General features: G+C 67.7%; 59 protein-coding genes, 3 tRNA genes and 1 pseudogene (2 of these 63 cut by a window edge). 32 read left to right on the top strand and 31 right to left on the bottom strand.

Features of this window, described 5'->3' with window-relative positions; translation table 11 throughout:
* From AB7E03_RS15385 to AB7E03_RS15360, 6 genes are all read right to left on the bottom strand, one after another.
* Positions 1-1,628 carry the 5' portion of an exo-beta-d-1,3/1,6-glucosidase gene (locus AB7E03_RS15385; RefSeq protein ID WP_489942207.1) on the bottom strand. It extends 676 nt beyond the left edge of the window, so the window shows 1,628 of its 2,304 coding nt (coding positions 1-1,628); it begins with the start codon at positions 1,626-1,628; its stop codon lies beyond the left edge, outside the window.
* Positions 1,625-2,704: an ABC transporter permease gene (locus AB7E03_RS15380; RefSeq protein WP_489942206.1), complete on the bottom strand. Its 1,080-nt coding sequence runs from the start codon at positions 2,702-2,704 to the stop codon at positions 1,625-1,627. Before AB7E03_RS15380 ends, AB7E03_RS15385 begins: the two co-directional genes overlap by 4 nt.
* A 2-nt stretch (positions 2,705-2,706) precedes the next feature.
* The gene (locus tag AB7E03_RS15375; RefSeq protein WP_489942924.1) at positions 2,707-3,729 is read right to left on the bottom strand and encodes an ABC transporter permease; all 1,023 of its coding nucleotides are present in this window, start codon (positions 3,727-3,729) and stop codon (positions 2,707-2,709) included.
* 50 nt (positions 3,730-3,779) lie between these two features.
* A complete protein-coding gene (locus AB7E03_RS15370) occupies positions 3,780-4,592 on the bottom strand; it encodes an ABC transporter ATP-binding protein (RefSeq protein WP_489942205.1) in 813 nt (270 codons plus the stop codon).
* Positions 4,589-5,413: an ABC transporter ATP-binding protein gene (locus tag AB7E03_RS15365; protein ID WP_489942204.1), complete on the bottom strand. Its 825-nt coding sequence runs from the start codon at positions 5,411-5,413 to the stop codon at positions 4,589-4,591. The genes AB7E03_RS15370 and AB7E03_RS15365 overlap by 4 nt, the downstream gene beginning before the upstream one ends.
* 97 nt (positions 5,414-5,510) lie before the next feature.
* The gene (locus AB7E03_RS15360) at positions 5,511-7,190 is read right to left on the bottom strand and encodes an ABC transporter substrate-binding protein (RefSeq protein WP_489942203.1); all 1,680 of its coding nucleotides are present in this window, start codon (positions 7,188-7,190) and stop codon (positions 5,511-5,513) included.
* Positions 7,191-7,339: 149 nt separating this feature from the next.
* Between AB7E03_RS15360 and AB7E03_RS15355 the strand changes: the two genes are divergently transcribed.
* Entirely contained in the window at positions 7,340-7,999 is a 660-nt protein-coding gene (locus AB7E03_RS15355) for a TetR/AcrR family transcriptional regulator (RefSeq protein WP_489942202.1), read from the top strand.
* 208 nt (positions 8,000-8,207) lie between these two features.
* On the opposite strand, the gene AB7E03_RS15350 is transcribed toward AB7E03_RS15355, so the two are convergent.
* From AB7E03_RS15350 to AB7E03_RS15335, 4 genes are read right to left on the bottom strand one after another with little or no spacing between them, the layout of a single operon-like run.
* On the bottom strand, positions 8,208-8,591 hold the full coding sequence (locus AB7E03_RS15350) for a RidA family protein (RefSeq protein WP_489942201.1): 384 nt from the start codon (positions 8,589-8,591) through the stop codon (positions 8,208-8,210).
* Positions 8,592-8,641: 50 nt separating this feature from the next.
* Positions 8,642-10,237, bottom strand: coding sequence for an N-acyl-D-amino-acid deacylase family protein (locus AB7E03_RS15345; protein ID WP_489942200.1), 1,596 nt, complete (start codon positions 10,235-10,237; stop codon positions 8,642-8,644).
* A 10-nt stretch (positions 10,238-10,247) separates the two neighbouring features.
* The gene (locus tag AB7E03_RS15340; protein WP_489942199.1) at positions 10,248-11,522 is read right to left on the bottom strand and encodes a type III PLP-dependent enzyme domain-containing protein; all 1,275 of its coding nucleotides are present in this window, start codon (positions 11,520-11,522) and stop codon (positions 10,248-10,250) included.
* 13 nt (positions 11,523-11,535) lie between these two features.
* Entirely contained in the window at positions 11,536-12,897 is a 1,362-nt protein-coding gene (locus AB7E03_RS15335) for an MFS transporter (protein ID WP_489942198.1), read from the bottom strand.
* A 143-nt stretch (positions 12,898-13,040) separates the two neighbouring features.
* On the opposite strand from AB7E03_RS15335, the gene AB7E03_RS15330 reads away from it, so the two are divergent.
* The 5 genes from AB7E03_RS15330 to AB7E03_RS15310 all read left to right on the top strand — a co-directional run bounded on the left by AB7E03_RS15330 (position 13,041) and on the right by AB7E03_RS15310 (position 17,076).
* Positions 13,041-13,772, top strand: a complete 732-nt coding sequence (locus AB7E03_RS15330; protein WP_489942197.1) for a helix-turn-helix transcriptional regulator — start codon at positions 13,041-13,043, stop codon at positions 13,770-13,772.
* Positions 13,769-14,698 carry a sugar kinase gene (locus tag AB7E03_RS15325; protein WP_489942196.1) on the top strand — a complete coding sequence of 310 codons (930 nt, stop codon included), beginning with the start codon at positions 13,769-13,771 and terminating at the stop codon, positions 14,696-14,698. The genes AB7E03_RS15330 and AB7E03_RS15325 overlap by 4 nt, the downstream gene beginning before the upstream one ends.
* Positions 14,695-15,351, top strand: coding sequence for a bifunctional 4-hydroxy-2-oxoglutarate aldolase/2-dehydro-3-deoxy-phosphogluconate aldolase (locus AB7E03_RS15320; protein ID WP_489942195.1), 657 nt, complete (start codon positions 14,695-14,697; stop codon positions 15,349-15,351). Before AB7E03_RS15325 ends, AB7E03_RS15320 begins: the two co-directional genes overlap by 4 nt.
* Positions 15,348-15,755: a rhodanese-like domain-containing protein gene (locus AB7E03_RS15315; RefSeq protein ID WP_489942194.1), complete on the top strand. Its 408-nt coding sequence runs from the start codon at positions 15,348-15,350 to the stop codon at positions 15,753-15,755. Before AB7E03_RS15320 ends, AB7E03_RS15315 begins: the two co-directional genes overlap by 4 nt.
* 502 nt (positions 15,756-16,257) lie before the next feature.
* A complete protein-coding gene (locus AB7E03_RS15310) occupies positions 16,258-17,076 on the top strand; it encodes a helix-turn-helix transcriptional regulator (RefSeq protein ID WP_489942193.1) in 819 nt (272 codons plus the stop codon).
* Between the two features lie 44 nt (positions 17,077-17,120).
* On the opposite strand, the gene AB7E03_RS15305 is transcribed toward AB7E03_RS15310, so the two are convergent.
* A complete protein-coding gene (locus AB7E03_RS15305; RefSeq protein WP_489942192.1) occupies positions 17,121-17,873 on the bottom strand; it encodes an SDR family NAD(P)-dependent oxidoreductase in 753 nt (250 codons plus the stop codon).
* Positions 17,874-18,090: 217 nt separating this feature from the next.
* On the opposite strand from AB7E03_RS15305, the gene AB7E03_RS15300 reads away from it, so the two are divergent.
* The 6 genes and pseudogenes from AB7E03_RS15300 to AB7E03_RS15275 form a co-directional block, all read left to right on the top strand.
* Complete coding sequence (locus AB7E03_RS15300; protein WP_489942191.1) at positions 18,091-18,777, top strand: flavin reductase family protein; 687 nt, start codon at positions 18,091-18,093, stop codon at positions 18,775-18,777.
* 223 nt (positions 18,778-19,000) lie between these two features.
* Positions 19,001-19,507, top strand: coding sequence for a hypothetical protein (locus AB7E03_RS15295; RefSeq protein WP_489942190.1), 507 nt, complete (start codon positions 19,001-19,003; stop codon positions 19,505-19,507).
* A gap of 21 nt (positions 19,508-19,528) precedes the next feature.
* Complete coding sequence (locus AB7E03_RS15290; protein WP_489942189.1) at positions 19,529-19,987, top strand: hypothetical protein; 459 nt, start codon at positions 19,529-19,531, stop codon at positions 19,985-19,987.
* Positions 19,988-20,083: 96 nt separating this feature from the next.
* Positions 20,084-20,668: an RNA polymerase sigma factor gene (locus AB7E03_RS15285; protein WP_489942188.1), complete on the top strand. Its 585-nt coding sequence runs from the start codon at positions 20,084-20,086 to the stop codon at positions 20,666-20,668.
* Positions 20,665-21,207, top strand: a complete 543-nt coding sequence (locus AB7E03_RS15280; protein ID WP_489942187.1) for a hypothetical protein — start codon at positions 20,665-20,667, stop codon at positions 21,205-21,207. Before AB7E03_RS15285 ends, AB7E03_RS15280 begins: the two co-directional genes overlap by 4 nt.
* Before the next feature lie 571 nt (positions 21,208-21,778).
* A pseudogene (locus AB7E03_RS15275) lies at positions 21,779-22,054 on the top strand (tyrosine-type recombinase/integrase); the annotation flags it as partial.
* Positions 22,055-22,060: 6 nt separating this feature from the next.
* Here AB7E03_RS15275 and AB7E03_RS15270 read toward each other — a convergent pair.
* The 3 genes from AB7E03_RS15270 to AB7E03_RS15260 form a co-directional block, all read right to left on the bottom strand.
* Positions 22,061-22,134 (bottom strand) — tRNA-Met (locus AB7E03_RS15270).
* A gap of 33 nt (positions 22,135-22,167) precedes the next feature.
* Positions 22,168-22,239, bottom strand: a tRNA-Thr gene (locus AB7E03_RS15265).
* 119 nt (positions 22,240-22,358) lie between these two features.
* Positions 22,359-23,315: an aldo/keto reductase gene (locus tag AB7E03_RS15260; RefSeq protein WP_489942186.1), complete on the bottom strand. Its 957-nt coding sequence runs from the start codon at positions 23,313-23,315 to the stop codon at positions 22,359-22,361.
* Between the two features lie 108 nt (positions 23,316-23,423).
* Here AB7E03_RS15260 and AB7E03_RS15255 point away from each other — a divergent pair, with 108 nt between their 5' ends.
* The 3 genes from AB7E03_RS15255 to AB7E03_RS15245 all read left to right on the top strand — a co-directional run bounded on the left by AB7E03_RS15255 (position 23,424) and on the right by AB7E03_RS15245 (position 27,222).
* A complete protein-coding gene (locus tag AB7E03_RS15255; RefSeq protein ID WP_489942185.1) occupies positions 23,424-24,266 on the top strand; it encodes a pentapeptide repeat-containing protein in 843 nt (280 codons plus the stop codon).
* Positions 24,267-24,402: 136 nt separating this feature from the next.
* Positions 24,403-25,431, top strand: coding sequence for a LacI family DNA-binding transcriptional regulator (locus tag AB7E03_RS15250; protein WP_489942184.1), 1,029 nt, complete (start codon positions 24,403-24,405; stop codon positions 25,429-25,431).
* A gap of 27 nt (positions 25,432-25,458) precedes the next feature.
* Positions 25,459-27,222: a glycoside hydrolase family 13 protein gene (locus AB7E03_RS15245; RefSeq protein WP_489942183.1), complete on the top strand. Its 1,764-nt coding sequence runs from the start codon at positions 25,459-25,461 to the stop codon at positions 27,220-27,222.
* Positions 27,223-27,244: 22 nt separating this feature from the next.
* Here AB7E03_RS15245 and AB7E03_RS15240 read toward each other — a convergent pair whose 3' ends face one another.
* The 3 genes from AB7E03_RS15240 to AB7E03_RS15230 all read right to left on the bottom strand — a co-directional run bounded on the left by AB7E03_RS15240 (position 27,245) and on the right by AB7E03_RS15230 (position 28,730).
* Positions 27,245-28,069 carry an inositol monophosphatase family protein gene (locus tag AB7E03_RS15240; RefSeq protein ID WP_489942182.1) on the bottom strand — a complete coding sequence of 275 codons (825 nt, stop codon included), beginning with the start codon at positions 28,067-28,069 and terminating at the stop codon, positions 27,245-27,247.
* A gap of 122 nt (positions 28,070-28,191) precedes the next feature.
* Positions 28,192-28,276: transfer RNA gene (locus AB7E03_RS15235), tRNA-Tyr, on the bottom strand.
* A gap of 112 nt (positions 28,277-28,388) precedes the next feature.
* Positions 28,389-28,730: a helix-turn-helix domain-containing protein gene (locus AB7E03_RS15230; RefSeq protein ID WP_489942181.1), complete on the bottom strand. Its 342-nt coding sequence runs from the start codon at positions 28,728-28,730 to the stop codon at positions 28,389-28,391.
* Between the two features lie 148 nt (positions 28,731-28,878).
* Between AB7E03_RS15230 and AB7E03_RS15225 the strand changes: the two genes are divergently transcribed.
* Positions 28,879-29,022, top strand: coding sequence for a hypothetical protein (locus tag AB7E03_RS15225; RefSeq protein WP_489942180.1), 144 nt, complete (start codon positions 28,879-28,881; stop codon positions 29,020-29,022).
* A 16-nt stretch (positions 29,023-29,038) separates the two neighbouring features.
* A complete protein-coding gene (locus AB7E03_RS15220; RefSeq protein ID WP_489942179.1) occupies positions 29,039-29,770 on the top strand; it encodes a nucleotidyltransferase domain-containing protein in 732 nt (243 codons plus the stop codon).
* Between the two features lie 19 nt (positions 29,771-29,789).
* On the opposite strand, the gene AB7E03_RS15215 is transcribed toward AB7E03_RS15220, so the two are convergent.
* A complete protein-coding gene (locus AB7E03_RS15215; protein ID WP_489942178.1) occupies positions 29,790-30,437 on the bottom strand; it encodes a biliverdin-producing heme oxygenase in 648 nt (215 codons plus the stop codon).
* A gap of 195 nt (positions 30,438-30,632) precedes the next feature.
* Between AB7E03_RS15215 and AB7E03_RS15210 the strand changes: the two genes are divergently transcribed.
* Genes AB7E03_RS15210 through AB7E03_RS15185 form a run of 6 tightly spaced genes read left to right on the top strand, consistent with a single transcriptional unit; the run spans position 30,633 to position 36,753 of the window.
* The gene (locus AB7E03_RS15210; protein WP_489942177.1) at positions 30,633-31,892 is read left to right on the top strand and encodes an ABC transporter substrate-binding protein; all 1,260 of its coding nucleotides are present in this window, start codon (positions 30,633-30,635) and stop codon (positions 31,890-31,892) included.
* Positions 31,893-31,951: 59 nt separating this feature from the next.
* Complete coding sequence (locus AB7E03_RS15205) at positions 31,952-32,902, top strand: carbohydrate ABC transporter permease (protein WP_489942176.1); 951 nt, start codon at positions 31,952-31,954, stop codon at positions 32,900-32,902.
* Positions 32,899-33,783, top strand: a complete 885-nt coding sequence (locus AB7E03_RS15200; protein WP_489942175.1) for a carbohydrate ABC transporter permease — start codon at positions 32,899-32,901, stop codon at positions 33,781-33,783. The genes AB7E03_RS15205 and AB7E03_RS15200 overlap by 4 nt, the downstream gene beginning before the upstream one ends.
* Positions 33,780-35,045, top strand: coding sequence for a family 1 glycosylhydrolase (locus AB7E03_RS15195; RefSeq protein WP_489942174.1), 1,266 nt, complete (start codon positions 33,780-33,782; stop codon positions 35,043-35,045). The genes AB7E03_RS15200 and AB7E03_RS15195 overlap by 4 nt, the downstream gene beginning before the upstream one ends.
* Positions 35,046-35,056: 11 nt before the next feature.
* The gene (gene arfA, locus AB7E03_RS15190) at positions 35,057-36,571 is read left to right on the top strand and encodes an arabinosylfuranosidase ArfA (protein WP_489942173.1); all 1,515 of its coding nucleotides are present in this window, start codon (positions 35,057-35,059) and stop codon (positions 36,569-36,571) included.
* Between the two features lie 20 nt (positions 36,572-36,591).
* A complete protein-coding gene (locus tag AB7E03_RS15185) occupies positions 36,592-36,753 on the top strand; it encodes an RICIN domain-containing protein (protein ID WP_489942172.1) in 162 nt (53 codons plus the stop codon).
* A 51-nt stretch (positions 36,754-36,804) separates the two neighbouring features.
* Here AB7E03_RS15185 and AB7E03_RS15180 read toward each other — a convergent pair whose 3' ends face one another.
* Entirely contained in the window at positions 36,805-37,845 is a 1,041-nt protein-coding gene (locus tag AB7E03_RS15180) for a LacI family DNA-binding transcriptional regulator (RefSeq protein WP_489942171.1), read from the bottom strand.
* 183 nt (positions 37,846-38,028) lie between these two features.
* Here AB7E03_RS15180 and AB7E03_RS15175 point away from each other — a divergent pair, with 183 nt between their 5' ends.
* Entirely contained in the window at positions 38,029-38,517 is a 489-nt protein-coding gene (locus tag AB7E03_RS15175; protein ID WP_441783249.1) for a YajQ family cyclic di-GMP-binding protein, read from the top strand.
* On the opposite strand, the gene AB7E03_RS15170 is transcribed toward AB7E03_RS15175, so the two are convergent.
* The 5 genes from AB7E03_RS15170 to AB7E03_RS15150 all read right to left on the bottom strand — a co-directional run bounded on the left by AB7E03_RS15170 (position 38,504) and on the right by AB7E03_RS15150 (position 43,437).
* Entirely contained in the window at positions 38,504-39,499 is a 996-nt protein-coding gene (locus AB7E03_RS15170) for an alpha/beta hydrolase (protein WP_489942170.1), read from the bottom strand. The two genes, AB7E03_RS15175 and AB7E03_RS15170, sit on opposite strands and share 14 nt — an antisense overlap.
* A gap of 15 nt (positions 39,500-39,514) precedes the next feature.
* Entirely contained in the window at positions 39,515-40,900 is a 1,386-nt protein-coding gene (locus AB7E03_RS15165; protein WP_489942169.1) for an FAD-dependent oxidoreductase, read from the bottom strand.
* Positions 40,901-40,930: 30 nt separating this feature from the next.
* Positions 40,931-41,986 carry a polyprenyl synthetase family protein gene (locus tag AB7E03_RS15160; protein ID WP_441784007.1) on the bottom strand — a complete coding sequence of 352 codons (1,056 nt, stop codon included), beginning with the start codon at positions 41,984-41,986 and terminating at the stop codon, positions 40,931-40,933.
* A gap of 20 nt (positions 41,987-42,006) precedes the next feature.
* Entirely contained in the window at positions 42,007-42,951 is a 945-nt protein-coding gene (locus tag AB7E03_RS15155) for a class I SAM-dependent methyltransferase (protein ID WP_489942168.1), read from the bottom strand.
* 99 nt (positions 42,952-43,050) lie between these two features.
* Positions 43,051-43,437: an SHOCT domain-containing protein gene (locus AB7E03_RS15150; RefSeq protein ID WP_489942167.1), complete on the bottom strand. Its 387-nt coding sequence runs from the start codon at positions 43,435-43,437 to the stop codon at positions 43,051-43,053.
* 143 nt (positions 43,438-43,580) lie between these two features.
* Between AB7E03_RS15150 and AB7E03_RS15145 the strand changes: the two genes are divergently transcribed.
* On the top strand, positions 43,581-44,435 hold the full coding sequence (locus AB7E03_RS15145) for a PPK2 family polyphosphate kinase (RefSeq protein ID WP_489942166.1): 855 nt from the start codon (positions 43,581-43,583) through the stop codon (positions 44,433-44,435).
* Positions 44,436-44,448: 13 nt separating this feature from the next.
* Here the strand turns inward: AB7E03_RS15145 and AB7E03_RS15140 are convergent, their stop codons facing one another.
* On the bottom strand, positions 44,449-45,675 hold the full coding sequence (locus AB7E03_RS15140; RefSeq protein WP_489942165.1) for an isochorismate synthase: 1,227 nt from the start codon (positions 45,673-45,675) through the stop codon (positions 44,449-44,451).
* Positions 45,676-45,888: 213 nt separating this feature from the next.
* Between AB7E03_RS15140 and AB7E03_RS15135 the strand changes: the two genes are divergently transcribed.
* Positions 45,889-46,557 carry a GntR family transcriptional regulator gene (locus tag AB7E03_RS15135; protein WP_489942164.1) on the top strand — a complete coding sequence of 223 codons (669 nt, stop codon included), beginning with the start codon at positions 45,889-45,891 and terminating at the stop codon, positions 46,555-46,557.
* Positions 46,557-47,258, top strand: coding sequence for a GntR family transcriptional regulator (locus tag AB7E03_RS15130; protein ID WP_489942163.1), 702 nt, complete (start codon positions 46,557-46,559; stop codon positions 47,256-47,258). The genes AB7E03_RS15135 and AB7E03_RS15130 overlap by 1 nt, the downstream gene beginning before the upstream one ends.
* 9 nt (positions 47,259-47,267) lie before the next feature.
* Here the strand turns inward: AB7E03_RS15130 and AB7E03_RS15125 are convergent, their stop codons facing one another.
* From AB7E03_RS15125 to AB7E03_RS15105, 5 genes are all read right to left on the bottom strand, one after another.
* A complete protein-coding gene (locus AB7E03_RS15125; protein ID WP_489942162.1) occupies positions 47,268-47,567 on the bottom strand; it encodes a Dabb family protein in 300 nt (99 codons plus the stop codon).
* Positions 47,564-47,827, bottom strand: a complete 264-nt coding sequence (locus AB7E03_RS15120) for a glutaredoxin family protein (protein WP_441783239.1) — start codon at positions 47,825-47,827, stop codon at positions 47,564-47,566. Before AB7E03_RS15120 ends, AB7E03_RS15125 begins: the two co-directional genes overlap by 4 nt.
* A gap of 124 nt (positions 47,828-47,951) precedes the next feature.
* Positions 47,952-48,050 (bottom strand): 30S ribosomal protein bS22, encoded by a 99-nt coding sequence (locus tag AB7E03_RS15115; protein ID WP_003792170.1) that lies wholly within the window; start codon positions 48,048-48,050, stop codon positions 47,952-47,954.
* A gap of 70 nt (positions 48,051-48,120) precedes the next feature.
* Positions 48,121-48,333: a helix-turn-helix domain-containing protein gene (locus AB7E03_RS15110; RefSeq protein WP_489942161.1), complete on the bottom strand. Its 213-nt coding sequence runs from the start codon at positions 48,331-48,333 to the stop codon at positions 48,121-48,123.
* Positions 48,334-48,374: 41 nt separating this feature from the next.
* Complete coding sequence (locus tag AB7E03_RS15105) at positions 48,375-48,800, bottom strand: ArsR/SmtB family transcription factor (protein WP_441783237.1); 426 nt, start codon at positions 48,798-48,800, stop codon at positions 48,375-48,377.
* An 81-nt stretch (positions 48,801-48,881) separates the two neighbouring features.
* Here AB7E03_RS15105 and AB7E03_RS15100 point away from each other — a divergent pair, with 81 nt between their 5' ends.
* The 3 genes from AB7E03_RS15100 (at position 48,882) to AB7E03_RS15090 (ending at position 52,046) form a co-directional block, all read left to right on the top strand.
* A complete protein-coding gene (locus AB7E03_RS15100) occupies positions 48,882-50,318 on the top strand; it encodes a TrkH family potassium uptake protein (RefSeq protein ID WP_489942160.1) in 1,437 nt (478 codons plus the stop codon).
* Positions 50,311-50,982, top strand: coding sequence for a potassium channel family protein (locus tag AB7E03_RS15095; protein ID WP_489942159.1), 672 nt, complete (start codon positions 50,311-50,313; stop codon positions 50,980-50,982). Before AB7E03_RS15100 ends, AB7E03_RS15095 begins: the two co-directional genes overlap by 8 nt.
* 146 nt (positions 50,983-51,128) lie before the next feature.
* Positions 51,129-52,046, top strand: a complete 918-nt coding sequence (locus tag AB7E03_RS15090) for an endonuclease domain-containing protein (protein WP_489942158.1) — start codon at positions 51,129-51,131, stop codon at positions 52,044-52,046.
* A gap of 62 nt (positions 52,047-52,108) precedes the next feature.
* Here the strand turns inward: AB7E03_RS15090 and proC are convergent, their stop codons facing one another.
* Positions 52,109-52,954 carry a pyrroline-5-carboxylate reductase gene (proC, locus tag AB7E03_RS15085; protein ID WP_489942157.1) on the bottom strand — a complete coding sequence of 282 codons (846 nt, stop codon included), beginning with the start codon at positions 52,952-52,954 and terminating at the stop codon, positions 52,109-52,111.
* 23 nt (positions 52,955-52,977) lie between these two features.
* Between proC and AB7E03_RS15080 the strand changes: the two genes are divergently transcribed.
* Complete coding sequence (locus tag AB7E03_RS15080; RefSeq protein ID WP_489942156.1) at positions 52,978-53,940, top strand: cation diffusion facilitator family transporter; 963 nt, start codon at positions 52,978-52,980, stop codon at positions 53,938-53,940.
* Positions 53,937-54,067, top strand: the beginning of a protein-coding gene (locus tag AB7E03_RS15075) for a glutamine amidotransferase (protein ID WP_489942155.1). The gene runs 571 nt beyond the window's last position; only the first 131 of its 702 coding nucleotides appear in the window; it begins with the start codon at positions 53,937-53,939; the stop codon falls past the right edge of the window. Before AB7E03_RS15080 ends, AB7E03_RS15075 begins: the two co-directional genes overlap by 4 nt.

Raw genomic sequence — 54,067 nt, 5'->3', positions numbered from 1 at the left:
TCGAGCAGGGCGATCTGGCCGCCGATCAGTTCGAGTGTCGCCGTGGAGCGGCCCTCGCCGACCAGCTCGATCCTGTCACCGACCACGGCGACCACCACGTCGGACGCCTCGGCGGCGGCGACGGCTTCGTCGATCAGGACGGGATCCGGGTCGCACGGCACGACCACGTGGGGTCGTGGCTGCCCGTCGGGGAACGTCGTGCCCTGGGGATCGTCTTCCAGCGTGAGGATGTCGGCGCCCCTGGCATGGAGGACACTCCAGCCGGGGATCGCACGCAGACCGTCGAGCACGGTGGTGATCATCTCGCGCGGCTGACTGTCGAGCCATCCGGCCTGGCCCGATCCTCCCGCCCAGTCGCCGAGCTGACTCTGGGCATCGTCGGCCAGCGGGCCGACGAGCGCGATCCGGAGCGGCGTGGATGTGAGCGGCGCAGAGTCGAGCGGCGCAGAGTCGAGAGGCAGCGTCCCGTCGTTCTCCAGCAGCACGATCGAACGCCGAGCGATCTCGAGGTTCAGCTCGGCGTGCGCCGCGCTGCCTACCACGGTATCCAGTTCGGCCGCGGGAAGGCGGGGATCCTCGAACAGTCCGAGGTCGAACTTCAGCGTCAGGATGCGGGCGACGGCGGCGTCGAAGGCGTCCTCGCCCAGCATCCCCTGCGCGACCCCCTCGAGCGCGCCCTCGTAGAACTTCGGCGTGGTCATGACCATGTCGTTGCCGGCCTTCACCGCGGCGGCGGCGGCGTGCGCGTAGTCGGGCTGGATCTTCTGCTCCCAGACCATCCGGCCGACGTTGTCCCAGTCGGTGATGAGCGTTCCCGTGTATCCCCACTCGCCGCGCAGCACCTCGCTGAGCAGCCAGTCGTTGACCGTGATCGGCACGCCGTCTGTGCTCTGGTAGCCGAGCATGAAGGTGCGGCATCCCTCGCGGGCCACTCGCTCGAACGGCGGCAGGAACCAGCTTCGCAGCTTGCGCCTGGAGATATCGGCTTCGCTCGCGTCGCGGCCGCCCTGCGTCTCCGAGTACCCGGCGAAGTGCTTCGCCGTCGCGAGGATCGCCGTCGGATCGTCGAGCCCGTCTCCCTGGTATCCGCGCACCATGGCGCTCGCGAGTTCGCCGATGAGGAACGGGTCCTCCCCGAACGTCTCGCTGATCCGTCCCCAGCGGAGGTCCCTGGCGATGCACAGCACGGGCGAGAAGGTCCAGTGCACGCCGGTGACGGAGACCTCTTCGGCAGTCGCGCGGGCGACCCTCGCGATCAGGTCCGCATCCCACGACGCGGCCATGCCCAGCTGGGTGGGGTAGATCGTGGCACCGGGCCAGAACGAGTGCCCGTGGATGCAGTCCTCGCCGACGAGGAGCGGGATCCGGAGCCGGGTCTCGGCTGTGAGCCGATTCGCCTCCAGGATCCGTTCCGGAGAGGTGTGCAGGATGGAGCCGACGTGGCGCCGCAGAATGTGATCCCGCAGGTCGTCGCGCGCGTCGAGCTGCAGCATCTGCCCGACCTTCTCCTCCACGCTCATCCGTGCGAGGAGATCCGCGACACGTTCGGCTGTCGTCAGCGACGGGTCCTGGTACGGCGGGGTTCCCGATGTCAGGACCGGGGATGCTGATGGCAGAGTCGAGGTCATTCAGTCGTGCTTTCCCGTGGATGTGCGACCGGAGCGGTCGTTTGCGGTGCAGTGCGCACCTGGGTGACGGCGGTGTTGATGTTGATACCCTTGCGCTTCATCGCCCGAGCTCGCTCACCGGCCGAGCGCAGACGGGGGTTGACGTATTCGTCGATGCCGAAGTTGATGAGCGACAGTGCCACCCCGAGCAGTGCGATGCACAGACCGGCGGGAACGTACCACCACCAGTAGTCCGGGAACGCGTTGTTCTGCTGCGCCCAGAACAGGATGGTTCCCCAGTTGAGGTTCGACACCGGGATGACGCCGATGAACGCGAGGGTGGTCAGCCCCAGGACGGCGGCCGTCATTGTGCCGACGAAACTCGACGCGATGATCGCCAGGAGGTTGGGCAGCATCTCGACCAGGATGATGCGGTGCAACGGTTCACCGTTCGCCCGCGCGGCCTGGATGAAGTCGCGGTTGCGCAACGACATGGTCTGCGCGCGCAGGACGCGCGCGCCCCAGGCCCAGCCGGTCAGGCCGAGCACGGCGGCGATGAGCCACAGCGGCGGATCCTCGAACTGCGAGGCGACGATGATCATCAGAGGCAGTCCAGGGATGACGAGGAACACGTTCGAGAGGGCCGACAGCGATTCGCTCTTCCAGCCGCGCAGGTAGCCGGCGGTCACTCCGATGACGATCGCGACCACCGTGGCCATGATCGTCGCCAGGAACCCGACGACGAGGACGCCACGCGTTCCGTAGACGAGCTGGCTGAAAACGTCTTGGCCGATGTGCGTCGTGCCGAGGAGGTGCTTCAGCGAGGGCGGCTGAAGGGTCTCGTCCAGATGCTGCGCGTTCGGGTCGTATGGCGCGATCCACGGAGCGAAGATCGCGACGAGCACGAACACGCCCATGATGATCAGGCCGGCCGCGGACTTGCGGTTGCTGAACATCGCGAGCGAGGCTTTCAGCTGCGACCAGAAGGTGACCCTGGTGGGCCGCTGCCGGGAGGCGACCGCGACGGCCAGGGTCTCGGGAGCGCCGACGCCGGAGGGCTGGGCGAGCGTCTGGGATTCTTGGGCGGACGTTGTCATGGTCAGGCCTCCGTCTGACGGGTGCGGGGGTCGAGGATGGCGTAGGCGATGTCCGCGAGGATGTTCGCCACCAGCACGGCCAGGACCAGGACGAGGAAGATGCCCTGCATGAGCGCGTAGTCCTTCGCGCTGGTGGCATTGAGCAGCAGCAAGCCGATGCCGGGGTAGGAGAAGACCATCTCCATCACGATCGTGCCGCTGACGATGAAGCCGATGGCCAGGGCGAAGCTCTGGATCTGCGGGAGCACCGCGTTGCGGGCGGCGTATCGCCAGAGCACGCGTCGATCGGGCATGCCCTTGGCCTGCGCGACGGTGATGTAGTCCTCATCGAGGACCGTGAGCATCATGTTGCGCATGCCGAGGACCCAGCCGCCGAGTGAGACGATCACGATGGTGATCATCGGAAGCGCACCGTGCGAGATCACCTGGGAGATGAAGTCCCCGTTCCATCCCGGCTCCACGCCCAATTCGTAGGCGTGCCCGGCGGGGAACCAGCCCAGCGTCGTCGAGAACACGGCGATCAGGATGAGCCCGACCCAGAAGTAGGGCACGGTGCCGAGGAAGGTCGTCACGGGGACGAACACGTCCAGGCGCCCGCCGCGCTTCCATCCGATCACAGCTCCCAGGCTCGTCCCGATCAGGAACGAGACCACCGTGGCGAAACCGACGAGCCCCAGCGTCCACGGCAGGGCCGAAGCGATCGCCTCGCCCACCGGCGCCATGCCCGTGGAGATGGAGACACCCAGATTGCCGTGGAACAGCATGTTCCAGTAGTCGAGGTACTGCTGCCACAGGGGCACCGACGTGTCCAGGCCGAACATGGCCCTGAGCGCCTTCTCCGCATCCGGGGTCAGCTGTCCCTGGCTTCGCGCCATATACGAGGAGACGGCATCACCCTTCATCATGCGGGGCAGGAAGAAGTTGATCGTGATCGCCGCCCAGAGGGTGAACGCGTAGAACGCCACGCGTCCGCCGATGAAACGCCAAGGCACGCGCCTGCCGCGGCGCTCGGTCCTGGTGGCCATCGTCCCGACCAGCGTCGGGTCGACGTGGTCCGTGGTCGTTGCCTCGGCGCTCACAGTGCACCTCCTGAAGTGGATGCGGTCATCGCACCGAAGTGCGTCTCGGGGTCGGGGGACGCAGCGCGGAGCTCGCGGGTGTACGGGTCCTGCGGGCGGAGGATGACATCGTCCGCCGGCCCGTGCTCGACGATCCTGCCCTGATTGAGCACGATGATCTCGTCGCTGAAATGCCGCGCCGTAGCCAGGTCGTGGGTGATGTAGAGGACGCCGAGGCCTTCCTGGCTCTGGAGCTCGGCGAGCAGATTCAGCACGCCGAGGCGGATCGACACGTCGAGCATCGACACCGGCTCGTCGGCGACCAGGAGCGCTGGGCGGGATGCCAGCGCGCGAGCGATGGCCACGCGCTGGCGCTGACCGCCGGACAGCTCGTGCGGACGCCGGTCGATCACGGCATCCGCATCCAGCCGCACTCGCTGCAGCAGGCGCCGCACCTCGTCATCGATCTCCGCGCGCGGAACGACGTCGTCCAGACGCAGAGGTCGCTCGATGTGGTGGCGGATCGAGTGCGACGGGTTCAGCGAGGCGAACGGATCCTGGAAGACCATCCGGAGCTGCTGACGATACTTCCGCAAGCGCTTCCCGGACCGTGGGATCGGGCTGCCGTCCAGCAGCACCTCCCCGCTGGTGGGGGTCTCGAGCTGCGTGAGGATCTTCGCGATCGTCGACTTGCCGCTGCCCGACTGGCCGACCAGCCCGATGGTCTGGCGCGGGCCGAGGGTGAAGCTGACGTCGTCCAGGGCCTTCAGCTGCCCGGCACCGCGCACGTTGTAGATCTTGGTGACGTTCGTGAATTCGAGCGTGGTCATCGTACGACCACCCCTCTCTCGCCGGTGAGGCGCGGAAACGACCGGAGCAGCTTGCGCGTGTACTCGTGCTGGGGATTCGTCCAGATCTGCTCCGCTTCGGCGAGCTCGACGATCTCGCCCTCGCGCATGATCGCGATGCGGTCGCTGATCTCGAGAAGCAGCGGGAGGTCGTGGGTGATGAAGACGACGGAGAAGCCGAAGTCATGGCGGAGCTGGGAGATCTGCTTGAGGATCTCGCGCTGAACGAGCACGTCGAGGGCGGTCGTCGGTTCGTCCATGACCATCAGTTGCGGGCGGAGCGCAAGGGCCATGGCGATCATGACCCGCTGGCGCATGCCGCCCGAGAGCTCGTGGGGGAAGGAGCGCCGGCGCTGTGCGCCCACCTTCACGATCTCCAGGAGGTCGATCACCTCAGAGCGACGCTGCGCACGGCTCATCTCCGGTCGGTGGACCAGGAACACGTCTTCGAGCTGCGACCCGATGGTCGCCACCGGGTTGAGTGCGTTCATCGCTCCCTGGAAGACCATGGAGACCTTGTCCCACCGGAAGCGACGCATCTCCTCCGCGTCGAGCGAGTTGATGTCGATGTCGTCGCCGCCTTCGTCGTGGAACACGACGCCGCCACTGCTGATGACGGCCGGGGGCTTGAGGAGGCGCTGCACTCCGTAGGCGAGGGTGGTCTTCCCGCACCCGCTCTCGCCGGCGAGGCCGACGATTTCACCGCGCTTGATGTCGATCGTGACGTTCTTGACCGCCTCGACCGGCGGATCCACGTCGTACACGACCGAGAAGTCGCGCACAGAGAGAAGGGAGTCTGTCATGGGATGTCGCTTTCACGCCGTCCGCGGACCGCCCGGGGTGGACGGGGGCCGAGAAGCCCTCGTCCACCCCGGACGCGCAGGGTGCTTACGTGCTTGCCTACTTGCCAGCCGGCTTGAGGTTCATGATCACCTGAACCGCCGAGGGCTGCGTCGGGTCGGCCGTCGCGTACTGGTTGCTCTCACTGGGCCAGCCCGTGAACTTCCGGGTGTCGTACTCGGCCAGCTGCGGGTGGGTACCGATCGGGATCGCCGGGACGTCCTCCACGAAGATCTTCTGCAGCTTGTTGAGCGCAGCAGTCCGGGCGGCGTCGTCGGACGCCTGTGCGTACTCCTTGAGCAGAGCGGTCGCCTCGGGGTTGTTGTACCGTCCGAAGTTGTCCGAGACCTTGCCGTCGGCGGCCTGGTCGATGTAGCTGCTGTTCATGACGTCGTCGTAGATGTGCCACGGGTTCGAGCCGGAGCCGGTCCAGTGCAGGACCGCATCGAAGCTTCCGGAGGCGACGTTGGCGAACCAGGTGTCGGCGTCGGGCGTTGCGACCTTCGCGTCGGCGCCGAGCGTGCTCTTGATCTGCGTCGCGACCAGCTGGATGCCGGTGACGTAGTCGTTCCAGCCCTGCGGGTCCTGCAGGGTGAAGGAGACAGGCGAGCCGGACGGATCGATCAGAGCGCCGTCCTTCCAGGTGTACCCCGCGTCGGTCAGCACCTTCTTGGCGCCGTCGACATCGATCTTGAACGTCTGGTCCTTGTACTCGGGAGCGATGTACTGGTCGCCGGTCGGCTGGGGGATGCCGGTGACGTTGGTCAGTTCCGGCCCGGCATTGCTGCGCGCCTTCTCGGCGTGCGCCTTCCGGTCGACGACCATGTTGACCGCCTTGCGGAACGCGACGTTGTTGAACGGAGCCTTCGTGGTGTTGACCACGATCATGTCCGGGCTGAGCACGTTGGCACCCCAGAAGACGTTGTGCTTCGGGTCCTTGTCCACGTAGTTCTTCTGGTAGTCGGTGATGAAGATCTGCGCCCAGTCCGTCTCGCCGCTCTGGAGAGCGCGGAGCAGACCCGTGTTGTCGTTGTACTCGAGGTACTTCAGTTCGGCCACCGGAGGCTTGCCGCCCCAGTAGTCGGAGCGCGCCTTGAGCACGACACCCTGCGACGAGAAGGTCTTGATCGTGTACGGGCCGGTGCCGACCGCGTTCTTCACGGCGTCCTTCGTCGGGTCCGCGATGCTCTTCCACTGGTGCTCGGGAACGATGGCGACCTGGAGCACGTCACCCTGCTTGACGAACTTCGACTCACTGAAGTTCAGCACGACGTTGTCGCCGTCCTTCTTGACGTCCGTCAGCTTGAGGCCGCCCAGGTCGAGAGCCGGGGTGCTCTTGATCAGGTTGTACGTGAACACGATGTCGTCGGCGGTGAAGGGCTTGCCGTCGCTCCACTTCACGTTCGCCCGCGGAGTGACCGTCAGCTGCGTGTAGTCGGAGTTCCATTTGACCTTCGAGGCGAGCCAGGGGGTCGTCTCGTTCTTGCCGACCGGGTTCACGATCGCGAGGGGCTCGTACAGCATCCGGTCGTAGCCGAGCGACATGCCGGAGCCGGTCGTGATGAACGGGTTGTTGATCTGCGTCGCCAGGATGGCCGCGCCATCGGGCTTCGCGACAGTGAGCGAGCCTCCACTCGAGCTGGTCGCCCCGGACGACCCGTTCGACGCACAGCCGGTCAGGGCCAGTGCGCTGATTGCTGCGATCGCGGACACCGTGACGAGCGTTTTTCTAAGCCTCATTGCTTCTCCTTCTGGCGGGCACATCCGTTGTGCCCCGTGGTGCGGGATGTCGGCTGACAGTAACTTGCTTACTGGTCAGAAAGCAAGCTGGGTCAGAGGTTACTGAGTGGTAAGCTCCGTCGCAAGAGGCACGAGACAGAGGATGGACGATGGCCACGACGGGCGGCAGCACCACTCCGCGCCCGGAGACCGAGCGCAAGCGCGAGAAGATCCTTCGGGCGGCGATCGAGACATTCGGCACCAAAGGGTCCGCCAACGGCACCCTCGCCGACATCGCCGATCAGGTCGGGATGACGCATGCCGGCGTGCTGCACCACTTCGGCTCCAAGCAGAATCTGCTCCTCGAAGTGCTCGAGTTCCGCGACCAGGACGACGTCGCGCACCTCGAGGGCCGTCACATCCCCGGCGGTCCGGCCCTGTTCGCCCACCTGGTCGACACCGCGCTGCGCAACTCGCGGCGGCCAGGCATCGTGCAGGTCTACACGGTGCTCTCCTCAGAAGCGGTGACCGACGAGCACCCGGCGAAGACCTACTTCCAGGATCGTTACCGAACCCTGCGTATCGAGATCGTCGCGGCGTTCCGCGAGCTGTGCGCGCAGGAGAACGTGAGCGACCCCACCACGATCGACATGGCCGCCGCATCCATACTCGCCGTCATGGACGGGTTGCAGCTGCAGTGGCTGCTCGACCCCGAGGGGGTCGACCTCGCGAAAGCGAGCGAGTTCGCCATCGAGGCGATCGTGAACGGTGTCCTGCGCCCGGGACCGACGGTTTCGTCGTACGTCCGCACGACCTCCCCTGTCGAGTAACCGCCGCGAGAACGAGGAAACGGCGGCCCGATCGGGACCGCCGTTCTCAGTGTTGTTAGCACTGTAGCGAGGTGGGCCGACTGAGCGCGACAACGAATGGCGCCCACCGGCTCGCGTTTGTGAACCGTCGCTCTTCAAGCTGTAGCGGGGCTTCGATGGCGCCCTGTTCCCTCTCGCGGCGGGCGCCGCAGGGCGCCCGCCGCAGCCGTCAAGCCTGTGGAAAAGCCGCGACGACGTCGATCTCGACGAGGATGTTCGCCAGCTGCGAGCCGACCGTCGTGCGCACCGGGTAGGGCGCGGTGAAGAACTCCTCGTACGCCGTGTTGAACTCGGCGAAGTCGCTGAGGTCCTGCAGGTGCACCGTCGACTTGACGACGTCATCCATCGTCAGGCCCTGCATCGCGAGCACCTTCTGGATGTTGCGCAGGACCTGCCGGGTCTGGTCCGCCACATTGTCGGCGATCGCGTTCCCGTTCCCGGCGTCCTGCGGCCCGAACCCGGCCGTGTAGAGGAAGCCGTTCGCGACGACCCCGTGGCTGTAGGGGCCGGCGGGCGCTGGTGCCCCCTCCGCGTAGAAACCGGTCTTCGGCATGGTGCTGTTCCTTTCTGTTGACAACAGGGTGATCCCCCTGCGGGGAGGTCTCAGGCCGGCCCGCCGGGGTGGCGGCGCAGCCCGCGGCCCGGGAGGGCGCCGCTGAACTCGCCTCCCGAGAGGACGGGGACACCGGCGACGAAGACGTCGTCGATGCCGGTCGCCAGAAGGCGGGGATTCTCATAAGTGGCACGGTCGGCCACCGTTTCGGGGTCGACGACCACCAGGTCGGCGACCGCCCCGGCCACGACGGCGCCGCGCCGTCCCAGCCCGAACCGGCGTGCCGGCAGGGCCGAGAGATGATGCACGGCGTCGGACCAGCTCCACGTTCCGAGCTCCCGCACGTATTCCCGCAGGTACCGGGCGAAGGACCCGGCCGCACGCGGGTGCGGATGGGCGCCGATGAAGATGCCGTCGGAGCCGCCCGTGTGTCTGGGGTGGGCGAAGATCCGGGCCAGCTCGGTGGCGGGCCGGGGATTGCGCACCGCCATGACGGCGCTGCACTCGAGCTGAGACGCCGCCAAGGCGTCGAGCGCGAAGTCGATCGGAGACGTGCCCACGCGCTGAGCGGCGACGCGCAGGGTGAGGCCGTGGGCCCACGCCAGCTCTGGAGCGGCGATGTGCGCAAACGTGATCATGTCGGGCCAGTCAGGACCCAGGCTGGCGCTCTCGGACGCCCTCCTTTCGCCCGCATCGCGCAACGCCGCCCGCCGGGACGGGTCGGAGATCAGGGCCACGGCGTCCTGCGGCAGCAGTGTCGAGATCTCGGGGGGAAGCAGGGGCATGCCGAGGAGCGTGCAGCCGCGGATGTACGGGTAGGCGTCGAACGTCGCGTCGATCCCCGCCTGTTCGAGGCCGCCGAGCTGGTTGAGCAGGATATCGGCGTCCGCATGGAAGTGCGAGACGTGCACCTTCAGTGGGGACCCGGCCCCTCGGCGCGCCTGCCGCGAGATCTCCGCTGCCTCCGAGATCCCGACCGCGGTGTTCGCCTCGTAGCCGCCGCGCATGTGGGTGACGTAAACACCCCCGGCGCGCGCGACCGGTTCGCACAGGGCGGCGAGCTCGGCAGCGTCCTGGAATAGGCCAGGCACGTAGTCGAGCCCGCTCGACAGCCCCAGCGCGCCGGCGTCCATCCCCTCGGCGACAAGCGAGGCCATCCGGCGCCGCTCGTCGTCCCCGGCGGGGCGGTCGTGCCGTCCGCACACCTCGAAGCGCACCGTCCCTGCCGGGATGAGGTAGCCAGCGTTCAGTGCCGATGTCCCGTCGGCGGCGGAGAGATAGGCGCCGACTCCACCACCGCGATACGACGGGTGCGGGCCGTTAATCGCCGCGAAGTACTCCGTCGCGTACGCGCCGTCGCCCGGCGCGTAGGAGACGCCGTCCTGACCGCCGATCACTGACGTGACCCCCTGCCGCAGCAGCGCGAGCGCGACATCGGGGTCGCCGAGCATGCCGTCGGCGTGGGAGTGGACGTCGATGAATCCGGGAAGCACCAGCCTGCCGGAGACATCCACGACGGCGTCGGCCGCGCCGCGGTCGACGTGCCCGACGTGGACGATCTCATCCCCGTCGACGGCCACATCCGCGCGCACGGGACCGTCCGCGGAGATCACCGAGCCGCCGCGCAACACGGTACGAGTGGTCATCGCGTTCTCCTCAGAACCACGTGCGGACGAGGTCCACGACCAGGTCGGACTCGGCGGACTCGACCACGGGGAGTACGCGCCACTTGTCGAACGCGGTGCACGGGTGCGAGAGACCGAGTTGCACGACCGCTCCGATCGGCAGCGGCCGATCGGTCCGCACGTACGAATGCTGGTCGTTCATCGCCGACACGTGCCCCTGCAGCGGACTCCAAGGCTCCGACGAGTCGACGCGCCAGGCGCGAGGAATGGGCAGCCCCTCGTCGTACGGGAGGTCGCGCTTGCCGCCGTCGACCAGCGCCAGGCCGGGCTCGGGGCTCGACACCACGCGCGCGTACCCGTGCATGGCGTTCACGAATCGCGGCGAGCCCGCGGCGGCACCGCCTTCGTCGAAAGGGGAGATGCCGCGGTAGAACCCATCGTCGTGCACGATGTACGCACCCGAGCGCAGGGTGAAATGCGTTCTTTGGTCGCGGGCGGCCCCCTCCCAGACGTGGGCGACGATGTCGAAATAGGCGCTGCCTCCCGCGGTCACGAACAGCTCGCCGTCGTCGTACAGCGGCGCCAGCGCGCCGTGCAGCTCGAGTTGCGCCTGCAGGTACGTCGTCACTGCGGAGAGAACGGCCGGCGAGCGGTCGTGCCCGAGGCTTCCCTCGTACCCCGAGACGCCGGCGAGTCGGAGCACAGGAGAAACGGCGATGCGCTCGGCGACCGCCACCGCTTCCGCCACCGACCGAGCGCCGGTGCGACCGCCGACGGCGCCCAGCTCGACACAGACGTCGACGGGCCGCGCTGCTCCCGCCGAGCGCAGGCCGTGCTCCATCGCCTCGACCGTGGCGACGGAGTCAGCCCAGCTGACGAACCGGAAGTCCGGGTCGGCCAGCTCGCCCGCGAGCCAGGCGAGCGACCGCGGATCGACGGCCGCGTTGGCGAGCATGATCGACAGGAGGCCGAGGTTCCGCCCCGCGCGGACCTGCCCCATCGTGGCGAGGGTAATGCCGAGCGCGCCGGCATCGGTCTGCCGCTTCCAGAGCGCAGGAGCCATCGTCGTCTTCCCGTGAGGCATGAGGTCGAAGCCGCGCGCGGCGCACCACGACGCCATCGTCCCGACGTTGGCCGTCATCGCGGCGTGGTCCAGCGCGATCAGCGGGGTCCAGAACTCGTCCAGCCGGGGGCCGGTGGCCAGGAAGTCGGCGATCGAGAGACCCACCGCCCGGTCGGGCAGCCCTTTGTCCCGTGCCGTCAGCGTGTCCCGTGCTGTCGACGGCGCGTCGTCCACGCGGACCATGCCGGCTCCTTCCCTAGCGGGTCTTCTGGGTGGCTGCGAGTTCATGAAGCCGGCCTGCGCCCTCGACGTCGGGCCGGATCGACGCCATCAGCGTAGCGATCACACCGACGAGGGATATCACGGCGGCGTAGACGACGACGGGCCAGAACGAGCCGCCGGCGGCCGCGACCAGTGCGGTGCAGATGAGCGGGGCGAGTCCGCCTCCGAGGGTGTTGGACATCTGGTAGCCGATGTTGACGCCCGTCGTCCGCGCCTCCGGGTCGAACATCTCCACGAGCATGGTCGACAGGGTCGCTTGCATGGCGACGCCGAACAGCACGAAGCCGAGGATCTGGCCGAGCCAGATGAGCCAGAGATTGCCGGTGCTGAAGAGCATGAATGCGGGATAGACCATTGCAGCGAAGCCGACACACCCGATGATGTAGACGGTGCGGCGTCCGATGCGGTCCGAGATCGCTCCCCACAGCGGGGCGACGACGACCTGAAGCAGGCCCACGATCATCGTCCCGGCGAAGCCCATCCATGCAGGGAGGTTCTTGTTCGACACCATGAACGCGAGACCGTAGGTGAGCACGACGTAGCCGGCGATCGACTGGGGCAGACCGATGAGGATGCCCATGATCGCGTTCTTGGGGTGCCGGAACGCCTCCACTAGCGGGTTCGCCTTCTTGCCCGCCGCCGCGATCTGCAGCGCCTGTGTGTCCAGGAACTCCTCAGAGTCCTCCAGCTGGCGGCGCAGCACCACAGCAGCGATGGCGAGCACGAGCGAGAACAGGAACGGCAAGCGCCAGCCCCACTGCAGGAACCACGACTCGGGAGTGAGCCCGAGCCCCGCCATCAAACCGCCCGTGACGACGTTCGCAATCCCCGCGCCGGAGATCAGGAACGCACCGTAGAGCCCGCGCCTCCCGGTGGGTGCGGCCTCGACGACCATCGTCGCCGCCCCACCCATCTCCCCTCCGACGAAAAAACCCTGCAGCAGCCGGAACAAAAGCAGCAGGAGCGGAGCCGCAATCCCGATGGTCTGGTCGGACGGGATCAGGCCGATGGCGGTGGTGGCGAGTCCCATGCCGACGACGGTGCTCATCAGCACGGTCTTCCGGCCGACGCGGTCGCCGACCATCCCCCAGACGATGCCGCCGAGCGGCCGCAGGAAGAACCCGACGGCGAAGGTCGCGAACGACGCCAGCTGAGCGACCACGGGGTCGCTTGACGAGAAGAAGACCGCGGGGAAGACCGCCGCAGACGCGAGGCCGTACAGGTAGTAGTCGTAGTACTCGATCAGCGTGCCGATGGCGCCGCCTGCTACAGTCTTGCGCTGCTTGCGGGACAGACCTCGCGTCACGGTCACGGTCGTCGTCGTCGTTGTCGTCATCCGAGCCTCCTTGCTGGTGCGTTGTCGGGGATTGTGGTGCCACGCGCGGTGTGCGGCCCCCGCCTCTCGCCATAGGTGACGTCAAGCTAACAGGCAGATAGACATTCTGTCCAACTGCCGTATTATTTGTTCAGAGGTGGATGATGGAGACCAGGACTGCACAGGAGACGGCAAAGTGGGCAACCGCTGCGCTCGCCGATGAGGTCGCGCGCCAGACGTATGAGACCGCCGCGGAGGTGCTGCGCTTGTACCGCCCCGTGATGCGGGCGCTCGCCGCCGCTGCCGGCCCCACCACCGAGGTCGTGCTGCATAACCTCGACGGCGCCGATGTCGACCTCGGCCACACGATCATGGCCATCGAGAACGGTCACGTCACCGGCCGCTCGGTCGGCGGTCCATCGACCTCGCTGGGACTGGACGTGCTGAAGGACCGCCGTGGCGACCACGACGCGTACGGCTACACCGGCCACACGAGCGACGGACGCGAGCTGCGCTGCTCCTCCGTCTACTTCCACAACGCCGTGGGCGACATCATCGCGTCGCTGTGCGTCAACGTCGACCTCAGTCCGCTTCAGCAGGCCCGCAACATGCTCGCCGCGCTGCTGCCGGAGGAGCAGGCGGCGCCCGACGCGCCCCGGGAGCACATCGGCGCGGACCTCATCGCCGTCATGGACTCGATGATCAGCGAAGCCATCCACGAGATCGGCCGGCCGGTGGAGACCATGTCACGCGAGGACAAGATCGGCGTCCTGAAGCGGCTCGACCAGCGCGGCGCGACGCAGATGCGCAAGTCGGTCGAGGCGATCGCGAAGCGGCTCGGGATCTCGCGGGTGACCGCGTACAACTACCTGGAAGAGGCGAGAGCCCGACGATGAGCTCCGAGACGAACAGCACCGTGCCCGCCCTGATCGCGCTCGGTGAGACGATGGTGCTCCTCGCCCCGGGCGACGCGACGCGCCTCCAGGACGCCGACCAGGTCCGCTTGAGCATCGGTGGCGCTGAGTCCAACGTCGCCGCCCACCTGGCCGCGCTCGGCCATCATGCGGCCTGGGTCGGTGCGCTCGGGGAGGACGTTCTCGGCCGTCGCGTGCATCGCACGCTGACAGAACTGGGTGTGGATACGCGCTGGGTCGTGTTCGATCCGGAGGCCCCCACCGGTGTCTACTTCAAGGACCCTGGCCACGGAGTCCTCTATTACCGGACGGGCTCGGCGGGATCCCGGATGACCGCGGCCGGTGTCGGCCACCTGCCCCTGGAGGACGCCGCGATCGTTCATCTCTCCGGAATCACTCCTGCTCTCTCTGCGGAGTGCGCCGACCTGATCGACGTCATCATCGACCGCGTCCGCGGCGCGGCCCGCGGAGAACTGAGCTTCGACGTGAATCACCGCGCACCGCTGTGGGAGGCGTCAGTCGCCGCACCAGTGCTGCTCCGGCTTGCGAAGCGGTCTGACATCGTGTTCGTCGGCCTCGACGAGGCGCACACCCTGTGGGGGTGCGATACCCCCGCCGAGACGCGGAAGCTGATCCCCGATCCCGCTCATCTGATCGTCAAGGACTCCGACGTCGGCGCGACGGAGTTCTCCGGTGACGACGAGGTCTTCGTGCCGGCGATCCCGACCCAGGTCGTCGAGGTCGTCGGCGCCGGCGACGCCTTCGCCGCGGGTTGGCTCGCCGCCAAGCTCGCAGGGGCGCGGGCCGAGGAGCGTCTGCAAGGCGGACACCGGCGGGCGCATCTCGTGCTGCAGTCCACCGAGGACGTCGTCGGCACAGTCGCGACCGGCTCCGGGGCCAAGCGATGACCACACCACCGATCACCGCAACCGACGAAGGGATGCCCGTGGACAATTCAGGATTCGAGGAGCTGTTCGGCGGCTCGCCGCTCATGGCCATCCTCCGCGGGATGGGCGTCGAGCGGAGCCTTGCCGTCTCGACGACGGCCTGGGATCTCGGCATCGATGTCGTCGAGCTGCCGATCCAGTCCGCCGAGGATCTCGAGGCGCTGCGCGTGGTTGCTGCCGCCGCGAAGGAGCGCGGGAAGGTCGTCGGAGCCGGAACGGTCGTCTCCCTGGAGCATGTCGCACAGGCGGTGGAGGCAGGAGCTGCGTTCACCGTCAGCCCGGGCCTCGACCTCGACCTCGTCTGCGCGTCCCACGACGCGGGGCTGCTCAGCATGCCCGGGGTCGCCACCGCGAGCGAGGTGCAACTAGCGATGAAGGCGGGACTCACCTGGCTGAAGGCCTTCCCGGCCTCCGTGCTCGGCACGGCGTGGCTCGGCGCCATGCGTGGCCCGTTCCCGCTGGCGCACTTTGTGACGACCGGCGGTATGAGCGCAGCCAACGCAGGAGAGTACCTGCGGGCCGGCGCCCGGGTCGTCGCCGTCGGCTCGGCGCTCGAAGACCCCGCCCAGCTGCCGCAGCTCGCGGCCCTACTCGACCCGGCGAAGGCGTCGTGACCGACATCGCGGCGCGGCTGGCCCACGTCGAGGCACGGCTGGCCTACGAGATCGACGTGGTCGCGGCTCTCGCGGCGGTCGAGGCCGGAGCCGCGGTCCTGATCGACACCCGGCGGCTCGCATCCTGGGAGCATGGGCACATCGCCGGGGCGCTGCACCTGCCGGCGACGGCAATTGATACGCGGCTCGACGAACTGCCCCGCGACCGCATGCTGATCGTGTATGGCTGGGGGCCGGGGTGCAACGGCGCCACCGGCACCGCACGCTCCCTCCTCGCGGCGGGCCTCGACGTCCGAGAGCTGCTCGGCGGCTACGAGTACTGGGTGCGAAACGGCTTCGCCACCGAGTCGGGCGACGCGATCACATGCGCCACTCCCGATCCGCTGGTGACCGCCGAACGCTGAAGGCCAGAGCCCTGAGTGGGCCGCGCTCGGCTTCTGACTCGCGAAAGACGCCGTCGCAGCACTCGTCCGGCAGATCGGCGCGGAGCCTGTCGATGTCGGACCGCTCCGGACCGCACGGCAATTGGAGACCCTGGCCGGATTCGAGGTCGCGCTGGTCGACCGCGGCTACGCGCCGTACGTCGGTCTCCGGCTGGCCGCCGGGCTCGATGCGCGTGCTGCTGACGGCCCTCGACCGTGAATCTCGGTCGCCTGCCGAACCCCGCGATGGACCGGACCGAGGAGGTCACGGAGTTCCGTTTGAAGCGCCTGGTAGGAGAGCGCACACATCTGCCCTGGCGCCTTCGGAACGTTGACCTAGGAATCTGTGACGCCACTGACCAGCTTGGTCGAGCAGGACGTGAGAAACGAGGCGCAGCGTGCACGCCGTCCACATGTTGTTGTTCGTCTCGGCTTGCGCGGAATCTCGCGGATAGCTGTCGGCTTCGCGGATTAGGCTTTTGGCGTGCCGTCGACGCTCGGCGAGTTCCTCGCCCAAAGCCGCTCCCGCGTGGATCCGTCCACGATTGGGATCAAGACGGGTGGCCGACGCCGCGTCCCAGGGCTGCGGCGGGAAGAGGTCGCGGCGCGCGCCGACGTAAGCGTGGACTATTACACGCGCCTGGAGCAGGGGCGGGAGGTCTCGCCGTCACCCGCCGTCGCGGAGAGCATCGGCTGGGCGCTCGCCCTCGACGAGCACGGGCTCGCGCACCTGTACCGTCTCGCCGGGTTGACCCCGATGCGCGGGGAGTCGACGCCGGCGACGGTGGACCCGCGGTTGGACGCTCTGTTGGCTGAGTGGCGCCAGCATCCAGCGCTCATCCTTGGTCACGCCTTCGACGTCCTCGACACGAATCCGCTCGGCGAGGCCCTCTTTTTGGGCTTTCCGCAAAGCCGGAACATGCTGGCTTCGCTGTTCGTCGATCCCGTTGCCCGCAGCCTCTACGTCGACTGGGAGCAAATCGCCGAGAGCACGATCGCGGGCTTCCGGCTATTGGAGTCGGCTCAGCCGCGCGACACCCGCATCGCTGAGCTCCGGGACGGGCTGCTCGCCGCATCGCCCACGTTCCGGTCGTACTGGCACGAGCACCGGGTCCAGGGGCGCCGGCTCGAGACCAAACGCTTCCGGCATCCGCTCGTGGGCGAGCTGACGTTGAACATCCAGTCCTTCGACGTTCGCGCAGCCCCCGGGCAGGAGCTGGTCGTCTACCGCGCGGAGCCGGGGACCGTCTCGGCCAGGCGGCTGGGGCGCCTGCGCGCCTCACTGGACCGCCCGGACGGCTGAGCGGGGCTCGGCAAGCCGATGCCGCGACCCGCTCGGGGCGTCTCCTACTGCGCGGTCCACCCGCCGTCCACCGCGAGCAGCGCGCCCGTAATGAACGATGCCGCCGGCGACGCGAGGAACGAGACGGCCTCGGCGACCTCACCGGGTGTGCCGATCCGGCCGATGGGATGCGCCGACCCGAAGGAGGCGAGCATCTCGCGGCCGTTCTCGACCACTCCCTCCATGATGTCGGTGTCGATGACGCCGGGCAGCACCGCGTTGCTGCGGGTGCCGTGCTTGCCACCCTCGATCGCGAGCACTCGCGTGATCTGCGCGAGCGCCCCCTTGGAGGCGGCGTAGGCGGTTTGCGTCTCGAACGCCACGACGGAGGAGACCGAGGCGATCGAGACGATCGAGCCGCCGCCGGCCTGCTGCATCACACGGAACGCTTCTCGCGCGTGCAGGAAGTTGCCGCGCGCGTTCACCGCGAGGATGGCATCGAACTCCTCGGCGCTGGTCTCGGTGATCGGCTTGTTCAGGGTGCGGCCGGCGTTGTTGACAAGGATGTCGAGCCGGCCGAAGCGTTGCAAGGCGAGATCGATCGTCGCGCGGGCGGCCTGCTCGGACGACGCGTCGCCTACGTAGGTGGCGACATCCGGTGTGTCGAGGTCGCGGACGGAGTCCGCGATGTCGCTGACGACGAGTCTCGCCCCGCGGCTGCGGAGCAGTTCGGCGGTGGCGCGGCCGATTCCACGGGCGCCACCGGTGACCACGGCGACCTTGTCTGTCAGGTCATGGAGCGAAGAAGTGACGGGCACGATGATGAGTCCTTCCAATCGGGGGGTGTTCATCAACGATGCCCGGACTGAGGCGACGCGAGAAGGACGGGGTCCTCCGGGGTGCGGTGCACCCTCCTTGCGGATCGCTCTGCGCGGTTCGTCCCCGGTTCGACCGAAGGCATGTCGCTGTTCGCGTGCCCCGCTCGACGTCTGTTTTCCGCCAGAGCGCGGCTGCGAGAATCGTCACGATGGATGGGTGACCCTCGCTGACACCGCCTCCAGCCATCCCTCGCTCGTAGACATCGACCCGGCCATCCTCTACTTCGGAACACCGGTCGCCCTCATCAGCACCGTTTCCGGCTCCGGACATCCGAATGTCACGCCGATGTCATCCGTGTTCTGGTTGGGCCGCACGGCTTTGCTGGGACTCGCCGCGCGCTCGCAGGCGGCAATGAATCTCACGGAGACGGGCGAGTGCGTGATCGTCCTCCCCTCCTCCGATCAGGTCGAGGCGGTCGATCGTCTCGCGCTGACGACGGGTCGGAACCCTGTCTCAGAACGGAAGGCCGCGGTCGGCTACGCCTTCGAACGAGACAAGTTCGGACGCGCGGGACTGACGCCGGTACCTTCGCATGGGGTGCGGCCCTTCAGCGCCGCTGAGTGCCCGGTCAATCTGGAGGGTCGAGTGGTGGCGCTCCACCCCCTGGAGGCCGACGATCCGCAGGCGGCCGGCAGCATCACTGCGTTCGAGGTGAAGGTGGGAGCGGTGCGCATCCACGAGGACCTCCGGATGGCGGGCCACCCGAACCGTATCGACCCCGATCGTTGGCGGCCCTTGATCATGAGCTTCCAGAAGTTCTATGGGCTGACCGAACAGGTGCATCCGTCACGACTGTCGACCATCAGCGAAGAGTGGTACCGACGACGGGGATCGGGGCGATAACCCAGCGTTTCCTATCCGAGTGGAAAGCCGATCACCGTTCTACGAGGTCTTCCCAGTCGTCGGCCGGCAGCCAGGGAGGTGTCGGCGGAGACTTCCACCGTGATCGGCTCAATCAGGGTGATCGCTGTACCCCAGCGCATCCCGCACGTCCCCCAAAGAGCCCACTTGCTGATCTGCTGACGCGGTCGAAAGCATGTCCGACGGGGGAACAGGGGGTTCCTCCATGATCAATGGGGGTCTCAATGAGTTCAACAACCATCAGCACAGCCCAGCGCAGGACGCTGTCCAGATCACGGATCATTGCCGCTTTCGCGCGGCATTCGTCGCCGCGTTCCTGTTCGGTTTCGCGCCGAATGCGGCCAATGCGGGGACGGCGAACAGCGCGACCGGGACGTTCACGACAAACGGTGTGGGCTATCAGAACTACGCGAGCGTGCGCACCTCTACAGGGTCTGCGATCGCGTACACCTACACGGGCCCGCGCTCGACGTCGGTCGCATCCGGGTGGGTGGGGTCTCGCGGGAGACTGTTCACTGGGGGCGGTGCCCTGAGTTGCGAAGGGGCCAACAGCTTCAGCAGTGTGACCCTGGGCGCCGGCGCCTACTGGTCGGGGACCTCGTGCACCCGTGGCGGGTCCGGGAACTGGTACAGCTACGGGGTGTCGTCTACGTACACCGGCAGCGGGTACGCCACCACGTACACCTTCCAGAGTCCCCAGCAGAGCTCCTGAGCGCGAGAGGAAACGAAGACCATGAACAAGATGAAGTCCACTCTCGTCGTCCTTGGAGCCGCCGCCTTCGCGACGGTGGGTCTCGCAACCGGCGCCGCCTTCGCCGACGGTATTCCCGCGGTGCCAGCGCCTCACGGACTGTCGGCGGCCGATGGCACGCCGACCACGCCGAAGGCCGAGCCGAAGTACAAGGCGAATGCTCGAGGTTTGACCTTCGGGTCGGCGATGAGCGCCACTTCGCCGACCAATGAGCCTGACCTCATTCTCGTTGTCGCAACCAACGGGGCCGAGGGCTACGTTCTGAAGTCGGATCTACACAAAGCCGAGGGAACCGGGTTCAGCACCCCCGCTGAGGCCTTGGCCTGGCAGGAGTCAGTACAGGGCAAGGACCAAATCCTCCCGGTCTACACCTCCGATGGAGCCACGGTGATCGGCGAGTTCGTCGTCAAGCCCACGGTCGGGACAGTCACCCAGAAGTAACCGCAAGAATCGCTGAGGGGCACACGACCGAAACGTCGGTTGCGTGCCCCTTCTCCGTTCGTGGAACCGACATCGGAGTGCTGGACATTACAGGGTATGAACGCCGAACCAACCGACCTCGACCTGCTCAAGCAGGCCAGCGCCGGTGACGGGGACGCGTTCGCCCAACTCTTCCGCCGCCACCGCGACCGCGTGTTCCGCCACACCCTGCGGCTGGCCAGCAGTCCCGCCGACGCCGAGGACCTTGTCGCCCTGACCTTCGCCGAAGCCTGGCGGAAACGCAACCACATCCGCTCGGACGACCGTTCCGTACTGCCGTGGCTGCTCGTCACCGCCTCAAACCTGGCGCGCAACAACGTGCGCGCATTTCGCCGACACCAGGCCCTCCTCGCGAAGATCCCCGCACCGGAACCCGTACCCGACCACAGCACCGACGTCCTGGATCGCGTTCAGCAGGACGAGATCGAGGCCCGAGTCCGAGAGGCCTTCGACCGGCTCAGCGACCGCGACCGCGAAATCCTCAGTCTCTGCGTGCTGGAGGAGTTGAGCACCAATCAGGTCGCCATCCTCCTCCGCGTCCCGACCGGCACCGTGAAGTCCCGGCTCTCCCGTGCACGGAGCCGCCTCGCGGAGCTGATCTCGGTCGACCTCTCAACGGAAGAAATCAGGAGCATGCGATGACCGTCATGTTCGACCCACAACGCAGCGCAGCGCTCGAAGCAGCACTTGCCGCCCAAGTCCGTTTCGACACCGATCCAGCGCAGGTAACCAAAGTCCGCCGTAAGAAATGGATCATCGGCGGAGCCGTCACCGCCGGCGCCGCCCTGAGCGTCGCAGCATCGGCGGTCATTGTCGGCCTTCCCGGCTGGACTGCCCTTCCCGGCGCTGACCCGAGCGCGTCCGCCTCGTACGCGCCGATCCCCGACTGGCCGAAGAACGCCAACGGACAAACCTACGGAGTACAAGGATCAAGCCCCATCCCGCCCGACCTCATCCAGGTGCAAGGCGAAGACGCACAGGGCAACCCGGTCAACGGATACGTGTTCAGTCACGACCTCACCCTCGCCGAGAACGGCGGCCCCGAGCCCACCTCACCGGCGCAAGCATTGAGACAACAGCAGGACCGCCTCAAGAAATACCCGAACGGACAATGGCTCCCCGTCTACAAGAGCGACGGCGAGACCCGAATCGGTCGTTTCCTCGTCGGGACAGGGAACTGACATGAGGAAGCTTGCCAGAGGCGACGTCCTCCCCCAATGCCGCTCGGCGCGAGCGACGCTCGCGTCCGACTCAAGACTCCGCGCAGATGACAAGGGGCATACCCGCGCGGACTAAGGACGGTGCCCGCCGCATGGTGCCTGGGGGTAGGCCGCGGCGGGCACCTACCGACCCGATGGAGTTCAAACAGCGGGAACGGCTGCACAACAGTGTGGCATCCCAAAAGACGGAAGGGCACCAAAATGTTCGCAACTCGATCGATCGACCCGGCGGCTCTAGAACTACCGCCCACCCAACCGATCGACATGACTCAACTCATCGATCAAGCTCTCGAGCAACGTCAATAGCGGCATGACTTGGGACCGCGGAACCGCGGCCACCGTCATCGCATGACACAACTTCATGGCGAACAGTGGCCGACCCTACCGGGAGTGTCTTGGCGATCGTCTCCCCTGTCGCCGGCGCTGTCTGCCGGACAAAGGCCGGGACGGGATCGTCTTTTGATGACGGGCGCGGCGGCAACCAGAAGACACCGACCGATGGTCAGGGGATCTTGCACTAACAGAGGCCGGCCTGCCGGTGATGACCATTCACGACCTGCGGCACACCGCGGCGTCTCTGGCGGTCAGCGCCGGCGCCAACGTGAAGGCGGTTCAGCGCATGCTCGCACACGCGTCGGCGGCCATGACACTCGACACGTACAGCGACCTCTTCGATGACGATTTCGACGCTGTAGCCGACCGAGTTCACGCGGCCGCGATTTCAAGTGTGGGCAAACTGTGGGCAAATCGCGTCACGGAAACGAAGAAACGGCAGTCCGATAAGGACCGCCGTTCCCAGTGTTTATAACGCTTGTAGCGAGGGCGGGACTCGAACCCGCGACACCACGATTATGAGCCGTGTGCTCTAACCACCTGAGCTACCCCGCCGTGGCATCTCCACGTCGCGCGACGGGGAGACGGAGCCCCCTGTGGGAATCGGACCCACTACCTCTTCCTTACCAAGGAAGTGCTCTACCAATGAGCTAAGGGGGCGTAACCGGGCGCCGGCCGGTGGGCCAGACGTTTTCGGCAACCGTAAGAGAATACCATCCGCCGCGGTGTGCTCCGTACCACCGTGAACGGGCGACGGCGCCCGGCTTCGTCCCCTCGGCTCACGCCGCCAGTGCGGCCTCCGACGCGCCCGAGAGCGCCTCCAGCTCGTCGGCGGAGAGCTCGAGCTCGACAGACGCAAGGAGGTCGGGCAGCTGCTCGGTCGTGCGTGCGCTTGCGATGGGCGCAGTGATCGTGGGCTGCGCGGCGAGCCAGGCGAGAGCGACGGACGCCACGGAGGCCTCGTGCGCGGCAGCGACCTCGTCGAGCGCAGCTAGGACGGAGCGCCCGGTGTCGTCCAGGTACTTCGCGGCACCGCCGGCGCGGGCGCTGTCGACCGTCACCCCGTCGCGGTATTTGCCGGTCAGGAACCCGGCCGCCAGGGCGAAGTACGGCATGACGCCGAGCCCCTCGCGCTCGGCGATGGGGCGGTACGAGGTCTCGAAGGCGCGTTCGACCAGGTTGTAGTGCGGCTGAAGCGCGACCGCACGGTGAAGACCCTCGCGCTCGGTGATGCGGAACCACTCGTCGATGCGCTCGGGCGAATAGTTCGAGATGCCGATGTAGCGGACCTTTCCGGCGTCGACCAGCCCGGAGAGCGCGGCGACCGTCTCCTCCAGCGGCACGGTCTCGTCGTCGAAGTGCGCGTAGTAGAGGTCGATGTATTCGGACTGCAGGCGCTCGAGCGACGCGTCGGCAGCCCGGCGGATGTTGTCCGCTGCAAGGCCCTTGAAGTCGGGATGCTGCGAGACCTTGGTGGCGAGCACCACCTGGTCGCGGTTGCCGCGCGCGTCGAACCACTCGCCGAGGATGCGCTCAGAGTCGCCCCCGGTGTTGCCCGGGACCCACGCCGAATAGCCGTCGGCCGTGTCCACGAAGTTGCCTCCGGCAGCGGTGTAGCCGTCGAGCACGGCGAACGATGTCTCTCGGTCGGCCGTCCAGCCGAAGACGTTGCCTCCGAGCGAGAGCGGATAGACCTCGAGGTCGGACGAGCCGATGGTGCGACGCGGTGCAGTCATTCTGATCTCCTTCTTTGTCTCTTTCTCACGGTAACGCGGTCGTCTGGGCCGTATTCCGGCTCTCCCTGAGGATGTGGAAAGAGTCCTCGGGGGCCGTACTGTGGACGGGTGCGCACCGACGAGGACACCCGCCGCGACCTGAGAGCGGACTGCTCGCGCTGCGTCGGGCTCTGCTGCGTCGCTCTCGCCTTCGCCCGGTCCGCCGACTTCGCCTTCGACAAGCCGGCCGGCGATCCGTGCGTCAATCTCGACGGACACGACCGCTGCAGCATCCATCCCCGCCTGCGCGAGAGCGGGTTCAAGGGCTGCACGGTGTTCGACTGCTTCGGCGCAGGTCAGAAGGTCACTCAGCACACCTTCGATGGAGCCAGCTGGCGCGGCGACGATGCCACGAGGAAGGCGATGTTCGCCGTCTTCCCGATCATGCGTCAGCTCCACGAACTGCTGTGGTACCTGGAGGAGGCACTCACGATCGACGCGGCCGAGGGGCTGCATCCCCTGTTGCGTCGCGCTCGCGACGAGGTGCGAGCAGTCACGGAAGCACCTCCGGCGACGGTCCTGGAGACGGATCTCGAGGAGCTCCGCGCCCCGGCCGCCCAGCTGCTGCGCGACGCCGCGCGCCTGGCACGCGAGTCTGGCGTGATCGGCGCGGGGCCACAGCGAACGGCCCGCTCACGCATCCGCCCTGGTGCCGAACTGCTCGGAGCAGACCTCCGCGGGGCGGACCTGCGCGGGGCGGAGCTGCGCGGCGCGCTCCTGATCGCGGCAGACCTCCGAGACGCCGACCTCTCTCGGGCGGAACTGATCGGAGCGGATCTGCGCGACGCTCGTCTGGCCGGCGCCGACCTGCGCGACGCGCTCTATCTCACACAGCTCCAGGTGAACGCGGCCACCGGCGACCGCCGCACCCGCCTCCCCTCCGCGCTCGTCCGCCCCGACCACTGGCGCTGACGCCCGCACCGGCGGGGCCTACGTAACATCTGCAAACGCTTCCACCAGAATCGCTATACTCCCCCTTGTGCACGGTCACATCCCGGCACCGGCGGACGCAAGCGCTTCCACCGAGCATGAGCGCGCAGGAGGTCGGATGCCCGGCATCGACGACGTCGCGCGCCTCGCCGGGGTCTCCACCGCCACCGTCTCGCGCGCGCTCAGCGGCAACGGGCCCGTCTCGGCGCCGACACGCGCCCGCGTCGTGCAGGCCGCATCCCAGCTCGGGTACGTCGTCTCGTCTAATGCTTCCGGTCTCGCATCGGGTCGCACGCGCAACATCGGCGCGGTCGTCCCGCACCTGAACCGCTGGTTCTTCACCTCCGTGATCGAGGGCGCCGAACGCGTCCTCCTCCGCCGGGGCTACGATCTGACCCTCTACAACCTGAGTGGCGAGGGCGACGAGCGCCGGCGCGTGTTCGAGCACCACCTGCTCCGCAACCGGGTGGATGCCGTGTTCGCCGTCTCTCTCGAGCTGGCCGAGGACGAGGTGGGTCGCCTGCTCGCGATCGGCAAGCCGGTCGTCGGGGTCGGCGGTCCCCTCCCTGGGGTGCCCACGCTCCGCATCGACGACGTCGGCGTTGCTCGCCTCGCGACAGAGCACCTCGTCGCGCTGGGGCACCGCCGGATCGCCCACATCGGCGGCTCTCACGAGTTCGACCTGGACTTCCACATCCCCACCAATCGGCGCCTCGGCTATGAGCAGGCGCTACGGGACGCCGGCCTGCCCGTCGAAGAGCAGTTGCATCGCGCCTCTGACTTCACGATTCCGGGCGGCTACGACGCTGCGAAGCAGTTGCTGGGCTCGCCGCACGACCGCCCGACCGCGATCTTCGCCGCCTCGGACGAGATGGCGATCGGCGCCATCCTCGCTGCGCGTGACCTGGGACTGAGCGTGCCCCGCGACGTGTCGGTCATCGGCATCGATGACCACCCGCTCGCCGACTTCTTCGGCTTGAGCACGGTGGCGCAGCATCCGGTACGCCAGGGCGAACAGGCCGCCGCGCTGGTGCTGGAAGCGCTCGAGGTTTCTCGTGGCGCGGCAGCGGCAACTCTGCCGGAGCCCGTCAGCCACACCGCCGAGGCCGACCTGATCGTGCGGTCCAGCACAGCCGTCCACCCCTGACCACCACCGAATCGACACGAACACGAGGTGACCACCATCGCCACAACGACTCCCGTCTCCGGGACCACCCCCGACACTGCGCTCACGCCTTCGGCCCCCGGCCGCGAGTGGTGGCGCTCCGCCGTGATCTATCAGGTCTATCCGCGCTCGTTCGCCGACTCGGACGGCGACGGGATGGGCGACCTCCCCGGAATCACGCGGCGGCTGCCGGCTCTCCGCGAGCTCGGCGTCGACGCCGTCTGGCTGTCTCCGTTCCAGAGCTCTCCGCAACGGGACGCGGGCTACGACGTCTCCGACTACCGCGACGTCGACCCGCGGTTCGGCACACTCGCCGACTTCGACCGGATGCTTGTGGAGGCGCACAGCCTGGGCCTCCGGGTGATCATCGACATCGTCCCGAACCACTCCTCGAGCGATCACGTCTGGTTCCAGGAGGCGCTTGCCGCCGGCCCCGGGAGCTCCGAGCGGGCGAGGTACATCTTCCGCGACGGCAAGGGCGAGCACGGAGAGCTGCCTCCCAACAACTGGGAGTCCATCTTCGGCGGCGCCGCGTGGACACGGGTCACCGAGGCGGACGGGCTCCCCGGCCAGTGGTATCTGCACCTTTTCGACAAGTCGCAGCCCGACCTCGACTGGGAGAACCCCTGGGTGTGGGAGCAGTTCCGCGGCATCCTGCGCTTCTGGCTCGACCGCGGAGTCGACGGGTTCCGGGTGGATGTGGCCCACGGCATGGTGAAGGAGGCCGGCCTCCCCGATTACACCCCTCCCGCCAACATGGGCAGCATGGGCGGCGCGGCACCGAGCCTCGAGACCGGCGGGATCGCTCTCGAGCCGGAGATCGCCGCGCACGCGGGCAGCGAGCCGCCGACCCCGCCTTATTTCGCGCAGGACGGCGTGCACGACATCTACCGCGACTGGCACACCGTGCTCGAGGAGTACGAGGGCGATCGGGTCCTGTGCGGCGAGGCCTGGGTGGAGCCGCTCGACAAGCTCGCGCGCTGGGTGCGTCCCGATGAGATGCAGCAGACGTTCAACTTCGCGTACCTGGAGACCCCGTGGGATGCGGCCGCTCTCCGCAGCGTGATCGACCGCTCCATCGCCGCGTTCAGCAGCGTCGGCGCGCCCAGCACATGGGTACTCTCGAACCACGACGTCGTCCGGCACGCGACCCGCCTGGCGCTGGAGGGCGAGAATCTCCAGGGCCACGGCATCGGACCGAAGACGAAGGGCCTGCCCGACCCGGTGTTCGCGCTGAACCGTGCCCGCGCCGCGACGGCGTTGATGCTCGCGCTTCCCGGCTCCGCCTACCTCTACCAGGGCGAGGAGCTGGGCCTCCCCGAGGCGATCGACCTTCCCGACGAGGCCCGCCAGGACCCGACCTGGTTCCGGACCAACGGCGAGAGGTACGGACGCGACGGCTGCCGTGTGCCGATTCCGTGGGAGGGCGACGAGGCATCGTACGGCTTCGGCCCGGGCTCCGCGAGCTGGCTGCCGCAGCCATCGACCTGGGCGGCGTACACGCGGTCGTCTCAGGAGGGCGTGCCCGGTTCGACACTGTCGATGTACCAGCACGCGCTGGAGCTGCGTCGCCAATACGACCTTGCGTTCCACGGCCCCGAGTGGATCGACCTCGGCGGCGACACCCTCGCGTTCCGCTCCGGTGACGTGACCGTCGTCGTCAACTTCGGTGCGGACCCGGTGCGCCTGCCCGAAGGCGACCTGCTGCTGGCGAGCGGCGCCGTGCTGGAGGACCGAATGCTGCCCCGCGACACGACCGCTTGGCTGGCCTGACCAGGGACACCGCGGGCCTTGGTCACCGTCCATCATCGAACCGCTCGGCGTAGAAACGCTCGGCACGCGGGTGGAGGTGTTCGAAGAGATCCGGCGCGGCCGCCACAAGTAGGCGGCGGTCGGCCGGACCTCCTTCGATTCCGGCGACGCGCGCGCCGGCCTCCTGGGCGATGAGTGCGCCGGCCGCGTGATCCCAGGGGTTCAGCCCTCGCTCGAAGTATCCGTCCAGCCGGCCGGCAGCCACTGAGCAGAGGTCGAGCGAGGCGGCGCCGATCCGGCGAATATCGCGAACATCGCCGATCAGTTCCTGCACGAACGTCGCTTGACGCCTGCGAACCTCGGCGTCGTAGCCGAAGCCGGTGCCGACAAGGGCGAGGGAGAGGTCGACGCCCTCGTTGACGTGGATCGCCGCACCGTTGAGGTGAGCCCCTCCGCCGACATACGCGGTGTAGGCCTCCCCCGCGGCCGGATTCACCACCGCTCCCGCCAGGGCACGCCACGTCGAGGGCTCCGGGCCGCCCTCGACGACGGCGATGCTGACCGCCCAAGCCGGGATGCCGTAGAAGTAGTTGACCGTCCCGTCGATCGGGTCGACGACCCAGGTCAGGCCGCTCTGGCTGGTGTCGCCGCCGGACTCCTCGCCGAGAAAGCCGTCGCGCGGGCGGGCGGCCGCGAGGGCGTCGCGGATCAGCTGCTCGGTCTCACGGTCGGCCCTGGTCACAATGTCGCTGAGCGACGACTTCGACGCCGCGATCTCCACTCCGTCTCGGCGTCGCTGCAGCGCGAAGGCAGCGGCCCGGCGGGCGACGGTGGTGGCGATCTCGAGAAGCTCGGCATGTGGGGTCATGCGCCCAGCCTGTCAGACGCCGCCCCGCCAGAGGCCGCCGCATGGAGAACTGTGGATAACCCGGAAACAGAACGAGCCCGGCCGTCAGGCCGAGCTCGCTGTGTCGGATCCGCAGATCAGGGTGGTGGCGAGTGAGGGATTCGAACCCCCGAATGCTGAGCAGTCTGATTTACAGTCAGATCCCTTTGGCCGCTTGGGTAACTCGCCGTAGGCGCACCCGACCACCAGTTTTCTCGTGACCGAAGGCGCCACCCAAGAATACTCGCCGCGCGCCCTCACACGAAATCAGCGGGCGCTCAGCGGGCGCACGGGACGATTCTCAGGCCGCGATCGCCACCACGCCCGAAGACGTGGATCCGACGGCCGGCTGCAGTTCGACGGCCGTCCGCTCGTCACGGAGGTCGCTCTGGCCAGGAACGAGGCTGAGCACCTGTGCACCGTCGAACTCGGCGGCCACGTGCGTCAGCAGCTCCCCCTCGCTCAGATCGAGGACGCGGCAGAGGGCGGCGAGGATCTCGGACGAGGCCTCCTTGCGCCCTCGTTCGATCTCCGACAGGTACGGAACGGACACCCGTGAGGACTCCGAGAGCTCGCGCAGCGTCGTACCGCGCTCCGTCCTGATCCGGCGGAGCACCGAGCCGATCGCGTGCCGCAGAAGCATGGGGTCAGCCTATGTCGGATGCGTTGAAAGCGCGCGTGCGGATATTGGCGGTTCTGCTCTGGGCAGAATCCCCGCATCCACCGCCCGGCATCGCGACACCCCGGCCGGCGTGCAAGCGATGTCGGTGGTCGGGCGCACAATCGTGGGCATGAGAACGTTGGAGATTTGCGAACGGTGCGACGGTACGGGTGCCGACCCCGCTCAGCACAGCGAGGAGATCACCATCTGCGTCGAGTGCAACGGCGACGGCTGCCACGTCACCTACTACGCCGAACTCGCGCAGACGGCCTGACCTCCCCTTCTGAGGGATGTCGACGCCCCCACCGGACACCGCGAACGTCGCGCTGCGGTTCTGCGACACCGACTATCCGGGTGCGACCACCGTCGTCCTCGGCGGAAGTTCGTCGACCGGGCGACGAACGGCGACAAGCGATATCGACATCCTGCTGATCGCCCCGGCGGCGACCTTCGCGGGTGCCGACCCGACCGCCGGCGACCGCGTAGCGCGCGGCGAGGCCCGCGTGGCCCACCGGGATGGCGAGCGAATCGACGTCTTCGCGTACACCGTCGAGGGCTTCCGCGATTGGGCGGACCGCGACTTCGCATCCCTCCGCCCGGTGCTCCCGTATCTCCTCACCGAGGGAGTGCCACTCCGCACCGGCACCGAGTTCGGCGAACTGCGTCAGTGGTCCGCCGAGCGACTCGCTCGCGGTCCCCGACTGTCGGACCACCAGCTGGAGTTGCGCCGCTACGCCGTGACGGATCTGATCGATGACCTCGCAGACGCCACAGACCGGCTCACGGCGGCAGCCATCCGCGCCGACCTCTTCCGGGCACTCGGGGAGCTAGCGCTGCTTACAGCGAAGGCCTGGCTGGGAAGCGGAAAGTGGCTGGCACGCCGCTTGGCGGCGGCCGATCCGTCAGCGGCCGCTCAGCTGATCGACTTCGCCGCAGAGCCCGGCAACACGGAAGCAGCGGCCATCGCATCCGGCCTCCTTGAGCAGCTGGGCGGCCGCGTCGACCAAGACGTGACAAGGTGATCGCGGCGAGTGGATGCGCTCAGGCGGCGGTCTTCGCGGCCGCCAGGTCGTCGAACAGGTCGGTGTTGAAGCGGAACGCCAGTGCGACCTCGCCGATCACCCGGTCGCGCTCCTCTTCCGTCCACCCGACCGCGTCGAGCTGCGAACGGTAGGTGTCTCTGAACAGCTTCGGTTTGGCGATGTCCGCGAACAGGTAGAAGCCGATGCCGTTGGTCTCGAACCCGTACTGCCGCTGCAGCAGCGTGCGGATGATCTGGCCGCCCGAGAGGTCGCCGAGATAACGCGTGTAGTGATGAGCGATGAATCCGCCGGGCCAGCTTCGGCCGACCTCCCGGATTCGCGCGGTGTAGGCGACGGTCGACGGCAAGGGCGAGATCCGGTCGCGCCAGTCATCGCCGAGCAGAAACCCGAGGTCGGCCTCGATGGCCGGCAACCGGGTCAGCTTCGGGCTGATGAACAGTGCGGCGACAGGATCGTCCGACATCCAGCTCGCCGCTTGTTCGAGCGCTTCGTAGAGGAAGTAGTGCTGGGACAGCAGCGAGATGTAGTCGTCACGGCAGCCGCGACCGCTCATCAGGTCCTGCATGAAGAGAGCTCCCTCGCTCTCCTGGTGCACGCCGCGCGTTCGTTCGCGCAGGGCTTCCGAGAACGGGATCAGTTCAGCCATCGGGTCTCCTGACTTAGGGGAGGCTTACCTAAGACTGTCGCACGCGGTCCCGCCCGTCAAGGCGCACGTCACGAACTTGACTTCATGCTTGCCCCGCTCGGGATGGCGTGCCTATACTCCATTTACAACGTTGATTACATCGTTGTAAACCCGATCCGATCGACGATGAACGGTCGGTCCCATGAGAGGCATTCAATGAAGAAAATGCTGGCGACGCTCGCCGTCGCGGCTGGCGCTTCTCTCGCGCTGGCCGGCTGCTCCACCTCCCCCGGCTCCGGTGACTCCGGCCCCGTCACTCTGACGTTCTGGCACGGCTACACCGAGGCCGACGGCAAGGTGCTCGACTCGATCGTGGACGACTTCAACAAGTCGCAGGACAAGATCACGATCAAGACCACCACCAAGACCTGGGCCGTGATCGGTGACACCCTCCTCCCCGCGCTCTCCGCCAAGAAGGGGCCGGACATCGTCGCGATGCCGGCCGAGACCCTCCCGGTGTACGCGTCGAAGGGCGCGTTCGCCAAGCTCGACGACTTCTACGGGAGCAGCGCAACGAAGAGCGCGTCGCTGCGTCCGGCCGCTGTCGAGATGGAGAAGGTCGAAGGCTCGTACTACGGCGTCCCCACCGGCTTCGTCCCGCTCTCCGTCATCTATAACAAGGCACTGTTCGAGAAGGCCGGAATCACCCAGTTCCCGAAGACGTGGGATGAGTGGGTGGCAGACGCCAAGAAGCTGACCGTCGACGAGAACGGCGACGGGACGCCCGAGCAGTACGGACTTGCGCTGCCGGACCACGCGACGGTGGGCAACGGTGTGTGGGCGAGCCTGTTCTACGGCAACGGCGGAAAGATCGTCGACGGCTCGAAGTCCGCGCTCGACTCCTCCGAGAACACCGAGACGCTGTCGTACTGGGCGAAAGCCGTCACCGCCGACAAGATCTCGCCGACCGGACTCGACGGCGTAGCGTCCGACAAGCTGTTCTCCTCGGGTAAGGCCGCGATGGAGATCGGCGGGCCGTGGATGGCCGGCGTCGCCACCGACAACAAGATCGACTACGGCATCGCCGGCATCCCCGCCGGACCGAAGGGCGCAGCCGCGTCGGCGATCGGCATCTCGGCTGCGGTCACCGCACAGGCCGACTCGGCCAAGAAGGCGGCAGCAGAGAAGTTCTTCGACTACTTCTTCACCAAGAAGGTCGCCACGAAGTGGTCGCTCGGCTCCGGCTGGCCGCCTCTGCGCACCGACATCCCGTCGTCCGATGTCTCGTCGAACCCGGTGGTGGCCTCGCTCACCGATCTGGTCGGCGACGCGCGTCCGTTGCTCCCCGGCGTCGCCAACAGCACGGATGTGCTCTCGGCAGTCGACGAAGCGACCCAGAAGGCCCTGGCCGGCGGCGACCCGGCCGCGCTGCTGAAGTCCGCATCCGCCCAGGTGCAGCAGGCCCTCGGCAAATGATCCAGCCGGTGGACCGCCGTTCCCCCGGCGGCGGTCCACCACCCTCCCCGAAAGCGATCATGACCACTCTCACCCGCTCCCGCACAGGCCGCCGGCCGTACCGGCCGCCCGCTCCGCTCGGCGGCCGTCCCCGCTCGGCACGGCGCCGGGGACCGATGGCTCTGCTCTTCATGCTCCCGGCGATCGTCATCCTGATCACCTTCGTCGGCTGGCCGATGCTGTCGGCCCTGCGCCTCTCGTTCACGAACGCGAGCGGCTTCGGCCTGGAGGAGTGGGTCGGGTTCGACAACTACGTGCAGGTCTTCACCGATCCCCGCGTCCTCGCCACCCTCGGCAACACCGCCCTGTACACGGTGCTCTTCACCCCCACGGCACTGATTGCGGCGCTGCTTCTCGCGCTCCTGCTCACCAACCGGCGGCTGATCGGTCGCGGCTTCTTCCGCACCGCGCTGTTCCTCCCGTTCATCGTCTCCCTCGCGGTCGCCGCCTTCGCGTGGACATACCTGCTCGACCCGCAGGTCGGCCTCCTCAACTTCTGGCTGCGAAGCATCGGCATCCAGCTGGGCAATGTGCTGCAGGACCCGGCGCTCGCGATGCCGACCGTCGTCCTCGTCGCGATCTGGAAGAGCTTCGGGTTCTACATGGTGATTTTCATCGCAGGTCTGCAGGAGATCCCGGAGTCCCTCTACGAGGCGGCGAAGATCGACGGGGCCGGCGCCTGGCGACGGTTCATCAGCATCACCCTCCCCCAACTCAGCAACACCCTCGCGTTCGTTGTCGTCTTCGCGATGATCGCCGCACTGCAGGCCTTCGACCAGATCTACGTCATGACGGGAGGCGGTCCCTACCGCTCCACCCAGACCGTCGTGATGGAGATCTATCAGGAGGGCTTCAAGAAGCTCGACCTCGGACTCGCGACCGCGCTCTCCTACGTCCTGCTCGCCGCGACGCTCATCCTCAGCCTCATCCAGTTCCGCTTCTTCGGACGCCGTGAGAAGGACCTCGCATGACCGCCACCCTCAGCCCGGCCGCCACACGCCGGCGCCCAGCAGCGCCCCGCAAGCGGCGCATCGGACGCACGACGGAGCGCTGGTTGCTCTTCGCCGCCGCCCTGGTGCTGACCGCCATCGTGCTGCTCCCCGTGATCGTGATCGCGCTCACGGCGTTCAAGCCCGCGTCCGAGATCAACGCCTACCCTCCGACGCTGCTGCCCGGCACGTGGACGCTGGACAACTTCACGAAGATCTTCAGCGACCTCCCGTTCGGCCGGCTGTTCCTGAACAGCCTGGTCTTCGCGGGCGGCGTCACCGTCTTCGCACTGGCCTTCGACTCGCTCGCGGCGTACGCGCTCGCCCGGATCGACTTCCGCGGCAACCGCGTCGTTCTCATCGTGATCGTGGCCAGTCTGATGATCCCGTTCCAGGCGACGCTCATCCCCGTCTACCAGCTGGTGGCGCAGCTCGGCTGGGTCAACACCTTCGCCGGGCTGATCATCCCGCGTGCCGCCGACGCCTTCGGCATCTTCTTCCTGCGGCAGTTCTTCATCGCCCTCCCGCGCGACCTGGACAACGCGGCACGGATCGACGGGGCCGGGGAGTTCCGCATCTTCCGGAGCATCGTGCTCCCGAACGCGGTCCCGGCGCTGCTGACGCTCGCCATCTTCACTTTCGTGAACAACTGGAACGACCTGCTGTGGCCGCTCGTCTTCACGACGTCGCCGGAGATGGGGACGATCACCTCGGGCCTCACGCTGCTCACCGGCCCGAGCGGCATCATCCCCTACGGCACGATGATGGCCGGGTCGCTGATCGCGGTCCTGCCGCTCGCTGTGATGTTCCTCATCATGCAGCGCCGCTTCATCGAGAGCGTCGCAACGACGGGGCTGAAGTGACCGGCCCGCGCTGGTTCGAGGACGGCCGCCTGCACCTCGGACTCGGCATCGAGGACACCTTCGTGCCGCAGGAGCGACCGGGCGAACGCGCGATTGACGAGTACGAACTCACAGAGCATTACGACCGCTACCGCGGGGACTTCGCCCTGGCTGCGGGAGTCGGCGCCGAAGTACTGCGGTGGGGCGTGCCGTGGTATCGGATCGCGCCGGAACGCGGGCGCTGGGACTGGGACTGGACCGACCGGGCGGTGGATGCGCTTCTCGGCGCCGGCCTCCGGCCGATCGTCGACCTGCTGCACTACGGCACTCCCGTCTGGCTGGCCGAGCAGTTCGCCGCGAGCGACTATCCGCAGCACGTCGCCGAGTTCGCGGACCGCTTCGGCGAGCGCTACGGCGATCGCGTGGTCGACTACACGCCGGTGAACGAGCCGGTCATCCACGCGCTGTTCTCGGGCGAGTACGGCTACTGGCCTCCCTACCGGACGGGTGCGGGGGGATTCGCGACCATCGCCGCCAACCTTGCGCGCGGTTTCGTGCTCAGCCAGGAGGCTCTGGCCGCCCGGCTCGGCGATCGTGCGACGTTCGTGCACGTCGACGCCGCCATCAGCTATGTGGGCGACGACAGTGCACCCGAGCACCACGAGGAGGCCGAACGGCTGCGCCACCAGGTGCATCTGGTCGAAGACCTGGTCACAGGAAGGGTCGACGACGCTCACCCGCTGCGCGACCGGCTGTCCCCGGCGTTGACCGACGCCGAACTGGACTGGTTCGCCGCCCACGCCGTGCACCCCGACATCATGGGCGTCAACTACTACCCGCGGCACTCCACCGAGCTCTTCGAGGCGGGCGTCCGCCACGGCGGCGGCTTCGCCGACCCGAGGCCGAGCGTCGATCGCGGCACCCAGGGCCTCCGAGAGGCACTCGAGCGCTTCGCCGCCCGGTACGGCGCACCGGTGATGGTCACCGAGACGTGCGTGACGGGCACGGTGGAGGAGCGCATCCACTGGCTGGACGAGTCCCTCGCACTCGTGGAGAGCATGCGAGCGGAGGAGGCACCGGTCGTCGGGTACATCTGGTGGCCGCTGTTCGACATGTACGAGTGGACGTGGCGGCACAGCGACCGCCCCCGCGCCGACCACCTGCTGACGATGGGCCTCCATGACCTCGTCGAGTCTCCCGACGGGCTGCTGCGCGTTCCGAACCCGGTCGCGGACAGCTTCCGCGAGCACGCCCGCCGCATCGCCCCCGCCCCCTCCCGATGACGGAAGAAACCATGCATCACGCACACATCTCCCTCCAGCCTGCCGCCGTGATCGGCGCGGTCGACCCGCGTCTGTACGGCTCGTTCATCGAGCACTTGGGGCGCGCCGTCTACGACGGGATCTACGAGCCGGGGCACCCGGCGGCGGACGCCGACGGGTTCCGCACCGACGTGATCGAGCTGGTGAAGGAACTCGGGGTGACAACCGTGCGCTACCCGGGCGGCAACTTCGTCTCCGGCTTCCGCTGGGAGGACTCCGTCGGACCGCGCGACGAGCGGCCGCAGCGGCTCGACCTCGCTTGGCACTCCACCGAGACCAACGAGGTGGGGCTGCACGAGTTCCAGAACTGGCTGGACAAGGTCGGCGGCGAGCTGATGCTGGCCGTCAACCTGGGCACCCGCGGTGTGTCCGAAGCGCTCGACCTGCTCGAGTACGTCAACCATCGCGGCGGCTCCACGTTTTCGAAGAGGCGGATCGCGAACGGCCGCACCGAGCCCTTCGGCGTCAGGATGTGGTGCCTGGGCAATGAGATGGACGGCCCCTGGCAGCTCGGGCACAGCTCCGCCGAGGAGTACGGACGCCTCGCAGCGAAGACCGCTCAAGCCATGAAGATGTACGACCCGGACCTGCAGCTCGTCGTGTGCGGCTCATCCAGCTCGTCGATGCCGACCTTCGGCGAGTGGGAGCGGGTGACCCTCAGCCACGCCTACGACGACGTGGAGTTCATCTCCTGCCACGCCTACTACGAGAACACGGGCGACCTGGGGAGTTTCCTGGCGTCGGGCGTCGATATGGACTACTTCATCCACAGCGTCGTCGCCACCGCCGACAGCGTGAAGGCCGTGCGCGGAAGTTCGAAGACGATCGACATCTCCTTCGACGAGTGGAACATCTGGTACAACACCCGCTTCGAGAACGTCGACCGCATCACCGGGACCGACAACTGGCCGATCGCGCCCCGCCTCCTGGAGGACACGTACACCGTCTCGGACGCCGTCGTGTTCGGCAGCCTCCTCATCACCCTGCTGAAGCACGCCGACCGGGTGAAGAGCGCGTCGCTGGCCCAGCTGGTGAACGTGATCGCCCCCATCATGACGGAGCCGGGCGGTCCGGCCTGGAAGCAGACGACCTTCTTCCCCTTCGCCGCGACCGCCGCACACGGGCGCGGCACGGCCCTCCGCGTCGACGTCGCCGGCGGCACCTACGACACCGAACGCTTCGGCGCCGTGCCCTTGGTGGATGCGGTGGCCACCCACGACGCGGAAGCCGGCCGCTACGCGCTCTTCGCCGTGAACCGCTCCGTGGAGCAGGCCACCGAGCTGGTCGTCGACCTGGCTGTGCTCGGCGAGGACGCCGCCTCCTTGACCGCGACAGCCACCACGCTCAGCGACCCCGATCCGGACGCCGCCAACACCCGCGAGAACCCGGACCGGGTCGCCCTGCGCGAGCTGCCGGTGCGCCGGGACGGCTCGCTCCTGATCCTGGAGCTTCCGGCGATCTCCTGGACGGAGATCCTGCTGAGCTGACCCCGGCAAACCAGTGAGCCGTGCACCCGGTCGCGAACGGGCTCCAGCTGCTCAACGCCAACAACGGCAAGCTGCTCGAGATCGCCGGATCGTCCACCGCTGACGCCGCTTTCGCGCAGCAGCGCACCGCAGACGGAAGTGCGACGCAGCAATGGCGGCTGGTGCGCGAAGGCATCCCATAGGCCGACCGACCGGGGCGGCGGCGATTCGGGCCGCCGTCGCCCCCCTTCTGCTCAGCCTTCAACCGTGAGCGCGGAGACGAGGACAGGCGTCGACTCCCGCTGAATGACACGGAACGGGACCGCGATCTCCTCCGGTTCGAACGCCTCGGGGCCGCTCTTGATGCGCCGGAGGAGCAGCTCGATGGCCCGCCGGGCGATCTCGTCGCGCCCGGGATCGATGGTCGACAACGTCGGCATCGAATAGTGGGTCTCGTCGATGTCGTCGAAGCCGATGAGCGCCACATCCTCAGGGACGCGGAAACCAGCCTCCTGAAGGACGCGCATGGCACCGAGAGCCAGCGTGTCGTTGAACGCGACGACAGCGTCGAACTCGTGGCCGGTCTCCAGAAAGCCCCTCATCGCCTGCGCACCGTCAGCGCGATGCCAGGTGCCGGCGGGGACCACGAAGCGTTCGTCGAAGCCGATGCCGGCCTCCTCCAGAGCGAGACGATAGCCGGCCAGCCGGAGGCCCGCTGACCCGATCACCTCCCCGGGATGTGCGCCCAGCGCGAGCACACGGCGACGGCCCCCGGCAAGGACCAGCTCCGTCGCGGCGCGTGCCCCCTGCACGTTCTGCATCGTCACGTGGTCCTTCGGACCGTTGAAAATGCGCTCTCCCAGCAGCACCATCGGTGTGGCCATCTCGGAGATCGCCTTGCGGTCGCTCTCATCGAGTGCCAGGACGCTGTAGAGGATGCCGTCGACCATCCGGCCCTGACGGTTGCGCAGCACAGAGAGTTCGCTCTCGCGGTCGTTGCCGAACTGCTCGATCAGCACGGACAAGCCGTGCTCCTTCGCCGCCCTCATGACCGAATCGGCCAGCTCCGCGAAGTACGCGTTGCGCAACTCCGGGATGATCAAGCTGATCACGTTCGTCCGTCCCGAGCGCAGGCTGCGTGCGGAAAGGTTCGGCGTGTAGTCGAGCTCGGCGATGGCGGCCAGCACACGCCGCCGCGTGCTGTCGCGGACATGCGGGTAGTCGTTGATGACGTTCGAGACCGTCTTGATCGACACACCGGCGAGCCGACTCACATCTTGCAAGGTCGCTGCCATACCGATGTCCTCCCGATGCCCGTCGGGCCTACTGTACAACGTTGGAGGACTCTCGTTCTCCCGCGAGGAGGCGGGCCGGCGTCGGGGCCCGGCGCCCTGGTGCGATCCGCAGATCACCGCCGTAGACTCGACAGGAGGGATCGGGTCCCCGGTCCGGTGAAGAGTGAAAGTGAGGCCGAAAAGGTGGCAGACTCCTCGTTCGACGTCGTCAGCAAGGTCGACAAGATGGAGGCGGACAACGCCGTCAATCAGGCCCGCAAAGAAGTCGACCAGCGCTACGACTTCAAAAACGTCGGCGCTTCGGTCGAGTGGAGCGGCGAGAAGATCCTGCTCAAGGCCAACACCGAAGAACGCGTCAAGGCGGTTCTGGAAGTGCTCGAGTCGAAGTTCATCAAGCGCGGGATCTCGCTGAAGTCCCTCGACGAGGGCAAGCCGTACCCGTCGGGCAAGGAGTTCCGGCTCGAGCTGAGCCTGAAGGACGGCATCGAGCAGGACGCCGCCAAGAAGATCTCAAAGCTCATCCGCGACGAGGGCCCCAAGAGCGTCAAGGCGCAGATCCAGGGCGACGAGCTGCGGGTCAGTTCCAAGAGCCGCGACGACCTGCAGGCCACCATGGCGCTGCTCAAGGGCGCCGACCTCGACGTCGCCCTGCAGTTCGTCAACCTGCGCTGAGGTAGCCCCGCATCCACCGTGTGACTGCGGCGTACGCCGCCTTCCGCACCGGCTCGCGCGACAGGAAGACGTCGTGGATGGCGTCCTCCACCCACGAGACGGCGACGTTCGGTGCCAGCTGAAGTGCGCGCTGTGCGATGTCGCGCACGACGAGGACGACGTCGGCGCGCGCCATGTCGGGCGTCCAGAAGGGCAGCAGCGCAGAGCGCGCCGAAAGCAGGGTGAGCACCGGGGCGTCGATGTGGAGACCCGCGGCGACCCGCGCGTGCCCGGTGAGCACCGCCGTCAGCCACGCCGGATGGACGGTGAAGCCGCGCACCGGACGCCACGCCAGGTCGTAGTCCCACTCGCCGTCCATGGTGCGGGAGACGGTCCGCGTGTAGAACCCGAGATCAACGTTCGGCATCGCCGCCTTCGGGTCGATACGGGCACGCAGGTCGACGAGCGGAGTGAGCGCCAGGCGCCCTGCCGAGTGCGCCTGGAACTCCAGCCACGGACTGTTCAGGATGAGCGCGTGGGCGCGTCCGGGGTGCCGGTCGGCCCAGAGACTCAGGGTCAGTCCCCCCGTCGAATGTCCGAGCAGGATCAGACGGCGCGAACCCGGTGCGCCCTCACCGTGTCCGATGGCATCCAGCGCCGCTTCGATGTCCTCGTCGTACACTGCGAGGTCGTCGACGAAGCCCGGCGTCTGATGCTCTCGGAGGCTACGCCCGTACTTGCGGAGGTCGAGAGCGTGAAAACGCGCGCCCTGATCGTGCCAGTACTGAGCCAGCTCCTTCTGGAAGAAGTAGTCGGACCAGCCGTGGACGTAGAGTACGTCCGCGTCGCTTGCCGGCCCGCGGTGGAGGCGCAGGCGTGGCGGCGGCGAGAAGCGCACCAGGGTGGCGACCACGTCGCCTTCCGCATCCGGACGCAACGGCAGCGTCAGCTGCTGGAACGGCTCCCCGAGGACATCGGGGCGCCAGTCACGATCCCCCGTCATGTCCTCAGCGACCGGTTACTCGCCGGCCGGACCGCTCACAACGGTCTCCGCGTTGGACACGCGGACCATCTCGTCGCGTGGGACCACCTTCACCCGCACGCGGCCGCGCTCGGCGCCGAGCGCCTGCTCGTGGGAATCGAGGTTGTGCCAGCCGTCGAGCGTTGTGTATTCCACACCGCGGTCACGCAGCAGGTTCTCCACAGATTGCTCATCAGGGTCGGTGGGGGACCACCAGTTTCCCTGATCGTTGATCACATGCTTGATCGTCTCCATCGCATCCGACTTGGTGTGACCGATGAGTCCTACCGGACCCCGCTTGATCCACCCCGTCGCATAGACGCCGTACATACGCTCGTTGTCGCCCTTGCGCAGCACCTGGCCCTCGTGATTCGGGATCACGCCGTGCTTCCGGTCGAACGGAATGCCGGGAAGCGGCGAGCCGAAGTATCCGACGGCACGGTACAGCGCGTCGATCTCCAGCTCGCGGATCTCGCCCGTCCCCCGCACGCCGCCCTCTGCGTCCGGCGCCGTCCGCTCGTAGCGGAGGGCACGAACGTGTCCGTTCTCGTCCCCGACGACTTCCAGAGGCTTCGCGTAGAAGTGCAGGTGCAGCCGTCGGGAGGCGCTGCCCACCTCACGCTGCCGCCACTGCTGCAAGACGCGGTCGATGACCATGACCTGCTTGTTGCTCGCGACGGCCGCCTTCGACTGCTCGTCGTAGTCGAAGTCCTCGTCGTACAGGATCATGTCGACGTCGCGCAGTTCGCCCAGCTCTCGCAGCTCGAGCGGCGTGAACTTGACCTGGGCGGGACCGCGTCGTCCGAAGACGTGCACGTCGGTGACCGGAGACTGCTTCAACCCCTCGTAGACGTTGTCCGGGATCTCCGTCGGCAGGAGGTCGTCGGCGTGCTTGGCGAGCATGCGGGAGATGTCGAGGGCGACGTTGCCGTTGCCGATGACGGCGACGGTCTTCGCTTCCAGCGGCCAGGTGCGCGGAACATCGGGGTGGCCGTCGAACCAGCTCACGAACTCCGCTGCGCCGTACGAGCCGTTGAGTTCGACGCCCGGGATGTCGAGGTCGGCGTCGCGCACCGCGCCCGTGGCGAAGATGACCGCGTTGTAGTGGCGCTTGAGGTCGTCGAGGGTGATGTCGCGCCCGTACTCGACGTTGCCGAAGATCCGGATGTCGCCGCGGTCGAGCACGTCACGGAGTGCCGTGATGATGCCCTTGATGCGCGGGTGATCGGGTGCCACGCCGTAGCGGACGAGCCCGTACGGAGCGGGCAACTGCTCGAACAGGTCGATCGACACGTCGAAGTTGCGCTCGGCCTTCAAGAGGATGTCGGCGGCGTAGATGCCCGCCGGTCCGGCGCCGACGATGGCCAGTCGCAGTTTGGTCATACGTTGCTTCCTTCTGGGATTGCTGTTCGCTCAGCTCGAGCGTTCGACGATCGTGTCCGCGAAACGGACGAGAGCCTTCTTCACGGCGCCGTCCGGCAGGGGCGCCAGCGCTTCGACGGCTTCCCGTGCCCAACGGTGCGCTTCGTCCAGCGTCTGCCGGGTCACCTCGTGCTCGCGCAGGGCGGCGATCGCCTCCACAGCAGCCGGGGTCACTTCACCGTCCTCGGCCGAACCGATGACGTCCTTCTCGAGCCGGTCGAGCAAGGCGGCCGCATCAGGATCGGTGGATGCGCGCTCGCGCAGACGGAGCACGGGCAGGGTGGCGACGCCGGCCCTCAGGTCGTTGCCCGGCGTCTTGCCGGTTTCGGCGACGCCCTGAGACGAGAGGTCGATGACGTCGTCGATCAGCTGGAATGCGACGCCGATCTTCTCGCCGAAGACGACGACCGGCTCCTCGTACTCCTTCGGGGCGTTCGAGAAGACGACACCCATCTGCGCGGCGACCGCGATCAACGATCCGGTCTTGTCCTGCAGGACGCCGATGTAGTGCTCGACGGGGTCCTCACCGTCCTGCGGCCCGATCGTCTCGTGCAGTTGCCCGAGGCAGAGCCGTTCGAAGGTGTCCGCCTGCAGCTGGATGGCGCGCTCGCCCAGGGCCGAGACCAGCTTGCTGGCGCGGGCGAAGAGCAGGTCGCCGGTGAGCACCGCTACCGAGTTGCCCCACACGAACTGGGCGCTGGGGACACCGCGCCGCATCTGGGAGTCGTCCATCACGTCGTCGTGGTAGAGCGAGGCGAGGTGCGTGATCTCGACGGCCTCCGCCGCCTGGATCACGTCAGCATTGGTTCCGGTGCCCAGCTGCGCCGCGAGCAGCGTCAGCATGGGCCGCACCCGTTTGCCGCCCGCCTCCAGCAGGTAGCGTGCGGTCACATCTGCGAGGTTGTCCGCGAAGCGCATCTCACGGTGGAGGCCCTCCTCCACCTGGCCGAGACCGGCGTCGACGGCGTTCGCGAGCTCGCGATCCTCACCCCGGATGAAGATCCGCTCGGTGAAGCCCAGTTGACCGGTCAGCGACGCTCGTCGCACCGCCGGGACAGTTCGTGGCACTACTCCCCCTCGGACGGGATGGTGGACGCAGAATCTTCGGAGCCCGCGGGCGTGGTGGATGCCGGCTTCGCCTTCGCCTTCGCGCCTTCAGCAAGCTTGGCCTTGGGTGCGGCAGGCGTGGCCGTTGTCTTGGTCTTTGCCGCGGCGGGCTTTGCGGATGCCGGCTTTGCGGATGCCGGCTTTGCGGATGCCGGCTTTGCGGCGACCCGCTTCGCGGCGGGTTTCGCAGGCACCGCAGGCCGCTCCGGTTTGAAGCCCCGATGAAGCGCGACGATACCGGCCGTGAGATTGCGGTACGCGACCCGTTCGAGTCCGGCCTCGCGAATCCACACGGCCAGCGCCCGCTGGTCAGGCCAGGCCTGGATCGACTCCATCAGGTACTCGTAGGCGGCGGGATTGGAGCTCGCCAGGCGGGCGAGCACCGGCATCCCGTACTTCAGGTACGCGGCGTAGCCCGCACGGATCGGAGCCAGTGGCGGCTGCGAGAACTCGCACACGACCACCCGGCCGCCGGGCTTCACCACCCGAGCGAATTCGGCGAGCGCCTTGCGCGGGTCGACGATGTTCCGCAGGCCGAAGGAGATCGTGACGGCATCGAACGAGTCGTCATCGAAAGGCAGCTCCATCGCGTCCGCCTGCACGAAACGGATGAACGGGTTGCCCTCCTGGCGGCGGCGCCCGACCGCGATCATCCCCTCCGAGAAGTCAGCGGCGACGACCGATGCCCCGTTGCGCGCGAGCGATGCACTGGAGGTCCCGGTCCCGGCCGCGACATCGAGGATCGTCTCTCCGGCACGCGGCGCCACGGCTCGTGTCGTCGCCACACGCCAGAGGGCCGCGTTGCCGACCGACAGGACCGCGTTCGTCCGGTCGTAGCGCGTCGAAACCTGGTCGAACATGGCGGCGACCTGGGCGGGCTGCTTGCTGAGGTCGGCCTTACTCACTCCACCAGCTTAGGCTGCGGCGTCGGCGGCTGCATTCCGCGGCCAGGATGCACGCCGAACGGTCAGCCAGCAGGGGCACCGCATGTCGCAGCGTCCCGCTCAGAACCGCTGCCCGAGCGCCTTGGCGCGCAAGGCGTCGAACTCGCCCTGACTGATGACGCCCTGGTCGAGAAGAGTCTGCGCCTGCTGGATGTCCGCGGCCGGCGTCGCCGACCCTGTCGGATGCTGCCCCCAGCTGTCGTCCTCAGCAACCGTCCCCTGGCGTGCGCGATTCCGCTCCGCCATTCCCCGACCGCGCGCGATCAGGTAGACGAGCGCCCCGAGTACCGGGAAGAAGACCAGGAAGATGATCCACAGCGCCTTGGCCCACCCGCCCAGCGACGGATCCCGGAACATGTCCACCAGGATCGTGAACAAGATCATCAGGAACGCGACGAACGCGAAGATCTCGAAGGCGAACCAGAACGCACTCCAGAAAGTGTCCATCTCAGTCCTCTCTCATCGGCCACACCGTAGTGGGGGCCGATAGTCCATGGCTAGAAGGCATTTCCTGATGGCGACGGGTTTACGATGGGCGCTCCGAGGGGCCACGGGCGAGGACGCCCGGTCGGCCGGACGAGGAGGCGACAGTGGGCGACGACACCAATTGGACGGCAGACCCTTACGAGGTGCTCCGGGTGCATCCGGGCTTCCGGCTCTCCGAACAGGCGACCGACTCGACTCCCGGCTTCGACGGAGACAAGAAGGCGGGGGCTCGGGAACTCTCCGAAGGTGCAAGCCTGCTCGCCGACCTCCAGGAGCAGCTGTTCGCCTGCGGCCGCCTCGGCGAACCGCGCTCGGTGCTGTTGGTGCTGCAGGCGATGGATACGGCGGGCAAGGGAGGCATCGTCTCGCACGTGATCGGGTCGATGAACCCGGGCGGCGTCCACTATGCCGGCTTCGGAAAGCCCACGCCGGAGGAGCTGGCGCACGACTTCCTGTGGCGCGTCTGGCGGGAGGTGCCCGCCGCAGGGCAGGTGGGAGTGTTCGACCGTTCCCACTACGAGGACGTCCTGATCGGCCGCGTGCGCAAGCTCGCGCCTCCGGAGGAGATCGAGAGGCGCTACGGGGCGATCGCCGCGTTCGAGAACGAGTTGGCGGAATCCGGCACGGCCGTGGTCAAGGTGATGCTGCACCTCGGCAAGGACGAGCAGAAACGGCGGCTGGCGTCGCGACTCGAACGACCGGACAAGCTGTGGAAGTTCAATCCGGCGGACGTCGACGAGCGACTCCTCTGGGACGAATACCAGGAGGCGTACCAGATGGCGATCGAGCGGACGAACAGCCTCCAAGCCCCGTGGTTCGTCGTGCCCGCCGACCACAAGTGGTACGCCCGCGCCGCCGTGCAGCAATTGCTGATCCGGGCGATGCAGGGGCTCCACCTCGAGTGGCCGCCCCCGGACTACGACGTCGAGGAGCAGAAGCAGCGACTGGCCGCGTCCTAGCCGAAGCCGCGTCCTAGCCGAACGCCTCCACGATCGGCCGGAACTTCATCGTGGTCTCGGCGAGCTCGCGATCGGGATCCGAGTCGGCGACGATTCCTGCACCGGCGTACGCGGTCAGATCGCCGTCCGCCTCGACCTGGGCGCAGCGCAAGGCGATCGCCCACTCGCCGTCCCCGTCGCCGCCGACCCAGCCGACCGGCCCGGCGTAGCGGCCCCGGTCGAACGGCTCCAGCTCGCGAATGAGCGCCAAGGCATCCGTCCGCGGCGTTCCCGCGACGGCGGCAGTGGGATGCAGGGCGGCCGCGAGGTCCAGCGAACTCGAACCGTCGCTCAGCATCCCGGCGATATCGGTGGCCAGATGCCACAGGTTCGGCAGCTTGAGCGTGAACGGCTCGTCGCTGGCCGCCAGGTCGGCGCTGTGCGGACGCAGAGCATCCATCACGCTGGTGACGGCGAAGCGGTGCTCGCCCTGGTCTTTCGCGCTCGCCACGAGCTCTGCTGCGGCCGAGGCATCGCGGGCGGCATCCGCCCCGCGAGACATCGTGCCGGCCAGCACCCGGGCGGTGACCGTGCCATGGTGCACGCGGACGAGCGTCTCCGGCGAGGACCCCACAAGCCCGTCGACGGCGAACGTCCAGCAGTCCGGGTAGCCGAGAGCGAGTTCGACGAGCGCCCGCCGGAGGTCGGACTCGAGCGGCAGGTGGCCGCGGAGGTCCCGCGCGAGGACGACCTTCGAGAGGTCCTGCTCACGGATGCGCTCGACGGCTTCCGCCACGGCCGACCGGTACCCGTCGGCACCCAGCTCGCCCGGCAGGAGCGCCAGCCGGTACTCGTCGCCGAACGGAACAGGGCGGGGCAGCGGGCTGGACGCCGGCTCGCCTGCGCGGCGGATCCGGGTGATCCAGCTCCGGCCGCCCCGGCGGCCGACCACGGTCTCCGGCACGATCAGCGTGCTGATAGCCCTGCTCGCGTCGTCGAACGCGAAGGTGCCGAAGGCGACCAGGCCGGTTCCCGGCGTGCGCACGTCGTCATCGACGACTGCCGCCTCCGCGGTCGCACGCCATGCCGCGGCGGCCTGCTCGATGCGGTCCGGCCCGGTGAAGTCGAGTCGGAGCACCTCGCCGATGCCCGCCATCCCGTCGCCTTTGCGCAGCCAGAGGAGAGGCGTGCGGGAATCGAGGAACGGGATGAGCTGGCGGACGTCATCGAGCGGTGTGGTCTCGGCCTCGAGGACCGTCACGCCAGTCTCCCGCCGAGCGGTCGGGGCTGATCTCACAGGTTCAGCCTACGCCCGCGACGCTGTGCGGCCGTCGGGCACCGGGTGTGCACTCGATGGGCGCCGGAACAGCGGCGTTGAAGCGGGGGATACCGGGCCGATACAGCAGGCATTACCGGCGTTCGACACTCAGTACATCAACCGATCCATCCCAACGCCCGGATGTAACATTCATCTATGCCCGTGCCCGTGACCGGCGCCGCCAGCCCGCGCCGACTCATCCGAGATGAAGTGTTCCTTCGCCTTCTCGACGCCATCGTCGACGGCGATCTTCTCCCCGGTGAACAGCTCTATGACGCAGAGATCGAGCGATGGGTCGGCGTCTCGCGCACGCCCGTTCGTGAGGCGCTCAACCAGCTCGCCGCGATGGGGCTCGTCGAGATCCTCCCTCAGCGGCGCACCCGGGTCACCCCGATCGAGTCGGCCCGCCTCCGCGACCTCATCGCCACTGTCGGAGTGCTCGTCGCCGGCGTCGTCCGGGATGCGACCCCGCTCCTCACGGACGCAGACCGCGAGGCCCTGCGAAACGGGCTCGCCGACGAGGCGGTATCGGCCGTCAGCACGGGCCTCTCGGCCGACGGTTTCCTCGGCGTGTTCGTCCGCCGCCTCGACAACGGCACCATCGCGCGGCTGCTGAAGCGCCACCTCCCGGAGGTGCAGCGAGCGCTGAACGCCTCCTCGTCCCCGGCCCGGCTCGAAAAGGGCCGGCCGTTCGTCAAGGCGCTGGTCGACGCCGCCGTCGCCGGAAAGACCGAGAAGGCCACGCGCGCCGCCACGGACCTGTTCGACAAGGCCCTCGTCGCGATCGCCGACGACTTCGCCGCATCCACGAAGGAGACCCGCTGATGCCATTGCCAGTCAGCGACACCGCACCCGTCGAACGGCGCCTTCTGCGGGACGTGGTCTACAACCGCCTGTACGACGGCATCCTCGACGGAACGCTCGAGCCCGGCGAGACCCTCCTCGACGAGAAGCTGACGGCGTGGCTCGGGGTGTCTCGCACCCCCATCCGCGAGGCACTGATGAAGCTCGCCGACATCGGCCTGGTCGAAATGGCGCCGAATCGCTACACGCGGGTCGCTCCCATCGACCTGAAGGCCATCGACGAAGCGATCTACACGACCGGTCTGCTGCACGAGCATGCCGCGCGCACCGTCGTCCCGACACTCGACAACGCTGCCGTCTCGCGCCTCGACAAGGCCCAGAAGGAGCTGAAGAAAGCCGCGAAGGCCCGCGACCTCCCGGCCGTCGGTCACGCCTTCAACGACTTCTTCCTCGAACTCGAGCGCGCCGGCAGCAACGATGTGCTGGTGAGTGTCAGCGAGGGCCTGAGCCCGCAGCTGTTGCGCTACATCTCCGTGTGGGAGAAGCCGTTCGGTGTCGACGACCTGCCCGGCGCACTCGCCGGCATCCTCGCGGCTGTCAAAGAGCGCGATGGGCAGCAGGCGGGCGACCTCGTCAGGGAGCTGTACGCGAGGACGTTGACGCAGTTCCTCGAGGACTACCGCCGCAGCGACGCGAACATCGCGCAGAACCCCGTCTTCTGAGTCCCGAACTCAGACCTCGAAGTCGACCGCCGCGCGCGACGCGACCACCGAGCGGATGAACCCGGCCACCTCCAGGTGCGCCGGGTGCTCCTGGTACAGCTGGATGTCGTCCAGGCTGTCGAAATCGCTGATCAGCACCACGTCGTAGTCGTCTCCGGGTACAACGCTGATGCCGACCTGAAGTGAACGCAGCTGCGGGATGACGGCCGGCAGCGACTCCAGGCCGCGCTTGATTCGCGCGGCGTGCTCGGCGCGTTCCGTCTCGTCAGCGGTTGCAAGCTTCCACGAGACGACATGGCGGATGGTCATTCGGCCTCCAGGAGAGCGGTGCGCAGGCGGATCGGGTCGACGCGCCAGTACGTATGGACTCGGCCGTCGACAAGCACGACCGGGATCTCCTCCACGTACTTCTCGTGAAGCTCCGGCTCCTGCAGGATGTCGCGCTCTTCGACGGTCACGGATGGCGACCCGTCGGGAAGCTCCGCGATCACAGAGCGGATGACATCCCGAGCGTCATCGCAGAGATGGCAGCCGGGCTTGCCGATGAGGGTCAGGGCGACGGTCGACACCCGTCCACTCTAGGCGCACGGCGCAGGCACGGCGCACGGCGCCGGCACGGCGCACCTCGTACGGCGCGCAAACAAGACAAGCGCCGGACCGGGTGGACCGACGCTTGAACCGCAGACTCGGGGTCTACTTCTTGTTGCGACGCTGGTGGCGCGTCTTGCGAAGCAGCTTGCGGTGCTTCTTCTTCGCCATACGCTTGCGACGCTTCTTGATAACGGAACCCACGTAGACCTCACAAAGATTCAGGGGTAAGCCGCGGGGCGCGCGGCGACACAAGGTGTCAGTCTACCCGACGTCACGCCGAGTCCGCGACGCCGCCCTCATGGACGGTGGCCGCTTGCAGCAGATGCTCGACGGCGGACTCCGGAACGCGGAAGGACCGGCCGAACCGGATCGCAGGCAATTCGCCCGAGTGGACGAGCCGATACACGGTCATCCGGGAGACACGCATCATGTCGGCCACCTCGGCGACCGTCAGGAAGCGCACGTCTCGAAGATCGTGTGCCATGGTCCCGTTCCTCCCCTTTCCGGTCATCGTACTCGGGAAGGTCAGTCCTTGCGCCACTTCTTCGGGGTCACGCGCTCGGTCGCCGACGAGACCCGGTGGCGCGTGTCAGCAAGCACCTTTCCAACGGTGCTGGCGAACTCGCGCGTCTCCTCTGCGATGCGCACGCTCAACTCCACGTCCTCTTCGGATGCCGTGAACGGAATGACCCAGTCCTCGACCGCCTCGAGGGGGCCGGCGTCGAGCCGGTAGTAGCGGTGCTGGCCTTCCTCGCGGACGGACACGAGCCCCGCCTCACGCAGCACTTTCAGGTGCTTGGACACGGTCGGCTGACTGAGTTCCAGGGTCGCGACGATCTCCGAGACGGATATCTCGCCAGCGGAATGCATGCCATCCGCGTTGCGATCGAGGAGCACCCGCAGGATGTCGCGCCGCGTCGGGTCGGCGATCACGTCGAAGATGTCGGCCATGTCCCCAGGCTAGCCATTCCCCCGTCGCAGTACCATGTCCGAAGCCCGCCCGACATGGGAACACCACGGGAAGGACCAGACATGAGCGCCACACGGGCGGTTCGCGGCACGGTCGTATCGCCGGTGGGACGCGTCCGAGCCGTCATCAACGGGTTCGCCGCACGCAGCCCCTCGCGGTTCGCGATCCTGGTGTTCACCCTCCTGATCCTCGTCTTCACGCTGCTCTTCTCGCTCCCGATCTCGTCGGCGAACGGACGTTGGACCCCGCTCGCGGACTCGCTCTTCACCGCGGTCTCGGTCATCTGCGTGACCGGCCTCGCGACCGTCGACATGGCGACCCATTGGTCGATGTTCGGACACCTGCTCGTCTACATCGGCGTGCAGGTCGGCGCCGTGGGGGTGCTGACCATGGCATCCATTCTCGGACTCGTCATCTCGCGCAAGCTCGGCCTGCGGGCGAAGCTGATGGCGGCGAGCGACAGCAATCCGCTGCGGATGCACGCGGGACCGGTCGCCGAGGGGCAGGCCGTCCGCCTCGGCGAGGTGGGCAAGCTGCTGACCACCGTCGCGATCAGCATGGTGGTCATCGAGGGCGCTGTCGCGCTCCTGCTCTTCCCGCGGATGCTCGTCGCCGGGATCGATTTCGGGACCGCGGCCTGGGAGTCGATCTACTACTCGGCCATGGCGTTCACGAACACCGGTTTCACGCCCAACCGGGAGGGCATCCAGGCGTTCGCGACGGACTACTGGTTCCTCAGCGCTCTCATGATCGGGGTCTTCCTGGGCGCGATCGGGTTTCCGGTCATCCTCGCCATCGCGTCCAACTTCCGCCAGCACCGCCGCCGGTGGTCCATCCACGTGAAGCTCACCGTGATCACCTCGCTGATCCTGCTGGTGGCCGGCGCTGTGCTCTACATCGTGCTGGAGTACGACAACCCGAAAACCTTCGGTCACCTGGATGCGGGGCACACCGTGTTCCAGTCCTTCTTCCTGTCCACCATGTCCCGCTCAGGCGGCTTCTCCACCATCCCGATCGACGACCTCAACGGGTCGAGCCTGCTGGTAACGGACATGCTCATGTTCATCGGCGGCGGCTCCGCGTCGACGGCCGGCGGCATCAAGGTGAGCACGCTGGCCGTCCTCTTCCTGGCCGCATTCGCGGAAGCGCGAGGGGTGGAGTCGATGGATGCGTTCCGCCGCCGCATCCCGACCGACGTCCTCCGACTGTCCGTCTCGGTCGCCCTGTGGGGTGCCACCATCGTGGCCGTGTCGACCATTCTCATCCTGCAGATCACCAAGGCGCCCCTCGATCACGTGCTGTTCGATGTGATCTCGGCGTTCGCGACCTGTGGTCTTTCGACCGGCCTCACCGAGCGGCTGCCCGACGCGGGCGTCTACGTGATGGCGGCGACGATGTTCTGCGGGCGCGTTGGTACAGTGACTCTCGCCGCGGCGCTGGCCCAGAGTCAGCGCCGCCAGCTGTACCACAACCCGGAGGAGAGGCCGCTCGTTGGTTGACCGGATCAGACACAATGCCCCCGTCCTGGTCATCGGACTCGGGCGGTTCGGCGCCGCGACGGCAGGGCAGCTCGACCGGCTCGGGCGCGAGGTGCTCGCCATCGACACCGACTCGAACCTGGTGCAGAAGTGGGCCGACCGGGTCACTCACACGGTGCAGGCCGACGCGCGATCGATCGAGACGCTCCGTCAGATCGGCGCGGAGGACTTCTCGATCGGCGTCGTCGCGGTGGGCTCGTCGATCGAAGCGAGCGTGTTGATCACGGCGAACCTGGTCGACCTGAAAGTCCCGCAGATCTGGGCGAAGGCGATCTCGAAGTCGCACGGGAAGATCCTCGAGCGCATCGGCGCCAACCACGTCATCTACCCGGAGGCGGAGGCAGGCGAGCGGGTGGCCCACCTGGTGTCCGGACGGATGCTCGATTTCATCGAATTCGATGACGACTTCGCCCTGGTCAAGATGTACCCGCCGAAGCCGATCCGGGGCCTGCCGCTGGGCGCATCCGGTGTCCGCTCCAAGTACAACATCACCGTCGTCGGGGTGAAGAGCCCCGGGAAGCCCTTCACCTACGCAACGGCCGAAACGGTGGTCTCCGACCACGACCTGGTGATCGTCTCGGGCTCCTCCGCCGACATCGAGCGCTTCGCCGCCCTCGAGGCCTGACCCGCCTCCCCCTCTTTCCCCTACCCGAAGCCAACGCTTCCTCGCTTAGTCCACGATTCGGCGCGGAATCCACGAATTAATCGAGGAATCGATGAGGAGGATGTGGATAAACGGTCGCAGCGGTCGACAGGAACCACGATGTAGGCATGGAGTCGGAACAACGTCTCGCGGCATTTTCGCCCGACGGTTTTACGGTGGCGCAGGCATCTGTCGCAGGAGTGAGCAGGCATCGGCTTTACCGGACAGATCTGGACCGTCCCTTTCACGGGGTGCGGACGATTGGCGCCGATCTCGCTGATCATCGGGTGCTCTGCCGCGCCTATGCCTCCCGAGAACACACCGGCGACGTCTTCAGTCATTTCAGCGCAGCCATCCTCCAGGGTCTCCCTCTTCCTCGGCACTATCGGCCGGGTGGGATCGATGTGGCGGTCTTTGCCCCTCGGAAGCCTTCGCGTGTGCGCGGCGTCATCCCCCATGAACTCAGACCGGCAGGTCACCGGGTTGTCGAGGTCGACGGGCTGCGCTGTATGTCGGCGCCGGACGCGTGGGCGCAGGTATCCCGTGGAATCGGACTCACCGACCTCATCGTGATGGGAGACTTCCTGCTGACCGGCTCACAGCCGTACTCCGGTGTGCCCAGCCCGTGGACCCGCGCCGATCTCGAGGCCGCTGTACGACGCCACGGCCGTAGACCCGGAGTGCAGAACCTCCGGTTGGCGCTCGACCGGATCCGCTACGGGTCGTTGTCTCCACAAGAATCACGTTTGCGAGTCGAGTTGGTCGATGCGGGACTTCCGGAGCCGGCGCTCAACCTCCGTGTCGTCCACCGCGGGACATTCATCGCGATGGTCGACCTCGCATATCCCGACCACAAGCTGGCAGTCGAGTACTTGGGCGACCATCACCGGACCGACGACGCGGTCTACCAGGAGGACATCTACCGCCGTGAACGCCTGATGTCAGCCGGATGGAACGTTGTCTTCGTAACTGCTGCCGACGTGCGAGGCCCGATTCCTCGAGCCGTCCTCAGCGTGCGCCGCGCCCTTTCAATCGCTTCCTCATGAAGTGACGGCCGTACCGGCGTGTCTAGCGGATTTTCCGAGGAAGTGATGGATGCCAGGCGGGGTCAGCCGGCGGCCAGCTCGCGGGAGCGGGCGAGGGCGGCGTCGGTGGCGCGGGCGAAGAGGGCGGGGAGGTCGGCCTCGGCAAGGACGGCGATCGCGCGCTCGGTGGTGCCGTTGGGGCTGGTGACGCGGCGGCGGAGCTCCGCCGGGTCCTCGCCGGAGGAGACGAGCAGTTCGGAGGCTCCGAGGAACGTACCGTTCACGAGCGCCGTCGCCTGCTCCCGGGAGAAGCCCTTTCCGACTGCGGCCTCCGTAAGCGCCTCGATGAGGAAGAAGACGTACGCGGGACCGGACCCGGAGATGGTGCCCAGCGCATCCAGCTGCGACTCGGGTACTTCGACCACGTCGCCGACCGTCTCGAACAGCGCGCGGACGACCGCGAGGTCGTCGGGGTCGGTCCGCGAGCCTGCGCTGATGCCCGTGACGGCCTTGCCTACGACGGCTGGCGTGTTGGGCATCGACCGCACGACGGAGACAGTGTCGGGCAGCAGCGACTCCATGGTCGCCGTCGTCACACCTGCCGCCACGCTCACCACGACCGTGTCGGGCGCCAGGGATGCGCCGATCTCGGCCAGCAGGTCACGGACCATCGCCGGCTTGACGGCGACGATGACCACCTCGGCGCCGTCGACCGCGAGTCGATTGGCATCGGCCTGCGTCTCCGTCGCGTATGCGGTCACCCCGGTAGTTCCGGCGAGCTCCCAGGCCCGCACCGCGGAGCGATTGGTCACGCGGATCCCCGCCACCTGCACCCCCGGCGCGAGCAGGCCGCTCAGGATGGCGCGGCCCATCGAGCCCGCGCCGAGCATCGCGATGGTCGGAAGGGTCACGTTCTGCGCGTCGTCCATGCGGCCATCCTAGGATGAGAGGCATGAGCGCATCCGGCGGAACCAAGGCGATCATCGCGGCCTTCGCGGCCAATCTCGGCATCGCGGTCACCAAGTTCATCGCGTGGGCGTTCTCGGGTTCCTCGTCGATGCTCGCCGAGGGCGTGCACTCGCTCGCCGACTCGGGCAACCAGCTTCTCCTGCTGCTCGGCGGCAGGCAGTCGCGCCGCAAGGCGGATCGCGAGCATCCGTTCGGTTACGGCCGCGAGCGGTACGTCTACGCCTTCGTCGTCTCGATCATCCTGTTCTCCGTCGGCGGCGTCTTCTCGATCTACGAGGGCATCGAGAAGCTGACCCACCCGCACCCGCTCGAGAACGCATGGCTGCCCATCCTGGTGCTGCTGATCGCGATCGGGCTGGAGTCGTTCTCGCTGCGCACGGCCGTGCGCGAATCACGTCCGCACAAGGGCGGGCTGTCCTGGCCGCAGTTCATCCGGCGGGCAAAAGCACCCGAGCTGCCTGTCGTGCTGCTGGAGGATGTGGCTGCGCTCACCGGTCTGGTGTTCGCCCTGCTCGGCGTCGGCCTCACCATCATCACCGGCAACAGCGTCTGGGATGGGGTCGGCACCGTTCTGATCGGATCTCTGCTGGTCGCGGTCGCCGTGGTCCTCGGCATGGAGACCAAGAGCCTCCTGGTCGGCGAGGGTGCCACAGACACCGACCTGGCCGCCATCGAGCGTGCGGTGACCGCGGGCCCGGAGGTCGAGCGCATCATCCACATGAAGACCCTCTACCTGGGCCCGGAGGAGTTGATGGTCGCCGCGAAGCTCGCGTTCTCGGGCGAGCACCGCCTCGCTGACGTCGCGGCCGCCATCGATGTCGTCGAGCGACGCATCCGGGAGGCCGTCCCCGCAGCTCGCGTGATCTACATCGAGCCGGACGTCTGGATCGACCCCAACGAGCAGGCTCCCGCCACCGACACCATCGTCATCAAAGGACTCGAGTGACCCGCACCGCCCTCATCCTGCAGCACGACCCCAGCATCCACCTCGGCAACATCGGGCCCGTCCTCCTCGAGCACGGCTACGAGCTTCGAATCGTGGATGCGGCGACCGAGGATGTCGCGACCATCGA

This window comes from Leifsonia sp. RCC_180 (genome assembly GCF_058138205.1).
This window is presented reverse-complemented; position numbering and strand designations above follow the sequence as displayed.

Excerpts from the sequence above, each read along its gene's own strand:
- arfA (WP_489942173.1), top strand. The coding sequence starts at position 35,057 with ATGCATCACGCACACATCTCCCTCCAGCCTGCCGCCGTGATCGGCGCG.
- AB7E03_RS15360 (WP_489942203.1), bottom strand. The coding sequence starts at position 7,190 with ATGAGGCTTAGAAAAACGCTCGTCACGGTGTCCGCGATCGCAGCAATC.
- AB7E03_RS15090 (WP_489942158.1), top strand. The coding sequence starts at position 51,129 with ATGGAGTCGGAACAACGTCTCGCGGCATTTTCGCCCGACGGTTTTACG.
- AB7E03_RS15330 (WP_489942197.1), top strand. The coding sequence starts at position 13,041 with ATGGAGACCAGGACTGCACAGGAGACGGCAAAGTGGGCAACCGCTGCG.
- AB7E03_RS15370 (WP_489942205.1), bottom strand. The coding sequence starts at position 4,592 with ATGACCACGCTCGAATTCACGAACGTCACCAAGATCTACAACGTGCGC.
- AB7E03_RS15210 (WP_489942177.1), top strand. The coding sequence starts at position 30,633 with ATGAAGAAAATGCTGGCGACGCTCGCCGTCGCGGCTGGCGCTTCTCTC.
- AB7E03_RS15240 (WP_489942182.1), bottom strand. The coding sequence starts at position 28,069 with ATGACCCCACATGCCGAGCTTCTCGAGATCGCCACCACCGTCGCCCGC.
- AB7E03_RS15230 (WP_489942181.1), bottom strand. The coding sequence starts at position 28,730 with ATGCTTCTGCGGCACGCGATCGGCTCGGTGCTCCGCCGGATCAGGACG.
- AB7E03_RS15205 (WP_489942176.1), top strand. The coding sequence starts at position 31,952 with ATGACCACTCTCACCCGCTCCCGCACAGGCCGCCGGCCGTACCGGCCG.
- AB7E03_RS15350 (WP_489942201.1), bottom strand. The coding sequence starts at position 8,591 with ATGCCGAAGACCGGTTTCTACGCGGAGGGGGCACCAGCGCCCGCCGGC.
- AB7E03_RS15345 (WP_489942200.1), bottom strand. The coding sequence starts at position 10,237 with ATGACCACTCGTACCGTGTTGCGCGGCGGCTCGGTGATCTCCGCGGAC.
- AB7E03_RS15260 (WP_489942186.1), bottom strand. The coding sequence starts at position 23,315 with ATGACTGCACCGCGTCGCACCATCGGCTCGTCCGACCTCGAGGTCTAT.
- AB7E03_RS15080 (WP_489942156.1), top strand. The coding sequence starts at position 52,978 with ATGAGCGCATCCGGCGGAACCAAGGCGATCATCGCGGCCTTCGCGGCC.
- AB7E03_RS15290 (WP_489942189.1), top strand. The coding sequence starts at position 19,529 with ATGAACAAGATGAAGTCCACTCTCGTCGTCCTTGGAGCCGCCGCCTTC.
- AB7E03_RS15180 (WP_489942171.1), bottom strand. The coding sequence starts at position 37,845 with ATGGCAGCGACCTTGCAAGATGTGAGTCGGCTCGCCGGTGTGTCGATC.
- AB7E03_RS15110 (WP_489942161.1), bottom strand. The coding sequence starts at position 48,333 with ATGGCACACGATCTTCGAGACGTGCGCTTCCTGACGGTCGCCGAGGTG.
- AB7E03_RS15375 (WP_489942924.1), bottom strand. The coding sequence starts at position 3,729 with ATGGCCACCAGGACCGAGCGCCGCGGCAGGCGCGTGCCTTGGCGTTTC.
- AB7E03_RS15125 (WP_489942162.1), bottom strand. The coding sequence starts at position 47,567 with ATGACCATCCGCCATGTCGTCTCGTGGAAGCTTGCAACCGCTGACGAG.
- AB7E03_RS15335 (WP_489942198.1), bottom strand. The coding sequence starts at position 12,897 with ATGACGACAACGACGACGACGACCGTGACCGTGACGCGAGGTCTGTCC.
- AB7E03_RS15285 (WP_489942188.1), top strand. The coding sequence starts at position 20,084 with ATGAACGCCGAACCAACCGACCTCGACCTGCTCAAGCAGGCCAGCGCC.
- AB7E03_RS15340 (WP_489942199.1), bottom strand. The coding sequence starts at position 11,522 with ATGGTCCGCGTGGACGACGCGCCGTCGACAGCACGGGACACGCTGACG.
- AB7E03_RS15225 (WP_489942180.1), top strand. The coding sequence starts at position 28,879 with ATGAGAACGTTGGAGATTTGCGAACGGTGCGACGGTACGGGTGCCGAC.
- AB7E03_RS15325 (WP_489942196.1), top strand. The coding sequence starts at position 13,769 with ATGAGCTCCGAGACGAACAGCACCGTGCCCGCCCTGATCGCGCTCGGT.
- AB7E03_RS15130 (WP_489942163.1), top strand. The coding sequence starts at position 46,557 with ATGCCATTGCCAGTCAGCGACACCGCACCCGTCGAACGGCGCCTTCTG.
- AB7E03_RS15165 (WP_489942169.1), bottom strand. The coding sequence starts at position 40,900 with ATGACCAAACTGCGACTGGCCATCGTCGGCGCCGGACCGGCGGGCATC.
- AB7E03_RS15355 (WP_489942202.1), top strand. The coding sequence starts at position 7,340 with ATGGCCACGACGGGCGGCAGCACCACTCCGCGCCCGGAGACCGAGCGC.
- AB7E03_RS15105 (WP_441783237.1), bottom strand. The coding sequence starts at position 48,800 with ATGGCCGACATCTTCGACGTGATCGCCGACCCGACGCGGCGCGACATC.
- AB7E03_RS15365 (WP_489942204.1), bottom strand. The coding sequence starts at position 5,413 with ATGACAGACTCCCTTCTCTCTGTGCGCGACTTCTCGGTCGTGTACGAC.
- AB7E03_RS15100 (WP_489942160.1), top strand. The coding sequence starts at position 48,882 with ATGAGCGCCACACGGGCGGTTCGCGGCACGGTCGTATCGCCGGTGGGA.
- AB7E03_RS15170 (WP_489942170.1), bottom strand. The coding sequence starts at position 39,499 with ATGACGGGGGATCGTGACTGGCGCCCCGATGTCCTCGGGGAGCCGTTC.
- AB7E03_RS15250 (WP_489942184.1), top strand. The coding sequence starts at position 24,403 with ATGCCCGGCATCGACGACGTCGCGCGCCTCGCCGGGGTCTCCACCGCC.
- AB7E03_RS15280 (WP_489942187.1), top strand. The coding sequence starts at position 20,665 with ATGACCGTCATGTTCGACCCACAACGCAGCGCAGCGCTCGAAGCAGCA.
- AB7E03_RS15200 (WP_489942175.1), top strand. The coding sequence starts at position 32,899 with ATGACCGCCACCCTCAGCCCGGCCGCCACACGCCGGCGCCCAGCAGCG.
- AB7E03_RS15220 (WP_489942179.1), top strand. The coding sequence starts at position 29,039 with ATGTCGACGCCCCCACCGGACACCGCGAACGTCGCGCTGCGGTTCTGC.
- proC (WP_489942157.1), bottom strand. The coding sequence starts at position 52,954 with ATGGACGACGCGCAGAACGTGACCCTTCCGACCATCGCGATGCTCGGC.
- AB7E03_RS15215 (WP_489942178.1), bottom strand. The coding sequence starts at position 30,437 with ATGGCTGAACTGATCCCGTTCTCGGAAGCCCTGCGCGAACGAACGCGC.
- AB7E03_RS15135 (WP_489942164.1), top strand. The coding sequence starts at position 45,889 with ATGCCCGTGCCCGTGACCGGCGCCGCCAGCCCGCGCCGACTCATCCGA.
- AB7E03_RS15320 (WP_489942195.1), top strand. The coding sequence starts at position 14,695 with ATGACCACACCACCGATCACCGCAACCGACGAAGGGATGCCCGTGGAC.
- AB7E03_RS15380 (WP_489942206.1), bottom strand. The coding sequence starts at position 2,704 with ATGACAACGTCCGCCCAAGAATCCCAGACGCTCGCCCAGCCCTCCGGC.
- AB7E03_RS15150 (WP_489942167.1), bottom strand. The coding sequence starts at position 43,437 with ATGGACACTTTCTGGAGTGCGTTCTGGTTCGCCTTCGAGATCTTCGCG.
- AB7E03_RS15295 (WP_489942190.1), top strand. The coding sequence starts at position 19,001 with ATGATCAATGGGGGTCTCAATGAGTTCAACAACCATCAGCACAGCCCA.